Source organism: Candidatus Competibacter phosphatis, from assembly GCF_012939995.1.
GTDB classification, from domain to species: domain Bacteria; phylum Pseudomonadota; class Gammaproteobacteria; order Competibacterales; family Competibacteraceae; genus Competibacter; species Competibacter phosphatis.
Map to the genome: position 1 here is coordinate 1 of NZ_SPMZ01000017.1, position 57,671 is coordinate 57,671.

The following is a 57,671-nucleotide window of genomic DNA, read 5'->3' on the forward strand; positions in this document are numbered from 1 at the left end:
CCAGCACTCCACAAATGCCCGCCGCTGGGCGCGCGTCATTCGGCCCTCGCGCCGGACAAAGCTGCGGATCCGCCGCAGCGCTTCACCGCCGGTATTCGAATCCTCCACGACGGGGAAGGTCGACGCAGAAAACTTCACGGTGTCATCAGCACTCATTGGTCTTTCGATCCACACTGCAGCGACATTTGGAATCGCTAATCACAAAAAGCGGCTAATCCTCTGAAAGATTACTTCCCAGAACCACCACATAAATATAGTCAAAATCATTGCAGTCATAAAAAAAAAATGCTCTACAATAATCGCATAGTCCTAATCAAGGACTCCTAACAGCAAACATTGACAACGGCAAACGAAAAACCATGAGCGACAACATCGAAGACCTCATCAATTCCTATTCCGTCGAGCAACTCAAGCAGTTGATCCAGACAGCCGAAGATGCCATCGAACAAAAAAAAGACCGGTGAAATCGAAGCCCTTCGTGATCAAATGTTCAAAATGGCCGATCAATACGATATGACACCGGAAGAGGTAATCAACTATTCGGGCCGTCGGAAGAGATCGCCGGGCAAACCTAAATACCGCAATCCCAGCAACCCCGAACAAACATGGACAGGACGTGGCAAAAGGCCGGGCTGGCTGAAGCAGGCGGATGATATCGAAGTTTTCCGAATCCCTGAATAGATTTTGCGGTTAAATTCCGCCAAGAAGGCGTGCTTTAACCATCTTGCAACCTACCCGCTTTATCTCTATGATTTCCGGACTACCCACTTGATTGGGTTCAGGCAGGAAGAGCGCGGGATTATGCGGCGGGTGTAGTTCAATGGTAGAACCTCAGCTTCCCAAGCTGATGGCGTGGGTTCGATTCCCATCACCCGCTCCAAAGTGACAGGGTTACGTTGCAACGCGTAACCCTTTGTCTTTGCAAAGAGCACCCGCGAACGTTCCTCGCGGTAACGCCTCAAGGCCGACACCAAGCCAGTTGTCGGTAGCGTCTGACCATCCCACGGGAGAACGCCCGCCATGATTCACGTCGCGATCGCCGGCGCCGCCGGTCGCATGGGGCGACAGTTGCTTGACGCATGCAGCCGGGTTGAAAGCATTCGTTGCTCCGTGGCTTCCGAACATCCCGATAGCCCGTTCATCGGCGCCGATGCTGGCGAAATCGCTGGTATCGGCCGGTTGGGCATCCCCATCACCGCCGATCTCGCACCACTGGTCGATCGCTTCGATCTGCTGATCGATTTCACCAAGCCGGCGGTGACCATCGCTCATCTTGCGCTGTGCCGATCCGCCGGCAAGGCGATGGTGATCGGCACCACTGGCCTGTCAACGGAACAGAAGGCGGAAATTGCCGCCGGCGCGGCACGGATTCCCATTGTGTTCGCGCCCAACATGAGTGTTGGAGTCAACCTCTGCCTCAAACTGCTGGAGCTGGCGGCACGGACCTTGGGCGACAGCGTCGACATCGAGATTCTCGAAGCCCATCATCGCCATAAGGTAGATGCCCCCTCCGGCACGGCGCTGGCGATGGGACAGACGATTGCCGGAGTACTCGGTCGGGACCTGGCGCAATGCGCGGTGTATGGCCGGGAAGGCGTCACCGGCGAGCGCGAGCGCAACACCATCGGCTTCGCCACCATCCGTGCCGGCGACATCGTCGGCGACCATACCGTCCTGTTCGCCGACGACGGCGAACGCATCGAAATCACCCATCGCGCCTCCAGCCGGATGACCTTCGCCAAGGGCGCCGCGCGCGCGGCCGCCTGGCTGGCAAACCGTCCTCCCGGCCTGTATGACATGCGAGACGTGCTCGACCTGCACTGAACGCGCTATCCGCCGGCAATCCCGCTCTCTAGAGCCACACGGCATGATTTGGTAAACTCCCCACCAGTTCACCATGTTTTTTGCATCGCATCCTGGGAGCGGCCCGTGCGCTGCTCCCTTTCTGTGTGTCCATTCTGGAGGCTCCCTTGAGGAAACCCGCGCTTCTGGCCCTGGAAGACGGTAGCCTGTTCCAGGGCGAATCCATCGGCGCCGATGGATTCGCCCAAGGCGAAGTTGTTTTCAATACCTCGATCACCGGCTATCAAGAAATTCTGACCGATCCTTCCTACTGCCAGCAGATCGTGACCCTGACTTATCCTCACATCGGCAACGTCGGCACCAACGGCGGCGATGAGGAGGCGGGCCAAATCCACGCTAGCGGCCTGGTGGTGCGGGATTGTCCGCGCCGTGCCAGCAACTGGCGCAACCGGCAATCGCTGGACAGCTACCTGCGTGAACGCGGCGTGGTCGCCATCGCCGGCATCGATACCCGGCGACTGACCCGCCTGCTACGGGAAAAGGGCGCACAGGGCGGCTGCCTGATCGCGGGCGACGCTCCCGACGCGGATCGGGCGCTACGCCTGGCTCGTGAATTTCCTGGCTTGAAGGGCATGGATTTGGCCCAGGTCGTCAGCGTCTCCGAACCCTACGAGTGGCAAGAGAGTACTTGGCGCTTGGCCGACAACGGTTTCCCAAGCGTGCGCGCCACCCGCCACCATGTGGTCGCCTACGACTACGGCGTCAAACGCAACATCTTGCGGATGCTGGTGGCCCGCGACTGTCGAGTCACCGTGGTGCCGGCGCGGACGCCGGCCAGCGCGGTCATCGGCCTGAATCCCACCGGCGTATTCCTGTCCAACGGACCCGGTGACCCCGAACCGTGCGACTATGCCATCGTCGCCATCCGCGAGTTGCTGGACACCGGGATTCCGCTGTTCGGAATCTGCCTCGGCCATCAGTTGCTGGGACTGGCCAGCGGCGCGCGTACCGTCAAGATGAAGTTCGGCCACCACGGCGGCAACCATCCGGTGCTGGATCTCGACAGCGGCCGGGTGATGATCAGCAGCCAGAACCACGGCTTCGCGGTGGATGAAACCACGTTGCCGACCAACTTGCGCGCGACTCACCGCTCGCTGTTCGATGGCTCGCTGCAGGGCCTCGCCCGCACCGACCGACCGGCCTTCAGTTTCCAGGGCCACCCGGAAGCCAGCCCCGGCCCACACGATGTGGCGCCGCTGTTCGACCGGTTCATCGACCTGATGGCGGCAAACCGACCCGACGCATGAGCCGGGCACCAAACAGGCCCCCGCTGCTGCTCGTGTCTTGTTGTCCTCGTCCGACACCCGACACCCGACACCCCGATACCTGCTACCCGACACCTGAGCCATGCCCAAGCGCACCGATTTGCACAGCATCCTGATCATCGGCGCCGGTCCCATCGTGATCGGTCAAGCCTGCGAGTTCGACTACTCCGGCGCCCAAGCCTGCAAGGCGCTGCGGGAGGAAGGTTACCGGGTGATCCTGGTCAACTCCAACCCCGCCACCATCATGACCGACCCCAACATGGCCGACGCCGTGTACATCGAGCCGATTCACTGGCGAACGGTCAGCCAGGTCATCGCCCGCGAGCGCCCGGACGCCGTGCTGCCGACCATGGGCGGCCAAACCGCGCTGAACTGCGCGCTGGATCTGGTCCGCCATGGTGTGTTGAAACAATATGGCGTGGAAATGATCGGCGCTTCTCCCAACGCCATCGACATGGCCGAGGACCGCGAGCGCTTCCGCCAGGCGATGCACGAGATCGGGCTGGCCACCCCGCGATCCGTGGTCGCTCACACTTTGGAGGAGGCACTGGCCCAGCATCACGAGATCGGTTTTCCGACCATCCTCCGTCCATCCTTCACCCTGGGCGGCAGCGGCGGCGGTATTGCCTACAATCGTGAAGAACTGGTCGAGATCCTCGAACGCGGCCTGGATTTGTCGCCGACCAGCGAGGTATTGCTGGAGGAATCCGTGCTGGGCTGGAAGGAATTCGAGATGGAAGTGGTCCGTGATCGGGCCGATAACTGCATCATCGTCTGTTCGATCGAAAATTTCGATCCGATGGGTGTGCATACCGGCGACTCGATCACCGTCGCCCCAGCCCAGACCCTGACCGACAAGGAATACCAGATCATGCGCAACGCCTCGCTGGCGGTGCTGCGCAAGATCGGCGTCGATACCGGTGGCTCCAATGTCCAGTTCGCCATCAATCCCGACGATGGCCGCATGGTCATCATCGAAATGAACCCTCGGGTCTCGCGCTCCTCGGCGCTGGCCTCCAAGGCCACCGGTTTTCCCATCGCCAAGGTCGCGGCCAAGCTGGCGGTCGGCTATACCCTGGACGAACTCAAGAACGAGATCACCGGTGGCCGCACCCCGGCATCGTTCGAGCCGAGCATCGATTACGTCGTCACCAAGGTGCCGCGCTTCAACTTCGAAAAATTTCCGCAAGCCAACCAACGCTTGACCACCCAGATGAAATCGGTCGGCGAGGTGATGGCCATTGGTCGAACCTTCCAGGAATCGCTCCACAAGGCCTTGCGCGGCCTGGAAATCGGCACCGACGGTTTCAACGAAATCCTCGACCACCAACACCCCGACCCGCATGTCGCGCTCAAGTACGAGCTGGGCATGCCCGGCCCGCAGCGACTGTGGTTCGTCGCCGAAGCCTTCCGTCTGGGATACTCGGTGGACGCGCTCTACGAACTCACCCGGATCGATCCCTGGTTCCTGGCGCAGATTGACGAACTGGTTCAGCTCGCCGGCGAGGTGCGCGCCTTGGGCGCGGCAGCCTTGCGGAACCGGGAGCGCCTGTATTTTCTCAAGCGCAAGGGCTTCTCCGACAGCCGCCTGGCGACCTTGGCCGGCGTCACCGAGACCCTGGTCCGCCAGCAGCGCAACGAATTCGACATCCACCCGGTCTACAAGCGAGTCGATTCCTGCGCCGCCGAATTCGCCACCAGCACCGCCTATCTGTATTCCACTTACGAGGAAGAGTGCGAAGCCGAACCGACCGACCGCGCCAAAATCATGGTGTTGGGCGGCGGTCCCAACCGCATCGGTCAGGGTATCGAGTTCGACTACTGCTGTGTCCATGCCGCCCTCGCCCTGCGCGAGGATGGCTACGAAACCATCATGGTCAACTGCAATCCGGAGACGGTGTCCACCGACTTCGATACCTCCGACCGGCTGTATTTCGAGCCGCTGACCCTGGAAGACGTGCTCGAAATCGTCCGCAAGGAGCAGCCCAAGGGGGTGATCGTCCAGTACGGCGGACAGACACCGCTCAAGCTGGCCCGGCCTCTGGAAGCCAACGGCGTGCCGATCGTCGGCACCACGCCGGACGCCATCGACCGCGCCGAGGACCGCCAGCGCTTCCAACAGATGATCGCCCAACTCGGTTTGCTGCAGCCGCCCAATCGCACCGCCCGCGAACCCGAGGAAGCGGTGCGATTGGCCCAAGAAATCGGCTATCCGCTGGTGGTGCGCCCCTCCTACGTCCTGGGCGGCCGGGCCATGGAAATCGTCCACCAGGAAGAGGACCTGCGCCGCTACATGACCGATGCGGTGCAAGTCTCCAACGATTCGCCGGTGCTGCTGGACTGCTTTCTCAACAATGCCGTCGAGGTGGATGTGGACGCGCTCAGCGACGGGCGCGAAGTCCTCATCGGCGGCATCATGGAACACATCGAGGAAGCCGGCGTGCATTCCGGCGATTCCGCCTGCTCGCTGCCGCCCTTTTCCCTTAGTCCGGCGATTCAGGACCGGCTACGCGAACAAGTGCGGGCGATGGCGCTGGAACTGGGCGTGGTTGGGCTGATGAACACCCAGTTCGCCATTCAGGGCAACGACATCTACGTGCTGGAAGTCAACCCTCGCGCTTCCCGAACCGTGCCTTATGTCTCCAAAGCCACCGGCCGACCGCTGGCCAAAATCGCCGCCCGTTGCATGGTCGGACGCGGACTCGCCGAGCAAGGGGTATCCGGCGAAGTGATTCCCGCCTATTATTGCGTGAAGGAAGCCGTGTTCCCCTTCGTCAAATTCCCCGGCGTCGATCCCCTATTGGGGCCGGAAATGAAATCCACCGGTGAAGTGATGGGCGTCGGTCGTACCTTCGGCGAAGCGTTCGCCAAGGCCCAACTCGGCGCGGGCGACCAATTGCCACGCGGTGGACAAGCCTTCATCAGCGTGCGTGATGTCGACAAACCCAAGGCGGTCGAAGTCGCTCGCGAGTTGGAACGGCTCGGTTTCAGGCTGGTCGCCACCAAGGGAACCGCGGCAGCCTTGCATGCCTTCGACCTCGCCTGCGACACCGTCCATAAGGTAGGGGAAGGCCGGCCGCATGTCGTGGACATGATCAAGAACGATCAGATCAGTCTTATCATCAACACGACGGAAGGCAAACAGGCGATCGCCGATTCTTACTCCATCCGTCGCGAGGCTCTGATGCACAAAATCAGCTACACCACCACCATCGCCGCCGCGCGAGCCACCTGCCAGGCCCTGCGCGAACTCGACAATGGGAGCGTGAACTGCCTCCAGGATCTGCACCGGGAACTGCACGCATGACTCAGAAGGTACCGATGACCATCGCCGGCGCTGAAAAACTGCGTGAGGAGCTGCTCCAACTGAAAACGGTGGCGCGACCGCAGATTACCGCCGCCATCGCCGAGGCTCGTGCTCATGGCGATCTGAAGGAAAATGCCGAATACCATGCCGCCCGCGAGCAGCAAAGCTTTACGGAGGGCCGCATTGCGGAAATCGAAGCGAAGCTGGCCTATGCCCAGATTATCGACGTCACCAAGCTACCGCCCTCCGACAGGGTGGTGTTCGCCTCCACCGTGCTGCTGACTGAGGAGGACAGCGAGGAAGAAAAACGCTACCAGATCGTTGGCGAGGACGAGGCGGATATCAAAGAGGGCAAGATTTCATTCAGTTCGCCCATCGCCCGAGCATTGATCGGCAAGTTCGTTGGCGACATCGTCGACGTCCAAACACCCGGCGGTCTGAGAACCTACGAAATCGTCGACGTACAATACATCTGAGTGAAACCGCGATGCCCGCGTCATCTGGCCGTATTCCTGTTACCGGGAATCGGGGTCTCGTCGGTCTGTGCTTGGGTCATCCGCCGGAGAACCAAGGCATATAATGAAACAAACGCTTGTCAGAAAGGAGGTCGGCTGCTTATAATCTCGACCCCGTTTGACGGGCGATTAGCTCAGTGGGAGAGCACTACCTTCACACGGTAGGGGTCGCTGGTTCGAGCCCAGCATCGCCCACCACTTCGCAATAAAAAAAGCCGTTCGCTGGAACGGCTTTTTTTTGTGTCCGGCCAGATCGGCCCATCGGCTACTTGGTTTCCTTGTCGTGCTCGATCATGGCGTAAGCCGAATGGTTGTGGATGGATTCGAAATTCTCCGACTCCACCGCATATGCCGCAACGCGATCGTCCTGATTCAGTTTAGCGGCAATATCGCGCACCATGTCCTCGACGAACTTGGGATTGTCGTAGGCTCGCTCGGTGACATACTTCTCGTCCGGGCGCTTGAGCAATCCGTACAATTCGCAGGACGCTTCCTTTTCCACCAAGTCGATGATGTCCTCAATCCAGATAAAATCCTGGACGCGCACGTTGACTGTCACATGCGAGCGCTGATTATGTGCGCCGTATTTGGAAATTTTCTTCGAACAGGGGCATAGGCTGGTTACCGGCACCACGACTTTGACGTTCATGACCGGCCGGCCGTCGCGAATCTCGCCAATGAAGGTCACCTCGTAATCCATCAGGCTCCGAACCGCGGATACCGGCGCCGCCTTGGTGACGAAATACATGAAAGTCATCTCGATATGACCGGCTTCCGCTTCCAGCCGCCCGGTCATCTCGGTCAGCATGTCCTTGAAGGAGTCCACCGAAATCTCGCGGCCCGGCACGTTCAGAATCTCCACGAAACGCGACATGTGCGTGCCCTTGAAATTGTGGGGCAGGTTCACGTACATGTTGAACGTGGCGATGGTGTGCTGTTCGCCCCCGCTGCGATCACGGACTCTGACCGGATGGCGGATATCCTTGATTCCCACCTTGTTGATCGCCAACCGGCGGGTATCGGCGCTGTTCTGCACGTCGGGAATATGGATGACCGCCGGCATGGCCGCGGGACTCATCATCGATGGCTTCATGCAATCCTCTCAACCGCGCCTTCGCGCGCTTCATTCAAGATCCAACGCCTCGCACCGCTCCAACCGGTTGCGGAAGTGCTTCGATGCCAGTGGTTGGATGATCAAATCGACGGTTAATTCCCGAGCATATCGCTCAGCTATCAAACCGGGGGCGAGACGGGATACTTTATCCCCCAATCCGTTAGTTGCCGGAGCACGCCTTCCACATCCAAACCGCATTGGGCCAGCAATTCGTCGCGCTCACCCTGGCCCACGAAGCGATCCGGTAATCCGATATTATAAACTGGGACTTGAATACTCCGCGCCGCCAGACACTCGTTCACCGCGCTGCCCGCGCCGCCGGCCACCACATTCTCTTCCAACGTCACCAACCAGCGGTGTTCGGCGGCTAACCGTACTACAACCGCTTCATCCAGCGGTTTGATAAAGCGCATGTTCACCACAGTGGCATCCATCTGTCGAGCCACAAGCTCGGCCACTTCCACCATGCTGCCGAAGGCCAGCAATGCCAAGTCCCGACCGCGACGGCGGACGACGGCTTCCCCCCATTGGCAACGCTCGCATCTCCTCTCGCCGTACTTCCACCCCGGTGCCCTTGCCACGCGGATAGCGCACCGCCGCCGGCTGGTTCAACTGGAAGCCGGTATAGAGCATCTCTCGGCATTCGTTTTCGTCGGCCGGGGCCATCACCACCAGATTGGGAATACAGCGCAGATAGCTATAATCGAAGCTGCCGGCGTGGGTCGGTCCGTCCGGTCCCACCAATCCGGCGCGATCAATGGCGAACAGCACCGGTAAATTTTGCAGGGCAACATCGTGAATCAATTGATCGTAAGCGCGCTGCAGGAACGTGGAATAGATCGCCACCACCGGCTTGAGCCCCTCGCAGGCCAGACCAGCGGCCAGCGTGACCGCGTGCTGTTCAGCGATTGCCACATCGAAATAGCGATCTGGAAAGCGCTCCGCGAACTCCACCAGACCGGAGCCTTCCCGCATGGCCGGGGTAATGCCAATCAGACGCTCGTCCCGCTCGGCCATATCGCACAGCCATTCCCCAAACACCTGGGTATAGCTCGGCCTTCCGCCCGGCCTGGCTGGCTTGAGCCCACAGGCCGGGTCGAAAACACCAACTCCGTGATAGCCGACCGGCTCATCCTCGGCCAGCGGATAACCCTTGCCTTTGCGGGTAACCACATGCAACAGTCGTGGCCCCTTGAGCGCTCGCAGGTTGTGCAGGGTCTGAACCAGTGTCGGTAGGTCATGCCCGTCCACCGGCCCGAAATAATTGAAACCCAGCTCCTCGAAGAGGGTGCCGGGAGCAAACATACCTTTGACGTGTTCCTCGGCGCGTCGCGCCACTTCCAGCATGGGCGGCACCCGACTGAGCATGCGTTTACCGCCTTCCCGGACACTGGAGAACAATCGGCCCGACAGCAACTTGGTTAGATGGGCCGACAAGGCGCCGACATTCGGCGAAATCGACATTTCGTTATCGTTCAGCACCACCAACAAGTCGGGCTTTAGATGGCCGGCATGATTGAGCGCTTCGAACGCCATGCCAGCGGTCATGGCGCCATCGCCGATCACCGCCACCACCTTGCGGTCGCTGTTCGCCTGCTCGGTGGCGATGGCCATGCCCAGCGCCGCGCTGAGCGAGGTGCTGGAATGACCGACGCCAAAGGTATCGTAGGGACTTTCGTCCCGCTTGGGAAAACCGGCGATACCGCCTTTGCGCCGCAAGGTTTCCATCCGGGTTCGACGGCCGGTCAGAATCTTGTGCGGATAGGTTTGATGGCCCACATCCCAGACCAGGCGATCCTCCGGCGTGTCAAACACATAATGCAGAGCGATGCTCAATTCCACGGTGCCCAGATTGGCGGCGAAATGCCCCCCGGTCTTGGCCACGGTTTGGATGAGGAACTCACGCAGTTCGCAGGCCAATTCCGGCAAGCGCGCTTCGGGCAACTGCCGCAGGTCGAGCGGCGTATCGATCTGTTCCAGCAACGGAAAAGCGGATCCGGCGGTCATCGTGACAAAGTCCATGCCCATTCGTGATTTTATGTGAGGGATGCGTCGAGTGGCTTCGGCCACCCAGTGCTTGCAAGCTGGCTAGTAGACACGCTCGACGATGTAAGTGGCGAGCCAACGCAGCGGATCGGCTTCGGACCCCAAGGGTCCAAGGCTGGCCAGCGCTTCCTGGTGCAGCGCGCGAGCGTGCTCGCGGGCACCGTCCAAACCCAGCAGTGCGGGGTAAGTGGGCTTGTTGAGCGCCCGGTCGGCCCCTTGGGTCTTACCAAGGGTGGCGGTATCGCCGACCACGTCGAGAATGTCGTCGCGAATTTGGAAGGCCAGACCGATGCACTTGGCATAGCGATCCAATCGCTCCAACACCGTGGATTCGACTTCCGGTCGGCTGAACGCTCCAAGCAGCACACTAGCGCGAATCAATGCGCCAGTCTTGTGGATATGCATGTTTTCCAATTCCGCCAGGGTCAGATCATCCCGACCGACCGCCGCCAGATCGATGGCCTGGCCACCCACCAACCCCCGTGAACCGGCGGCTTGCGCCAACAGGCCGAGCATCCGCATGCGAATGACGGAATCGGAGATCATGGCGGGATCCTGACTCAACACCTGAAACGCCAGTGCCTGCAAGGCGTCGCCGGCCAGAATCGCCAGCGCTTCTCCGAACGCCCTGTGGCAGGTTGGCCGACCGTGGCGCAGTTCGTCGTTATCCATCGCCGGCAAGTCGTCGTGGATCAGGGAATAGGCATGGATGAATTCCACCGCGCAAGCCGGACCGTCCAAGGCTTCAAGCATCGCGCCGACCGCCGCGCCGGCCGAGTAAACCAACACGGGCCGGATGCGCTTGCCCCCTCCCAGGACCGCGTAGCGCATGGCCTGATGCAGATCGCCGGGATGGAGATCCGCAGCTGGCAACCGTTGGTCGAGTGCTTGGTTGGCGCGACTCCGATAGTGCCTGCTCCATTCCGCAACCTTGTTCATCACGCCGTCGTCTCGTCGAACGGCAGAATGTCCAGGTCACCGTTTTTCTCAAGCAATTGTTCCACTTTTTGCTCGGCCAGTTGCAGGGCGATTTGGCAGGTTCGCGTCAAGGCAACTCCCTGCTCGAACCGTTGCAAGGTTTCTTCGAGACTCAGTTCGCCCTGTTCGAGCCGCGCGACCACGCTTTCCAGTTCGGTCAGAGCCGCCTCGAAAGAAAGAGGGGAATGTTTCTTAGCCGTCATGCCTGCCCATCCGTTTTCGGTAGGCGCTTACGTTACCTTGCGACTGGCGAACGGTCAATTTCGTGCAGCCAATCCGAAGCCAGTCCTAAAAATGCGGAAAGGGCCGCTCCCTGACTCTGCCTTTCTCCCTGACGCTCGTTCGCAATTTTCTCGGTTACCCACAACCGGGCGGCGGTGCTCACACCGGGCCGGCAATCTTGGAGGGCGCTACTGGATCGGCGTCCTTGCCGACACGCGTTTTTCTGGTCTTGGCCTCTGCTTCCGTCGCCCGGCTCAAATCCCGAATGATCCGGTCCAGCAACTCCACCTGCCGGAACAGGCACTGAATGTCATCTTGGCTCGGCACGCCCAAGCGGTGCAGGGCACGCGCCACGCGCCCCTGGAATACTTCCTCCAGCTTGTTCCAGGGACCGACCGATCGGTCATGGAGTTCTTCGACTTGGCTCCTCGCCGCATCGACCCCGTCCTTCATTTGTCCGGTTTTGTGCTCGGCGGTTTTCTTCATCCGCATATCCACCCTCTGACCTTCCTGAACCAGGGTTTCGAACGGTCGCCCATCTTCTTACCGGGCTCTGGCAAAAATGCCAAACCCATCAGTCAGATTTGGCACATGTAATCCTGGACATTGCCGGTCAATTGATTTTTGAAGCAGCCGACTCCCACGATTGGGGATCCCTTTATACAGTCGTGCAAGACTGGCTTGCATTGTCCTTCATCCCTGATATGTATACGCTTAAACCCCGGCCGATGGCTCCGTTCTACTCGCCTCGCTGGGTAAATCGGACGATGCGGCGGCGATCCTGCTTGGTGGGGCGCCCAGTGGGAGGGGAGGAACCGAACTGCGACAGGCGTCGCTGCTCGCCGAGCGCTTCGCGTGACTGGCGACTCTCGACGCTTTCTTCGTATAGCAAAACTGCTTCCTTGGCGGGGCCGCGCCGATCACTAAGCGCCTTGACCGTAACGATGTACTGATCGGGACCGCGCTGGATAGACAGGACTTCCCCCATGCGCACGGCGTGGGCGGGTTTGACGCGCTGACCACCGGCATGAACCTTACCGCCGGCAACCGCCGCGACCGCCAAGCTGCGGGTCTTGAAGAACCGTGCGGCCCACAACCACTTATCGAGCCGAATCCGGTTTTCGCTATCGCCCGCAACCATTGCCGACCCTATCTCGATTCAATAACAATCGAACCCTATCCTAGCGCTGGCTGAGGCGCTGTTCTTCATCGGGTAGGGTGATGTTCAATTCCAGAACTTCGCAGTCTCCTTCACGATCCAAATGCACCTTGATCTGACTCTGATCGATCGGCACATATTTGCGCACCACTTCCAGCAGCTCCTTTTTGAGCACAGGCAGGTAGTCAGGGCTGCTGCGGCGATTACCCCGTTCATGCGCGACAATGATCTGTAATCTTTCCTTGGCCAGAGCCGCCGATTTACTGGGCGGCGAACGAAAGTAATCAAAAATGCCCATGGCCTAGTTCCCGCCAAATAGACGCTTCAGAAACCCTTTCTTCTGGGTCACAAGAAACCGATGCGGCAGATTTTTACCCAGGAAGCGGTCAACCAGATCGCTATAGGCGGCACCCGCATCGCTACCCTCCTCCAAAATCACGGGAACACCGGCATTCGAGGATTGCAAAACGGTCGGTGATTCCGGAATCACGCCCAACAACGAGATGCCCAGGATCTCCAATACATCATCCACACCCAGCATATCGCCCCGATCCGCGCGCTCCGGCGCGTAGCGCGCCAGCACCAAATGCTCCTTGACTGGCTCGTCCCCTTGCTCGGCCCGACGTGAACGACTGGCCAGAATGCCGAGGATGCGATCGGAATCGCGTACCGACGACACTTCCGGGTTGGTGACCACCAACGCTTCATCGGCAAAATACAGTGACATCAGAGCCCCGCGCTCGATACCAGCGGGCGAGTCGCAGACAATGTAATCGAAGCTCTGCTTGAGTTCGTTCAGGATTTTTTCCACGCCTTCCTTGGTAAGCGCCTCCTTGTCGCGGGTCTGCGAGGCTGGAAGAATATATAGATTTTCCACGCGCTTATCGCGAATCAGGGCTTGATTGAGATTGGCTTCGTTGTTGATGACGTTGATGAAGTCATACACAACCCGGCGTTCGCAGCCCATGATCAAATCCAAATTGCGCAATCCAACATCGAAATCGATGACGGCGGTCCGATAGCCGCGTTGGGCCAGACCGGTGGCGAAACTGGCACTGGTCGTGGTCTTGCCCACACCCCCCTTGCCGGAAGTCACAACGATAACGGTTGCCAAGCTGCTGTTCCTACAAGTTGTATTTTAAAAGTTCATGAATTGAGCCGGACCCATCGGTCAACGTGCCAGATGATCGATAATCAACCGGTCGTCCGCTAAATGGATCTGAGCGGCCTTACCCCAATCGTCCGAACCGATCTGCTCGCTGACCCGGTAGCGACCGGCGATCGAGATCAATTCCGCTTCCAATCCCTGACAGAAGATGCGCGCTTCCAGGTCACCCTTCATGCCCGCCTGAGCGCGCCCCCGCAGCAATCCATACACATGGACATGGCCATCCGCCATGATCTCGGCGCCGGCACTGACTGTACCCAAAATGATCAAATCGCCATTCGGAGCATAGATTTGCTGGCCCGAACGCACCGGATGGCTCACGATCAGGCCGCGCGTCGACACCGGCTCGGCGATCCGTTGCTCGGGTTTCCTGGCGGGGCTGGTGGAGCGGCTTTCGGGCAGCAACGGCAAGCCCGCCAATCGGGCAACCGCCTGCAGTTTGGGATTGCCGTTACGAATCCCCACCGGCACCATGCCGCATCCTTTCAGCAGTTCGTACAGTGCGATGAAATCCACGCCGTCCCTGGATTCATGCAGCCCTTCCAGATCAATCACCACCGGCGTGTTATTGAAAAAACCGGGAGCCTGTTTGATTTTCTCCGTCAGATGCCGCTCGATGGCGACTCGATCCAACTTGAACAGATACAGGACAGTCAGCGTAAACAGGCTACCCTTGAGTTCGAAGGGCGGTGGCTCTTCGCTGGCGAGAGGAGAGGATTGCAGCAACATGGCGGTTGAGGCACCTTGAGCTAAACGCGTGTGTGGAACATCATTCTACACATCAACCGTTACCGATGAACACGCATCCGACCCAGCCAGCCGCGGTTAGTGGCTCAATGATCATGACCGTGTGGATGAACGTGTCCATGGGACAATTCTTGTGCGGTCGCGTCGCGCACTTCCAATACCTCCACCTCGAAATTCAGGTTCTTGCCGGCCATCGGGTGGTTGGCATCCAAGACCACACCTTTTTCGTTCACCGCCAACACCGTGAAATTCAGCACGCCATCAGGACTTTCGCCTTGGACCTGCATGCCAACTTGAATAGTCTCATTCGGGGGAAACTGCTCGCGCGGCACCTCGAACACGGCTTGCGGGTTGTATTCGCCATAGCCATCGGCGGGCACCACTTGGACAGAGGAACTGAAACCGGCTTCATTGCCCTCCAGCGCCGCCTCCAAACCCCGGATGATATTGCCGTGGCCGTGCAGGTAACTCAGTGGCTCGCGCCCGCGACTGGAGTCGAGAGTCACGCCACCATCATCGGTCAAAGTGTAATGCAGGGATACGATTTTGTCTTTTTCCGCCTTCATGAGCCCGTCCGTCAGGTTGCATCAAAATTGTACTATAGATCATGGATGACGTTTTCGCCGCCCTAAACCTGGCCATCCGACCATTCCCGGTCTCCCGCCACATGCAGCCTAGCCTATATACTGTAGCGATCCTTGGTTTAGAGGGAGATGTCGTGATGCCCATCCCGCCATGTGCCTACCGAGCTTTTCTTGCGTTGCTGCTAACCGGATTATTTTGGCTGGGAGGGTGCGCGGCGCCGTCGGCGCCGGCCCGCAGTGACTCGTACACCGCCGCGCGCCAGCGCATTCTCGGCACCGCCGAACGGCTGATCGGCACACCCTACGTGCTGGGCGGCGAATCGCCCGGCGGGGTGGATTGCAGCGGTCTGGTGCAGTACGCCTACTTGCAAGCTGGTATCCGGTTGCCGCGCACGGCAATGGAGCAGTTCCAGTCGGGACGACCGCAGCGCAAGGTCCTGCCCGGCGATCTGCTGTTTTTCCGTACCGGCAACGACGGCATGGTTTCACATGTCGGCATCTACGCCGGCAAGGGACAAATGATCCATGCCTCTTCCGGCAGCGGCCAAGTCCGTAAGGTCAGCTTGAATCGGCGCTATTGGCGACAACGGCTGGTCGGAGGCGCAACGTTTCTTGGCGGCACGACATCGCTGGTCCAATATGCGGCGCCGTCCGGCAACGGCCCTTCCGGCTAACGATCGAGCATGGCCACCGGCTCGCCAGCGTCAAAAATCGCTAGAGTTCCGGCATTCATGACCGTCCACGGCTCGTTGTCGGTCAGTGGCCGAGTCGCCACCACGGTCACCACATCGTCAGGCGTGGTTTCCGCCTGGAAATCCACCATCATGTCGGCGTCCATCAGACAGGCTTTGCCGAACGGCGCCCGCCGGGTCAGCCATGACAGTTGCGTGCTGCAATGCGCGTACAGGTAATCGGCGTCGCTCAGCAGGAAATTGCAAACCCCTCGCGGGTTCAATTCCCCAGCCAAGGTGTGGATGTAGCGCCAAAGCGCCGCTGGCCGACGCGGCGGTTGGGGAAATCGGGCGCGGATGCGGTCCAGCAGCCAGCAGAAGGCGTGTTCGCTGTCGGTACTGCCGATGGGGCGGTAAAAATGCAGCGGTAGCCGCTTTACTCCCCGCAATTGGCCGTTGTGGGCAAACACCCAATGCCGACCCCACAACTCGCGACCGAACGGATGGGTGTTCTCCAGGCAGACCCGACCGCGGTTGGCGCGGCGGATGTGGCTGACCACGATCCGGCTCTTGATGGCGTAACGCTGCACCAAACGGGCGATTTCCGACTCGGCGCTGGGATGGGGATCGTGAAAGGCGCGGTAACCACGTCCCTCGTAAAAGGCGATGCCCCATCCGTCTCGATGGGGTCCGGTCCTGCCGCCGCGCTGCATCAGGCCGGTAAAGCTAAAACAGATATCGGTGGGCACATTGGCGCTCATCCCGAGCAATTCGCACATCTCCCACCCCTCTCGCTAACCCCAGTTGGCCCCCAGCGGCGACCGCCAGCCGGATGGTTCCGCCAGACCCCGCTCGCGACGCAGATCACCCAGAAACGGATTGCTCTTCAGCTCCTGCTCCAAGGTCGTGACCGGTCCGTGACCGCTGCATACGATCAGATGCCCCGGCAAATCCAACAACCGGCGCAAGCTAACCTGCATCAGCGCTGGATCGCTCATGGGAAAATCGGTCCGGCCCACGCTGCCGGCGAACAACGTGTCGCCGACGAAGACATAGGTATCGTCGTAATAACAGCCCTGCCCCGGCGTATGTCCCGGGGTGGACAAAAAGCGAAAACGCAACTCGCCGCCAAGTTCCAGGGTATCGCCGTCCCGCACTTCCCGGTCGATCCGGCCGCTCGGTCGGTCAAAATCGGCCATGCCGAACAGCAGAGAACCCTGCTGGGGCAATACTTCGAACATCGGCCGCTCCAAAGCCGGCAAGTAGGTCACCGCCTCGGGGAATTCCCGCTGCAGGTCGGCCAAGCCGCCGGCATGGTCGAAATGCGCGTGGGTCAACAGAATGGCTCGCAAGTCCGGGCGCGGCTGCAAGTCGGCCAAGGCGTTCGCCAGTTGCGAGTCGTCGCCGGTATCGACCACGGCGCAGATCCCCGAGACCGAATCTTCCAGCAAATAGGCATTGACCTGGAACGCGCCCAGGGTAAAACAACGAACTTTCATGATGGCCACTCAACGATATGGTCTTCCAGTCGCCGGCTTCGTCGTTCCGGCACCACCCAGCCGCACACGCTCATGCCCGCCCGGCGGGTCGAATCGGGATCGTGGGTCCGTAACGGATGCCAGCTCGGCAACGACTTGTGCTCCGCCCGCAGCCGATACGCACAGGTGGGCGGCAGCCAGTTTACCCGTTCCACTTCGGCCGGTGTCAGCAGCACGCAGTCGGGCACCCAGCGAAACCGGTCGGCGTAGCGGGTACAACGTCCAGTCTCAAGATCCAGTAACCGGCAAGCGACGTTGGTGTGGAATAGCTCACCCGTGTCTTCATCTTCCAGCTTGTGCAGGCAGCATTTGCCGCAACCGTCGCAAAGCGCTTCCCATTCCGCCAAGGTCAAATCGGCAAGGAATTTTTCTTCCCAGAAGCGAGGGATGGCATTCATGGCGACCGACCAGTCAGCGGGAAAACAGGGACGCCGTCTGGCGTCCCCATCGAGTCAGGAGTTGATGTACTCGCGCAGCGCCTGCGCTTCGACGGCGGTTTCTTCGAGTTTGGCCTTCACCAGGTCGCCGATGGAAACCACACCCACCATCCTACCGTCCTCCACTACTGGAATATGCCGGAACCGTTTAGCGGTCATCACGGTCAACGCTTCGCCGACGGTGTCGCCAGGCTTGCAGACATAGATATTAGTGGTCATCCAATCCTTGACCAGCATGGTTTCGAAATCGCTTTCGCCATCGGCATACAGCCGTATCATGTCGCGCTCCGTCAGGATACCCATCGGCTCGCCGCCAGGACCTTGCACCATCACGGACCCAACCCGTTTGGCATTCATGGTTCGAATGGCGGACGCCACCGTGCTGGCTTCCGGCACGACCACGGGCTCGCCACCTTTGTTCTTCAGCACTTCCTTCAATTGCATCATGGATAGACACCTCCCTCATCATTAACTTCGTCAGGTCGAGCCAAACAGCTCGTCAATAATAATTTATCAGAATCGTCGGTTTTAGCGATAGAAACCACACAACGGGGGCCAACCCTGCCGCAACAGGTCACGCAACCCCTCGCCGTGTAGTGTAGGCGCTTTTTAGTGGCCCAGCGTCAGCAACAGGCCGTTCAATCGCTTCACAAAGCTGGCTGGATCTTCCAGTTGCCCCCCTTCCGCCAACATCGCCTGCTCGAACAACAAGTGGGTCCAGTCGCCGAAGCGACCGGGGTCCACTTCGTCCTTCAGCCGGGCGACCAGCGGATGCTGGGGATTCAATTCCAGGTGCGGCTTACTCGCTGGCACGTTCTGGCCCGCTTCGCGCAACAGGCGCTCCAAGTGGGCACTGAGCGCGTACTCGTCCACCACCAGGCAGGCCGGCGAATCGGTCAGTCGCGAGGAAACCCGCACTTCGTTGACCTTGTCGCCCAGCACCTCCTTGACTCGGGTCAGCAAATCCTTGAACTGATCCTCGGCCTGCTTCTGCTCTTGTTTTTCCTCCTCCGAGGCGATCTTGTCCAGATCCAGCGCCCCTTTGGCAACCGACTGGAAAGGCTTGCCTTCGAACTCGGTCAAGTGCGACATCAGCCACTCGTCCACTCGATCGGTCAGCAACAAAACTTCCAAGTCTTTCTTGCGGAAAACTTCCAGGTGCGGGCTGTTCTTGGCGGCGGCGAAGCTGTCGGCGCTGATGTAGTAAATCTTGTCCTGCCCTTCCTTCATCCGACCGATGTAATCCGCCAGCGCGACGGTCTGTTCGGCGCTGTCGTTGTGAGTCGAGGCAAAGCGCAGCAATTTGGCGATTTGCTCGCGATTGCCATGATCCTCCGCCGGCCCCTCCTTGATGACCCGCCCAAAATCCTTCCAGAACTTGCCGTATTTCTCGGCATCGTTGGCCGCCATGTCCTCCAGCAACCCCAGCACTTTCTTGACCGATCCGCCACGAATGCTGTCCACGATCTTGCTGCCTTGCAGGATTTCGCGGGAGATGTTGAGCGGCAGGTCGTTGGAATCGATCACGCCGCGCACGAAGCGCAGATAACGCGGCATCAGATGCTCGGCATCGTCCATGATGAACACCCGCTGTACGTACAGCTTCACCCCGTGACGCTGTTCGCGATCCCAGAGATCGAACGGCGCGCGGGCTGGGATAAACAGCAGCGAGGTGTATTCCAGCTTGCCCTCGACCCGGTTGTGGGTCCAGGCCAGCGGGTCTTCGAAATCGTGACCGACATGCTTGTAGAACTCCTTATACTCCTCTTCCTTGATGTCCTGTTTGGGTCGCGCCCACAGCGCCGCCGCCTGATTGATGCGTTCCTCCTCGATGGTCGGCGGCGCATCCTTGTCTTCGCTGAACTTCTGTACCGGCATCAGCACGGGCAGGGTGATGTGGTCGGAATACTTGGTGATGATGGAGCGCAATTGCCACTCGTTCAGCAGCTCGCTCTCTTCCTCGCGCAGATGGAGAATCACCTCGGTACCGCGCGCGGGTTTCTCAATGGTTTCCAGTGCGTACTCGCCCTCGCCGGTGGATTCCCAAAGCACTCCGTGCTCCGGCCCCATGCCAGCGCGGCGGGTGCGCAGCGTTACCTTGTCGGCGACGACGAAGCTGGAGTAGAAGCCGACACCAAACTGGCCGATCAGATTGGCATCGCGGGCCTGATCGCCGCTCAGTTTCTGCATGAACTGGCGGGTACCGGAACGGGCGATCGTGCCGATGTTGTCGATGACTTCCTGCCGATCCATGCCGATACCGTTATCGGACACGGTGATGGTGCGGGCATCCTTGTCGAAACTCACCCGGATTTTCAATTCGGGGTCGCTCTCGTACAAAGCGCCGTCGGTGAGCGCCTCGAAGCGCAATTTGTCGCAGGCGTCGGACGCATTGGAGATCAGTTCGCGGAGAAAGACCTCCTTGTTGGAATACAGCGAATGCGCGACCAAGCGCAGCAATTGCTGCACCTCGGCCTGAAAACCAAGGGTTTCCTTATGGGCTTCAACGGTCATGAGTAACAAGCTCCTGGATGGGGTTCACGGCTTTCGGCCCAATATGCGGGCAAGCGACGGGATTTCAAGGCAGTGCACTTTCAACAATTCAGGTTAAGCTAAACTACCTAAACGTAATGTCTGCCGTTGCTCTGTTTCCCGAGCCCGCCAGCCCACGATTCAAACCTCTCGGAAGGGAAAGATTGATGCTTATTGGCTATTGTCGTTTCTTGGCGGCTCTCTTCCTGATTGGTCTGTTGCTGCCACAAACCTCTCTTTCCGGGCCAGGCTTCGCCGCCGAGGTCGAGCCCAACGGCACCGCCGCCACGGCGACGCCGCTGGGTGGCTCCACAGTAGCGGTGCAGGCGAACATCTTCCCCGCCGGGGATGTTGACTTCTATTCCTTCACCGCGACCACGGGCGACCGCGTCTACGCCGCCACCCAGACCCTGTTCGACGCCTCGGCAAGCGGCGACAGCGTGCTCGATGTTCTCGACGTCGACGGCACCACGGTGCTTGAAACCGACAATAACGACGGCACTTTCAATTCCAACTCATCGTCGATCGCTGGCTTGGCCATCCCGGCCAACGGTACCTATTTCCTGCGCGTGCGCCACAACACCATAACCGGCACCATCCGACCCTACCACCTGCACTTCAGGCTGCAGAGCGGGACGCCGGTGCCCGAGATCGAGCCGAACAATACCACGGCCACCGCCAACCCTCTGCCGGCGTCCGGCTGGGTGAGCGGTACCATCACCGATGTTTCACCTGGCGAGACCGATGTGTACAGCCTGACGCTCAATGCCGGCGACAGCGTTTTTCTCAGCCTGGATATGAATCCCGAACGCGACGGGAATGTGTGGAATGGCCGCGTCGGTTTCGGCATGTTCGGCAACCCGTCGGCCAACCAATTTCTGTACGCCAACGATGCCAACGCCGGTGCTTCCGCCGGTGATCCGAACTCGGAAGCCTTCTTTTTCACCGTCAAGGACGCCGGCACCTATTATGTGAGTGTCGATTCGATCAGCGCAGCGGGACTCGGCGCGAATGCCACCTACCACCTGAGCGTCTCGGTGCTACCCCATGTGAATGCCACGGCAAACTGCACCACCTACACCTCCACCGACGTGCCGGTGGCGATCCCGACCGGCCCAGGTATAGTCACCTCGACGCTCACCGTCCCCGGCAACCCGCGCATCGCCGACCTCGACGTCTCGATCAACCTGAACCATACCTTCATGCAGGATCTCGACGTCCATCTGCAATCCCCGGCCGGCAATGACAACGGGCTCTTCACCGACGTCGGCGCCAGCACGGTCGGCGGACCACAGACGCTAATGGACATCCGCCTCGACGACGAAGCGGCGCTGCCCTTCGCCTTCCCCCTGTCGGCCAGCATGGTGCATCAGCCCGAGCTGGCGTATCGGCTGAACTGGTTCGATGGCGAAGATGCCGGCGGCGTCTGGACGCTGGTGATCCGCGACGACGCGACCGGCGACGGTGGCACGCTCAATTCCTGGAGCCTAACCATCTGCGAGCCGCCACCGCCGCCATCCTGCCCGGCGGGCTTCATCCAGGAGACGGTCTACTCCTCCAACTTCGAGGCCGATGACGGCGGTTTCACCCATTCCGGCGCCCAGGACGAATGGGAGCGTGGCCTGCCGAGCTTTGTTCCGATCATCACCTGCAACAGTGGCGCCAATTGCTGGAAGACCGATCTCGACAATACCTACAACACCTCGAGTAGCCAGGATCTGCTGTCGCCGAACATCAATCTCACGGGGTATTCGCCTCCTATCATCGTCTCCTGGGCGCAGCGTTACCACATCGAAAGCGCGAGTTTCGATCATGCCTTCGTCGATGCCCAGGAAGCTGGCGGCGCCAATCCGATCCGCCTCTTCGAATGGCTGGGCGCCACGATGAATAACACCGTTGGCAATCCGACGGTCACCATCGCCGAAAGCGCCGGTTGGGCGAATTTCAACGGCCGTGCCGATGCCTTGGCCGGACTTAACGCCGAGCTGCGCTTCCACCTCGATTCCGATACCACCGTACAGCTCGCCGGCCTGGCGATCGACGATGTTGCCGTGACGGCCTGTCGGGCGGCATCGGCCGATCTCTCAATTACCAAGACCGATGGCGTGACCACGGCCACGCCGGGCAGCAGCGTGACTTACACGATTGTCGCCTCGAACGCCGGTCCCTCGGCGGCGACCGGCGCCAGCGTCACCGACGCCTTCCCGGCGGCCTGCACCGGCGCGACCTATACCAGCGTTGCCGCGGGCGGCGCCACCGGCAACACCGCCGCTGGCAACGGCAACATCAACGATGCCGCGCTCAACCTGCCGGTCGGCGCTTCCGTTACCTACACCGCCACCTGCACCATCAACCCCACCGCCACCGGCACCCTGACCAACACCGCCACCATCGCCAGCGCCACAACCGATCCCACGCCCGGTAACAACAGCGCTACCGATACCGATACGCTCGCCGCTTTGGCCGATCTGAGCATTACCAAGACGGATACCCCCGACCCGGTGACAGCCGGGAATGATCTCACCTACACGATCACGGTGAACAACGCCGGCCCGAGCAATGCTGGGTCGGTCTCACTGTCCGACCCCCTGCCCGCCGGGACCACCTTCGTGTCTCTGTCCTCGCCGGGTGGCTGGTCGTGCACCACGCCCGCCGTCGGCGCCGGCGGCACGGTCTCGTGCTCAATAGCCTCGCTCGGCGTCGGAAGCCCTGCTGTCTTCACCCTGACCGTGCAGGTCGGCGCCTCGGCCATCGCTGGGCTAAGCAACACAGCCACTGTCACCTCCGCCACTCTGGACGGGAACGCCGGGAACAACACCGCCACCGCTACGACCGCCGTGGTCTCCCTCCCGACCACCGCGCAAGGCAATGCCGGCGGCGGTCTCGTGACCGCCGCCATCACCGGGGGAACCTGCGCCGGTTTCGCCCTGGGCTCGACGAGTTTTACCGCCGCGCCCACTCCCCTGCCCCCCGGCATTACCTTCCCCTATGGTGTGTTCGGCTTCACGGCCGTCTGTCCTTCAGGTGGCACGGTCACCCTCACCCTGACTTACCCGAATCTGCTGCCAGCAGGAACGCAATACTGGAAATATGGCCCTACTTCAGGCAATCCTGCCGCCCACTGGTATGTACTGCCCGCCACCATCACCGGCAATACCGCTGTCTTCACTATCACCGATGGCGGCCTGGGGGATGATGACCTCGACCCCAACAACGGCGTCATTGTGGATCAGGGCGGTCCCGGCGTGCCCGGCGCTGGGAATGGAACGGCAGCGATTCCCACTCTGGGCGAATGGGCACTGCTGATATTGAGCACCCTACTCGGTGGGCTCATCTGGCGGGCACGACGCCGCACTGGCTATGGATCGCCATAATAGTCCTGAAAAACATGGTAGCTACTACTCATCATAGGCGCCCATGTTCATCATGATGGAAGGTAAGCCGTGGTTGGATTTAGAGGGGGCGGATGTGGTAGACGCCGGGAGGAGGGGATTGCAGGGTAAACCGTGGTTGGGCTGGAGAGCGAAGCCGTTTCGAGCTATTGCCCGGTCGAGTGGGTACAGAGTGGAGCTTACCGGTCTACATCCACTCCTTCATGTCGCAACAACCAACGTTTGATCCCCAATGGATCGCCGGTGACTTCGCCCGCGTAACCACCCAACCCCTGTCGGGCCACCACACGATGACAGGGAACGAGAATCGGGATCGGATTGCTCCGACAGGCGCCGCCGATGGCGCGGGCGGCGGTACCGAGGCGTGCCGCCAGTTCGCCATAGCTCAGCACCGTCCCCGATGGAATGGCCCGAAGCGCTTTCCACACGCGTTGCTGAAACACTGTGCCTTCAGGTGCCAACGCCACCGTGACCGGGGCGCGAGGATCGTGGAAATACTCTTGCAACTGAGCCACAACGGCTTGGGTGATGACATCCGTCGGCGCTCGCTCCGGCGCATCGGCGGGCAAATAATCGAGTTCGCTCACCGCCTCGCCGGCCATGCGGATACCGATCATGCCGATCGGTGTGGCAATGACCGCCTGATACGCATCGGGCGCGATCATGTTCAACTCTCGCGCGGAACGTAGCGCAACCAATCGTGGCCAGCATCGCCGTAAACGATGAAATACGGGTTCAGCAGCGAGTCGCGCGTGTTGTAGCGCAACGACTCGCCCGTTTCCGCCGATACCACCCGGCCACCAGCCGCTTCGACGATGGCTTGCGCGGCGGCAGTGTCCCACTCCGAGGTCAAGCCAAGCCGGGGATAGACATCCGCCGCACCCTCCGCAACCCGGCAAAATTTGAGCGAACTGCCGATGCTGACCAGATGGTGCGCGCCCAAAGCGGCAACGAAGGCCCGTAATCCCTCGCCCCCATGCGTTTTGCTGCCAGCGACTCGCACCGGTTCGCCTACCCGCAACGGTCTGACCGAGATCGGTTGCGGCGACTGGCCTGGCTCCGCGCGGAACGCCCCGTAATGGCGCGCGGCGAAATAGCACACGCCGGTCACCGGTACCCGCACCACACCGAGCACCGGCTCGTGATCTTCGATCAGGGCGATGTTGACGGTAAACTCGCCGTTGCGCTTCACGAATTCCTTGGTGCCGTCCAGCGGGTCCACCAACCAATAGCGCCGCCATTGCGACCGTTCGGCGAACGGTACGGCCGCTGATTCCTCGGACAGGATGGGAAGGTCGGGCGTCAAGCGCCGCAAGCCGGTAATGATAGCGTGATGAGCGGCCAAGTCGGCGGCGGTCAGCGGACTGTCATCTTCCTTGGCGGTTACCCCAAACGCCGTGGCGTAGACCTCCAGGATGCGCTCGCTGGCTTCCGCCGCCAGCATCCGGACCGGCTCCAGCCAATTCAACCATGGGTCGTGCATGTCACCCCCTGAGTTCCCGGCCTCTCTCCCTTTGAGAAAAGGGCAATACAAATAAAAAGGGCGACCCTGGAATGATCGCCCCATCGCCGATCGTCGCTACTTAATGAGTTTAACGCAACTTCTCCTTGATGCGCGCCGCCTTACCTTCCAGACCGCGCAAGTAGTACAGCTTGGCGCGGCGCACGTCGCCACGGCGCTTGACGGTGATGTCGGCGATCACCGGGCTGTAGGTCTGGAATACCCGCTCCACGCCCTCGCCATGGGAAATCTTGCGCACGGTGAACGCCGAGTTCAGGCCGCGATTGCGTTTGGCGATGACCACCCCTTCGAAGGCCTGCAAGCGTTCACGGTTGCCCTCCTTCACCTTGACCCGCACCACCACGGTATCGCCAGGATTGAAGGCTGTGATCTCGCGGTTCATCTGTTCGCGTTCGAATTCTTCCACCAGTTTACTCATGACACTACGCTCCACGTTGCTCCAGGAGGTTGTCCGGCGGCGCCGGCGCTCCCTGTTTCTCTTGGTATTCGCGAATGAATTCATCCAGCAGCGCCTGGTCTTCGGTCACCAACCGCCGTCGGGCCAGCAAGTCAGGCCGTCGCAGCCAAGTCCGCCCCAAGGCCTCGCGCCGTCGCCAGCGGGCGATGGCGGCATGATCGCCGCTCAACAGCACCGCCGGCACTCGCCGCCCTTCGATCTCTTCGGGTCGGGTGTAGTGCGGGCAATCCAGCAACCCGTCCATGAACGAATCTTGCTCGGCCGATTCGCTGCCGTTCAGTGCCCCCGGCAACAACCGGGCCACGGCGTCGATCAGCACCAGCGCCGCCAGTTCGCCGCCACTGAGCACGTAATCGCCGATGGACCACTCTTCGTCCACCTCGGTTGCGATCAGCCGCTCGTCAATGCCCTCATAGCGGCCGGCCAGCAGGATCAATCTCGTGTCCAGCGCCAGTTCCCGCACGCCATCCTGGGTCAGCGGCCGACCCTGCGGGCTGAGATAAATCGTTTTTCCCGATGGCTGCGCCGCTGCTCTGGCCCTTTGCAGGGTATCGCGCAGCGGTTGCACCTTCATCACCATGCCCGGACCGCCGCCATAAGGCCGGTCGTCCACGGTACGATGGCGATCATGGGCATCGTCGCGCGGATCCCAGGTCACCACCCGCAACAAGCCGCGCTCGACGGCCCGCCCGGTGACTCCAAAACGGAGCAAGGTCTCGACCATTCCGGGAAACAGGGTCACCACGTCCACGCGCATGGCTGTTGCGTTTCCTAGCGTACCTCTCCCACAGGGGAAGAGGGGTTGAGGATGAGAGGACTCAAAAATCCAGATCCCAATCCACCCGCAACACGCGCCGTTCGAGGTCGATTTCGACCACCACTTGATCTCGCACGAAGGGCAACAATCGTTCCCGTTCCCCTCTGACCACCAGCACATCGTTGGCGCCGGTGGCGAACACGGCGGCGACCGTACCCAAATCGCTCCCATCCAACGTCACCACGCGCAGCCCTTCCAGATCCGCCCAGTAATATTCGTCGGGCTCGGGCGGCGGCAGTTGCGAGCGGCGCACCGCGATTTCGCTCCGCAACAGCGTCGCGGCCCGATCGCGGTCGTTGCAATCGACAAACTTCAGCACCACACCCGGTCCGTGGGCGCGGCCGGCTTCGATTTCGAAAGGTTGCCACTCGCCGCCGCGATGTAAGAATACCGGGTTGTAGCGGACGATCCCCTCACGCGGTTCGGTGTGGGAGAACACCCGCACCCAGCCTTGCACGCCGAACAGGCCGGACACTCGGCCCAACACCACCCAATCCGTCATTGCGGCGACGGTTTCGTCGCTTCGGCCGCTATTGAACCGGCTGCTGGCGGGATCGTTCCTTGATCAGACTGATCACTCGCTCGGATGGCTGCGCGCCGTTGCCCAACCAATATTGCAAGCGTTCCTGATCCAGATTCAAACGTGTTTCGCTACCGCTGGCGATCGGGTTGAAAAAGCCGATGCGTTCGATACAGCGGCCGTCACGCCGGTTACGGCTGTCGGTCACGACCACGGTATAGAAGGGGCGCTTCTTGGCGCCGCCGCGGGACAGGCGGATAGTAACCATGCGCTGCGAATACCTCTTGCGAATTTCGATTTTCCGGTAGATGAAGGAGCTGCCCGAGCGGGGCGGCCGGATGAAGCGGGGAATAGTATCCGAAATTTCCAGCGTTTGAAACCGTTAGGCGTCACCGATCGTGCATTCCATTGCTGGCGGCTGCCTCCGCTTACCGTTTCAGCGGCGGCAACCCACCCATCGGCAACTTACCTTGCAGGCCGCGCATCATTTTCATCAAGCCGCCGCCCTTCATTTTCTTCATCATCTTCTGTGCCTGATCGAACTGCTTGAGCAGCCGATTCACGTCCTGAATCTGGGTACCGGAACCGGCGGCGATACGGCGCTTGCGCGAACCCTTGATGATGTCCGGAAAGCGGCGTTCCCCCGGAGTCATCGAATTGATGATGGCAACCAACCGCCTGACCTCCTTGTCCGCCGCCTGTTCCTTGAGCGCTGCCGGCGCGGCGTTGAAACCCGGCATTTTTTCCAACAGGCTGGCGATACCCCCCATCTTCGTCATCTGCTCCATCTGTTCGCGGAAGTCTTCCAGGTCGAAACCTCGCCCCTTCTGGACCTTCTGCGCCAGTTTGAGCGCCTTGTCCTTGTCGACCTTCTGCTCCATCTCCTCGACCAGACTCAGCACGTCGCCCTTGCCGAGAATGCGCGACGCCACCCGGTCGGGAAAGAACGGTTCCAGGGCGGCGGTCTTCTCGCCGACACCGAGAAACTTGATCGGTCGACCGGTGATCTGGCGGATCGATAGCGCCGCGCCGCCACGAGCATCGCCATCGGTCTTGGTCAGCACCACACCGGTCAGCGGCAGGGCGGCGTTGAACGCCTGCGCGGTGTTGGCGGCGTCCTGCCCGGTCATGCTGTCCACCACGAACAGGGTTTCGATGGGATTCAGCGCCGCGTGCAGCCGCTGAATCTCGGTCATCATCTCGGCATCGACATGCAAGCGGCCAGCGGTATCGACGATCAGCACCTCGACACCGTGCAGGCGGGCATGATCCAGCGCCTGGCGGGCGATGGTTTCCGGTACCTGCCCGGGATCGCTGGGAAAAAACTCCGCGCCGACTTCGCCGGCCAGCTTGCGCAACTGTTCGATGGCGGCTGGACGATACACGTCGCAACTCACCACCGTCACCTTCTTGCGTTGGCGCTCCTTTAGCCAGCGGGCCAGCTTGGCGACGCTGGTGGTTTTACCGGAGCCCTGCAAGCCCGCCATCAGCACCACCGCCGGCGGCTGGACCCGCAGGTTCAGTTCGGCGTTGGCCTCGCCCATGGTTCGGATCAGTTCCTCGTGGACGATCTTGATCAGCACTTGGCCGGGCGTCAGGCTGAGCAGTACCTCCTCGCCGATCGCCCTCGCGCGCACCCGGTCGATTAACTCGCGCACCACCGGCAGCGCCACGTCCGCTTCCAGCAGGGCCATGCGTACCTCGCGCAGAGCATCCTTGATGTTGTCCTCGGTAAGGCGGCCTTGGCCACGCAGATTCTTGACGGTGAGCAACAAGCGTTCGCTGAGATTTTCGAACATGCGGGAAACCTTGATTCAAAATCGGAAAAGAGGGGAGGATTATAGGGAGAATCGCCCGACTTGGCGCGGCGCGCTTCAAGCCGCCACCGTTCCATGCCATCATGGTTGCGGATATTGGACTTTTACGGAATCCCAATGAACGCGGTCACCGGCGGCTTGGCCGCCCTGCTCTACCTGCTTGCCGGCGGGCTGCTGGCCGTACGGCTGGCGCGCGCCGGCGGCGCGGCGGTAGGTTCATCGAAGGGCGGTCCGCTGGCCCTGGGCTGGGGGGCGGTAATCCTGCACGCCATGATTCTGGCCCAAACCGTGTTCCAACCCGCCGGTCTCAATCTCGGCTTCTTCAACGCGCTATCGTTCACCGGCTGGCTGATCAACGTGGTGCTGCTGGCGGCGGCGATGGTGCGGCCGGTCGAGAGTCTCGGCATCATCGCGCTGCCGTTCGGCGCGCTCACGCTGGTCCTCGGCTTGTCGTTCGCCACCGAGCGCATCGTCGCCGACCCCGGACAATGGCCGCTGGAACTGCACATTCTCATCGCCATCCTGGCCTATTCGCTGCTGACCTTGGCGGCGGCGCAGGCGACGCTGCTGGCCATCCAGGACCGGCGCTTGCGGCGCCGCCAGCCCGGCGGCTTCCTGCGCGGCATCCCACCACTCACCGCGATGGAATCCCTGCTGTTCCAAATGATCAGCGCCGGTTTCATCCTGCTGAGCATCACCCTATTCAGTGGCCTACTCTTTCTCAAGGACATCTTCGCTCAGCACCTGGTGCACAAGACCGTGCTGTCCTTCATTGCCTGGGGAGTGTTCGGGATACTGTTGTGGGGTCGCTGGCGTTTTGGCTGGCGCGGTCGCACCGCCATTCGCTGGACGTTGAGCGGCTTTACTTTCCTGGTGCTTGCCTATTTCGGCAGCAAGCTGGTGCTGGAATTGATTCTGAGACGTTGATCGAACATGCGCCGCCAGCCCCTGGCCGAAACCCTTCATGCCGATCAACGCTTGACAGCCTGCACCGGCAATTCGTAAATACGACTCATTCACTCAAAATCAAGGTTTTCGCGAGTTGGACAATATTCATATTGGCGTATTGTGCGTCGTCCTGGTCCTGTTGATCGGCTGCTCCGCCTTTTTCTCCAGTGCCGAAACCGGACTGATGACCCTCAACCGCTACCGCCTGCGCCACCGCGCGCGGGAAGGCGACAAGGCCGCGATACGCACCAGCCGGCTGCTGGAACGGCCAGATCGGTTAATCGGCATCATTCTGCTTGGCAACAACTTCGTCAATATCCTGGCCTCCTCGCTAGCGACCATCATCGCCCTCCACCTGCTGGGCGAGGCCGGCATCGTGGTCTCCACCGTCATCCTGACCCTGATCCTGCTGGTGTTCGGCGAAGTCGCGCCCAAAACGCTGGCGGCCCTGCACCCCGAGCGCATTGCCTTCCCCGCTTCCGCGGTGCTGGCGCCGCTGCTCAAGGTGTTTTACCCGCTGGTGTGGCTGACCAACATGGTGGCCAATAGCCTGTTGCGGCTGTTCCGGGTGACGATTCAAACCTCCAGTCCGCACTCGCTCAGCGCCGAGGAACTGCGCACGGTGGTGCTCGAAGCCGGGGTGATGATTCCCAAGCGGCATCAAACCATGCTGCTGGGCATCCTGGAGCTGGAGGAAATCACCGTCAACGACATCATGGTGCCACGCAACGAGGTAGAGGGCATCGATCTGGAGGGCGACTGGGCGGAGATCGTCGCTAAACTAACCCGCAGCCCCTACACTCGCATGCTGGTCTACCGCGACACCTTCGATCAGGTCGTGGGCTTCCTGCACCTGCGCAAGGTGCTCAACACGATGATGCAAAAACCGGACTTCAATCGGGCCGATCTGGAAAACCTGATCCGGGAACCTTACTTCATCCCTGAAGGCACCTCGTTGACCCGGCAGTTGGTCAACTTTCAGCAATTGCGCCGGCGCGTTGGGTTGGTGGTGGACGAGTACGGCGAAGTGCTGGGACTGGTAACGCTGGAAGACATCCTGGAAGAGATCGTGGGCGAATTCACCACCGATCCCGCCTCCATCGGCAAGCGCAACCTGGTCCCGCGCGCCGACGGCGGCTACGTGGTGGACGGTCGCACTTCGATTCGTAGCCTGAATCGGGCATTGGATTGGCAACTGCCCACCGACGGCCCTCGCACCCTCAATGGCCTGATCATGGAGCACCTCGAAACCATCCCCGAACCGGGCACCCGGCTATCGCTGATCGGTCACCTGACCGAGATCGTGGAAATTTCCGGCAACCGAGTCAAGACCGTGATCATCTGGCCGACCGAGGTGGCGGAACTTGCGGAATCAGCGGGCTGACCGCCGCGTCCATCGGTTCCGCCGACTCTTCCCGTCGATCCGCCAACCAAATCCAGTCCTCAATGTCGTTTTCCGGCTGGTACTCGGCCACCGCTTCCCGCAGGATCGCCCGCACGGCCGGATAATCGAAGGCACGCGAGGCGACGTCGAGCCGCTCCAGGCAGTCCCGGACCACCGACCACGACAAGCTGCGTTCGCAGGCCCGGCGGATCATCGGGTGCTCGGTGGCCAGATCGTCGCTGCCGATCAGCAGTTCCTCGCGTAGTTTCTCGCCGCTGCGCAGGCCGGTAAAACGGATTTCGATATCGCCATCAGGCTGATCCGCGTCCCGCACTTCCAGCCCGAACAACCGGATCATGCGCCGCGCCAGGTCGAGAATCCGCACCGGCTCGCCCATGTCAAGCAGGAACACATCGCCGCCCTGAGCCATGGCGCTGGCCTGAATCACCAATTGCGCCGCTTCGGGGATAGTCATGAAGTAGCGTTCCACCTCGGGATGGGTCACCGTCACCGGCCCACCCTTGCGGACCTGCTCGCGAAACAGCGGCACCACCGAACCGGAAGAATCCAACACATTGCCGAAGCGAACCATGCACAGCCGGGTGGGAACGCCCTGCTCCGCCAACCCTTGCAGGATCAGTTCCGCCAGCCGTTTGGTGGCGCCCATCACGTTGGTCGGGCGCACCGCCTTGTCGCTGGAGATCAGCACGAAGGTTCCGACCCCGGCGGCGATGGCAGCCTCGGCGGCACGCCAAGTACCGAACACGTTGTTCCGCACCCCCTCGATGGGATTGCGTTCGACGATCGGTACGTGCTTGTAGGCCGCCGCGTGATAAACGGTCTCGATCTGAAAACGCTCCATGGCCACTTGCAAGCGGCGCTGGTGAATGACCGACCCCAACAGCGGGATCAGTTCGATGGAAGAAGTACCGGGCCGTGCGTCCGCGCTCCCTTCCAGATCCGAAGTTATGGGGTTCAGGACGAGTGGACGGGGATGCGCCATATTGGCCAACATGGCACGCAGTTCTTGCTCGACGGCGTAGAGGGTGTACTCGGAACGCTCGAACAGGACCAAGCGGCGCGGTCGCAATAGCAGGATTTGTCGGCACAACTCGGCTCCGATCGAGCCGCCCGCGCCGGTCACCATCACGCTTCTGCCGCTTACCCGCTCCTGCAATAGCGCCTCGTTGGGCTGGACCGAATCGCGACCGAGGATATCCGCGACATCGACCTCGCGAAATTCGTCGATGCGCCGGGCGCCGCTGGTCAGCTCCGCCAGCGTGGGCAAGGCCAGCACCCGCGCCGACAACCCGGCTAGCGCTTCCAGAACTTCCCGACGGCGGCGGTGCGAGGCCGACGGCAGCGCCAGCAGGATCAGGCTACCCTCGTGCTGGGCCACCAATCGCGGCAGTTTGAACGGTGCCCGCACCTTGAGACCCAGTACCACGCTGCCCCATAGCTGCGGGTTGTCGTCGACGAATGCAACGGGTGTGAATTCAGCGCTGTAGCGCAGGGCGTTGGCCAATTGCGCACCGGCCTCGCCCGCGCCATAGATGATCACGGGCGCGCGCGCCGCGCTGGCCCGGAACCGCCGACGCAGGATGCGGCGAAGCGCCAACCGGCCGCCACCGACCAACGCGACCAGCACCAGCCAGCCGATGAGCCAGGACGACCGCGGCACCAATCCCTGGCGCAGAAACACCCAGACCGCCATCATCAGCAGAATCCCGGCGCTGACGCCGAGCACGATGGTGTACAGCAGGCTTTCGTCAGCGTAGCGCAAGATCGGGCGGTACAAGCCGACCGCCGCGAAGGTCAAAACGAGAATGAGCACCGCCAACGGAAACAACCAGACCACATCTTGCAGCATCGCTGGCCACCAGTCGCCAAGGCGAATGGCAAACGCGGACCAGATCGCGATCAGCACGGCAAGCGCGTCGCCAACGACCAGCAACGCGCGGCGAGCGGTGGGGGGGAGATTGAGGAAATGTTCGAGCTTCACGGGGCGGATACTGTAGCACGCCGCCGCTCCAGCCGCCCCACTCCCCACATCAGGAAACCGTAGATCAGGCCCCAGGCCATCGCCAAGCTGATTTGTCCAACGGGCGGCAATCGAACCGCCAACAGGGCGGAACTGGCGCAGGCCAGCATCAGCGCGTATTCGGTCAGCACGGTGCGGCGGTGTCCCCAACCGAGTAACACCAATCGCTGGTAATAATGGCTCCGGTGTGCCTCCCAGACCTTTTCACCACGCAGCAGGCGACGCAACAAGGTCACGGTGGCATCGACAATGAAGGGGGAAAACACCAGCAACGCCACCCAGAACGGAAATAAACCGTCCTTGGCACCCCACAGGCTGAACGCCGCCGCCAGAAAGCCCAACGCGGTAGAGCCGGTGTCGCCGAGAAAGATTCGGGCGGGCGGGAAATTATGAACCAGAAAACCGGCGCTGGCCGCCGCCACGATCAGACAGAAAGTCGCAAACCCGGCGTCGGCCCAACCCAGCCAAGCCAGAGCCGAAAAACCGATCGTCGCCATGCCGCCGGCGAAACCGTCCATGCCGTCCATGAAGTTGTAGAGGTTGATCATCCAAACGACGAATAGCAGGACAAGAAGGATGGCAACCCAAGCAGGAAGAGCCAAGGAGAGACCGGGTAGCGCCAATGAGCCGGGCGCCAGGTCCCCCGCCAACAAGCTGACAGCAGCCAGCAGATGAACTAAGATGCGCCACCGGGCAGGAACACCCACGCGATCATCCTGGAACGACACCAGCACCAGCGGAACCAAGCCGGCAAGTATCAAACTTGAGATCTGCATTGATCGGCTGGTGCCACCAAGCAGCATGATTGACACACCGACCAAGATTCCTCCCAAAACTGCTAGTCCCCCTGTTCTCGGAACAGGCTGTCCGTGCAAGGAACGGGCGTTGGGACGATCGAGGACTTGCAAAGAGAAAGTGTGTCTAGCAAGGCAACTGCTTAGGACTAACGAAGCGAACAAAGCCAAAACAGGGCCAGACGTCATTACATCCATCCAAGCAGTTATGATCGATTCGAGCCCATCGCAAGGATTGGCCCCCTACATAAATTTCGCCTCAAGATTATAAATCCCTTACACATGGAACCCATAGTCTTTCTCAAAAACGTATTCGGCCCTGATCCATGAGTTGTTTAAGGCAATGATCCAGGAAACGATGGATGCTTGAACTCAGATCGTGCCATCGATTTTAGTCTGATGCTAGCCGAACCCAGAACGATCATTTCAGCCGGGATCGATAAAATCAGCAAGCTTTAGAGGATAGCTCAAGGCCATAATAATAATCGTATTCCAAAATCGTATTAACGCCAAACCCCGTAAAGGCGATAATCCACTGTTCGGATGACGATGATGCACCAAGATACCCACGGAGATTTACTAGAATTTCTCTCCCCCACCCACCTAATACCCAAACGACGATATACTGCCCACTCGTCAAAGAATTAGCCGAAACTCTTCACCGACCTAATCCAATCATGCTGGCCAAACATTACCTGCAACTTGTGACCTACAAGGCTTATGCCGATCTCCGCAGCGAAGCAGCCAAAACCTCCATGGGATTCTTGTGGTGGGTGCTAGATCCATTGCTATTTATGGTCATTTTCTACGTGGTCTTCGGCCTAATAATGAAACGTGGTACCGAAAATTTCTTGTCGTTTCTGTTGATTGGGTTGGTAGCTTGGCGTTGGTTTCAGAATACTGTCAGCCATGGGGCCAATTCGATTCTTGGCGGGCGTGGTCTGATGCATCAGGTGTACGTGCCCAAGGTCGTGTTCCCTCTTGTCATTATCTTGACGGACCTAGTGAAATTTTCATTTGTATTCAGTATATTGCTACTATATCTCTTGCTTGCTGGATTCGGGGTCGGTCACGCATACCTAGCCCTACCGCTGGTTCTGCTCGTCCAGTTCGTGCTGATCGTCGGCCTGACTCTGTTGGTAGCGGCGCTGGTTCCGTTTTTGCCGGACCTGAAGTTTTTAAATGACCATCTATTGCATGTACTGTTCTACATGTCTGGAATCTTTTTTTGCCGGCTCGTCCATCGCCGAACGGTATCAGCCGTATTTCTACCTTAACCCGATGGCTAACATCATCGAGGCTTACCGCGATATTCTTATGCACAACGCTTGGCCGAATTGGAGCGCTCTGGTGGTAATCGCTGGACTGGGCATCGCACTGACGCTGTTCAGTGGACACTTGATCGGTCGCAACGATCATCTCTATCCAAAGTGGATCCCCCGATGACCGGCTCGATTGCCCTGACGCTCAAGAATGTCGGGGCTTTTTTATTGGCGCCGGACCGGCTATTTACACAAGGAGCGTTTTTGGGCGCTGCGAGATGTGTCGTTCGACCTCCATCACGGGGAGTCGCTGGGGGTAATCGGGCGCAACGGCGCGGGCAAGAGCACCTTGCTCCAGTTGCTGGCGGGTATCCTGCGCCCTGATCAGGGTACCCTGATCAATCACGGGGTAAGGGCGACCCTGCTCTCATTGCAGATCGGCTTCGTTCCCTACCTCAGTGGCCGTCAAAATGCCATACTGAGCGGCATGTTGCTCGGCCTGGCAAAGCAAGAAGTCGAAGAAAAAATGGCGGATATCCGAGCATTCTCGGAACTAGGGGATTTTTTCGACCAACCCATCAATGCCTATTCCAGCGGGATGAAGGCCCGGCTTGGATTCTCCGTCGCGTTCCAACTGAATCCCGACGTACTGCTGATCGATGAGGTGTTGGGGGTCGGTGACGCCGAGTTTAAAGCAAAATCTTCTCAGATCATGCGTGAGAAGATCCGTTCGGACAAGACCATCGTGCTGGTGTCCCATAGTCCCGGCACGATCCGCCAGCTCTGCGACCGGGCGGTGTGGATCGACAATGGCGCGACCCGAGCCGAGGGTGAAACCACCGAGGTGCTGGATCGTTACGAACAGTTCCTGAAACGCAAAGGGAAAGCGGACTAAAGGGCGTGGACTGCCACCCACAAAAAAGCCGGCCCCTCTTGCGAGGGACCGGCTTTGATTGAATCTCATCCACTCGTCCAGAGCGACGAGTGGATGAGCCCTCAAGGATTAATTATTAGCAGTGGTGGCGCTAATAACATTCCGCATATAGGCATGATCCACCAAATGGCCATAGTTGTTGGCGGCAATACCGAAATCGCGGCTCCACAGGACGAAACCGGTCACCGGCAACCCTAGATAAGTATTGGTGTCAGCCAACTCATTGGTCCCAGCGACTACTGGCAACTTCAGGTTGAGCCAACCATAGGGTTGTTGGGAAACCAAGGCGCTGACATCCACCGCCTGAGCGACGGCCGAACCCAGCAGGTTGGCGGTGGGGGAGAACGACAGCACGTTCACCTCGTTGCACAGCGCCCTTGGCGGGATCGGCGGCGCCGGTGAGATCGAGGTACCGGTGGCGGAGACAGTGCCCTCAGAACGATCGTAAACCTGGAAGGTCACCGTATCACAAGAACGATTTGCATCGGTCCATAGGGTACTGAACGGCGCCGGTCCACCGACATAGGCGGGCTGGTCATAAGGCGCAGTGGCGGGTCCGCCACCCACCATGGCGTCAAGCTCGGTTTGAGTCGGCTGCGCGTTCGCGTCCACATAGTGGAACTTGGTGGGGAAGCTGACGACCCAGTAGCTCTCCACACCCAAGCTGGGGTTGATACTCCACTCGTTCATGACGTTGGAGCGCATCAGCACCGCGCTGACCGCGTCAACCGGGTTGGTCCAGCCGGTATCGATCAACGTCTCTTGCACGGCTCCCTGAGTGTCGTTCTGCACCAGAGACGCCACTGGATTGGCATCGTTCAGGGTTGGCAACAAGAAGTCAGGATATTCCTGGGCCGCGATCAGGTTGTACACACCAAAATTAGTGGCGAAAGTACCAGCGGCGTTGGGACCGGTATCGCCGTCAACAGTGCCAGGAGCAGCATAATCCAAGTTCGGCGTGAAGAAATTCGCTAGGGTGACGGGCGCGCCGCCCATGGCCAAGCCGGCATCCACTCTCACCAACGAGAACTGGCCCTTCAGCGCGTTGAGCGGTTCGCCAAACTGGTTGCTGGTGGCATCAATGTTGGCCTTGGTGAAAGCCTCATCGATGGTGGTGCAATCCTTGGCCTTGGCCGCCGTATCGATGGCGGTACCAGTCGTAGACCCCATCTCAATGACAGTAACGTGCCCTTCCTCGGTGCGCGTCAGATCGGTACCGCCCCCGAAACCATAGGTGCTGAACGCGAAGCCATCCGACGGCATAACCGGCGAAGTACAACTCGTCTCACTAGAGCTCTTCTTCAGACGAGGCCCATTAGCCGTGTTGGTGACATAGCCGGTCCACACATCATTGGGCGACAACACCAAGGTGAAGTCCAGCACGTCGCGGGTGTTTTGGGCTTCCTGGAACCGCACCTTCACCGCTATGGTCGCAACACTGCTAGTGTTGACAATATGGATCAAACTGTTCCAACCGTTACGGGCGGTGTAGTACGGATACAGCAGTACATCCCCCAAACCATCGGTGGCCAGATTCACAGCGTTAGCCGATGAAATCGCACCACCCATCGCGGCCGCCACGGCGAGCGACAGTACTGCTTTCTTGATCTTCGTCATTTCTTAACTCCTTAATGTGAGCAGGAAAAGCCATACCACTAACCACATCTGTGGAAATCTGGAAACCCTAAAAAACCCTCTCAAAAATATACACGAGAGCGCATCGTTGCATCAACCTTACAAGACAAGGCTCCTTCAAAGACTTTAATCGGAGCTGGGCACATGCCACCATTGATCATCCGCACGTATCCATTTCTCGGTCACCAGCGAACTGAAGCTGCGCGCCTCCCCGGCAATCATCTCCGCCTGTTGGTATTGCACATTCACGTACACTGTTGCAGCCTCGTCGCCCTCAAGCAAAACCTGGTCGACCACGGCCCCTTCCCAAATCAAGCCCTTGCCGAACTTGCGTTGGTACTGCTCCAGGGAATAGGCGGCACGAAAAACCGGCGCCTCAAACAGATATGCAGCAGCCAAATCCCTTCGGATCAAAGCTTCCCAGCGTTCGTGCACACGCTGCCGCAACACCTGCTCGCGGTCTGTCGACACCGGCGTCGCAGGATCGGCCGCCGCCCACGCTAGCCCTACTACCAGCAGGAAAGGAAACAACAACTTCCAAGGATTCACCACGACCTCGAATACATCTAGATAGTCTAGTCCCAGTCCGAATTAAAGACCCCGAGCCTGACCAGGAACATCAATCAGTTCGAGTTTGTGAAACCTTCTACCAGCAAAGTATCTTTTTGTCAAACCCCCGTATTATTTTTTTCGAAATGTATTATTAAAACAACTGACTTCCATCAAGCCAGAGGTCAGGGTAGGCTAAATAGTTCTCTAAGAATACCACCATGTACACTTCAGACCACGAACCGGGCTTTCCACCTTTCGATACGGTCGTTATTTTAATAAAATTAACATTATCATACTGTTAGAGATTATTCTCATGCAAATTTTCGTCATCGGCATGCACCGTTCCGGCACCTCGATGGTGGCCCGCCTGCTAAACCTAATGGGTGCGTACTTCGGACCGGAAGGAATCAGCACCGGCTCTGGTCAGGAGAACCCCAAGGGTTTCTGGGAACGCAAGGATGTCCGAGCATTAAATAACCAGATCCTGTATGCCGCCAACTCCGACTGGGATCGGGTAAGTGATTTTTCCCTGGAGAAAATTGCATCGCAGGACCTCGATACGATCAATCAACAACTCCAACGCCTGATCCTGGAGCTCGATGCACATCGACCCTGGTTCCTGAAAGAGCCTCGCTTCTGTCTGACTTTCCCATTATGGAAAAAATATTTGGAATACCCCATTTGTATTCACACTCACCGCTCGCCTATCCAAATAGCGCAATCACTAAAATCACGCAACGGTTTTCCATTGCATTTCGGAATTGCCCTGTGGGAAAAAATACGCATTAGAATCGCTGAAAGTCGCACATGATTGTCCACAACTACTGCTTTCACATGCTAAACTTATCCAACAACCCATCTCCGTAGTGACCACACTCCACCAGCAACTTTCCGATCTAGGCTGCCAGGGTATCCGCATTCCTTGTGAGCAAGAAATACTCGCTTTTATTTCGCCGAAGCTATATCGTGAACGAGGAAATATCGAACTTGAATCCGGCTTCATCAATCAACAACAGGCTCAACTAATCAATCTTTTCGAATCCGAGAATTTTGAAGAGCGGGCTCTGGAATTTACTGCGCTCGACTTATCGCCAGGTGCGCGGGAAATCTTGCATGCAAAGGAAGTTTCCACACAGCAACAGGCGACACTACAAGTGTCGCTAAGAAATTCAGATCATGCGCTACATGAAATAAAAAAAAATTGAGCATAAACTGATTCAAGAAAACCAGCACCTGCAAACTGCCCTGCATGCTAAAAAAGCTGATTGAAACTGACTTGAGACATGAAAGTCGGCGGTTAAAAACCGATCTGAAACAAAAAACCGTCGATCTGAAACAAAAAAACCGCCGACATCAAACAACTCCAGTATTGGATGTCGCAGTTCAATAAAAATACCGAAGCCACTCTCCAATCCTGGCGCTGGAAAACCGGCGATTTTCTGGTCCGACTGGTCGAAATCGCTCTACTTCGCCCAAAATCGACTCTTGCCTCGGACCACCTGCGGGCACTGGTTCAGCAATTTCGCGCTTGGCGCCAACCGAGCCAGATTTCTAAATCTCCCGATCCCCGATCAAGCCCGCAAGCGGAACCTACTTCCTCCACGGAGCGTACGCTCCGTCAATCGATCGCAGCGGGTGGGCGAGCCACCGTGATCGTCTGCGTTCACAACGCGCCCGCCGAGGTTCGTGCCTGCCTTGAATCCATCGGGAGATACACCAACCTCAGATGCCACGAACTGATCCTGATCGACGATGGCAGCAACGCGCCAACCCAACGACTGGTGGTCGAATACGCCGCCAAACTAGGGGCTAAAACGGTCCGCAACGAAACTGCCCTGGGGTACACGAAAGCGGCCAACCAGGGGCTCCGCAAAGCTCAGGGGGATTATTGCCTACTGCTGAACTCGGACACTCTCGTTACTCCAGGTTGGTTGGATTGCCTGATCCGCTGCGCCTCCTCGCATCCCCGCACCGCCTGCGTCGGGCCGCTTTCCAATGCGGCGAGTTGGCAATCCATCCCCAATTTAAAAACCGATAGCGGCGAATGGCAAGTCAATGAGCTCCCGGAAACCATAAGTCTAGATGAATATGCCCGCCTGATTGCCATGCGCTCATCACGCCTTTACCCGCAAGTCCCTTTCATCAATGGCTTTTGTTACCTGATTACTCGGGAGTCACTCAATCAATTGGGCTATCTGGATGAAGACACCTTCCCCAGAGGATATGGAGAAGAAGACGATTTTTCGGTAAGAGCGCAGAATGCGGGCTGGGCACTCCGGATTGCCGATGACTGCTATGTTTACCATGCCAAATCCAAAAGCTTTACTTCACAGGTTCGCACTGAAATCACCGCTACCACCAAAGTCGCGCTACAGGCCAAACACGGCAAATCCAAAATCGATGACTTGTTACAAAAGATTCAACATAACGAGCCACTTTTGATCAGCCGTACCCTAGCCAAAATCGCCACCCACTCCCAGCCTGACAAACTCAGCATCACCAGTCTGGACATTCCTGATTCCGCCACTCGGCCTACGCTGCATATAGGCTGGGTACAGCCTCATCTAAAGGTTGTGGGCGGCATCCGGCGAGCCATCGAAATGACCAACCGACTAGTAGCGTTGGGCTTCAGGACCACACTGATTACTCCCCACGGCGAAAAGACTGACTGGTTGCCCATCAGCGCTCAAGTCATCGACACCAATGACGCCAAATCTATACGGTTTGACGTTCTCATCGTTTCCGATCCCGATGTCTATCCCTTCTTCTCGGAAACCGCCGCCGATCTCCGCATCAACTACCATCTGGCCCCTTATCATCTTTACCGGAACCCGGATAAGAATCTGGAGCGCTATTACCGAGATTCCAGTGACAAGAACCCCATCCATCATGTCGCCAATTCAAAGTGGACGGCCGACAATGCTGAATCGGCTCATAAGATTCATAACGAAGGCGTTTTCCCCGGTGGGATCGACCCTTATCTTTTTTTTCCGCATAACGAGGAAAAAGTTTTCGATGTCGTATTCTATGGTTCGGATAGACCTCACAAGGGAACTGCAACGATACTGTCCGCCACCAGCGATTTACGCACCCTGAGTTTGGCGACATTAGACGCCCAGCAAGACGATTTGGCGCGTCATATCTCCAAAGGCCGGGTTTTCGCATCGGCTTGCTGGCACGAGGGCTTCAACTTTTGCCCCCTTGAAGCCATGGCCTGCGGCGTTCCCGTGGCCATGACCGACGATGGGGGATCGCGCGAGTATGCGGTGGATCGGGAAAACGCCCTGGTGGTCCCCGTCAACGATGCCCAAGCCCTGCGGGAAGCGATCCATGAAGCTCTGGAGAACATACCACTTCGACTGCGCCTGATCGAAAATGGCTTGTGGACCGCTTCCCGGTATACTTGGGATCGAGTTACGACTGATTTCGCCGCGCTGATCTTGAAACTCCATCGGCAGGATATCGCTACCGGTTTGGCGCGTCGCCAATGACCAGCCCCTCGGCTGACACCCCGCTCTGCGATCTCGTGGTTCCGGTCTATAACAGCCTAAGTTACGTTCGGGAATGCCTGTGCTCCATCCTGGCGTACACCCGAACCGGGAGCTATCGACTCATCATCATCGACGACGCCAGCGATGCGCACACTCGATGCTACCTGGACGATTTCGCGGTCCAGCATCCCCATATAACGCTTCACCATAACCCTAACAACCAGGGCTTCGTCCGTGCCTGCAACTTCGGCATCACTCTCGGTGATGCGCCTTTCGTCGCCCTGGTTAACAGCGACGTGGTGGTTACTCCTAGCTGGCTTGACCGTCTGCTAACCTGCGCCAACAACGATCCCCGTATCGCCACCGTCAATCCCCTCACCAACCACGCCGCCCAAATCAACCTGCCGCTGGCCCCCGGCGCCAATTTTTTTCGGCATGGATGAGTACCTGCGGCGTTTCGCGCCAACCGCCGCCGATGTGGTAACCGGTGTCGGTTTCTGCTTGTTGCTGCGCCGTTCCATCCTGGAACAACTAGGGGTTTTCGACGAGATCTATGGGCACGGTTACGGTGAGGAATCCGATTTGTGCATGCGACTGACCACTCACGGCTACCGTACCGTGGTCGCCAGCAATGTCTACATCTACCACAAGGGACGGGCTACCTTCACCGACCGAGGCGAGCGCTACCGGCGCAACCGCGCCATTTTCGATGCCCGTTGGCGCGAGGAATATCAACGGCAATTCCGCGCCTTCCGTCGCGCCAACCCTCTCGGTTCCATTCGTGCCCAGTTCACCACCCCTCGCCAACGCTGGGACCCGATGCCCGTCGTCTGGGAAACGGCGCGCGCCATGCTGACCGCCAAGCGACGACACGATTGGCTGGATCTAACCCGTTCCGCCCTGCGAGGCGTCCTGCGCCTGCTGACCACCCACCGTCCCCTGGCCACACCCGAATTCGTGGATCGCTTCACCCGGCCGGAACGGTTACGAGTCACCTATCTGTTGCCACGCTTGGTCATCGCCGGCGGCGTACTGTCCGTGATTCAATTGGTCAATCATCTGATCCTGCTCGGCGTGGAAGCCAGGATTGCCGCTCTATTCGAAGATCCGGCGATTCATGACTGGACGCCGCTCTACACCCGACCGCTCATCTTTCGCAACGAACGTGAATTAATGCGAAATTTCCCGAACAGCGATCTCGTTGTGGCAACACTCTGGAACACCGCGCCATGGGCCGCCGCACTGCTCCATTGCGGGCGTGCCCGTGCCGCCGCCTACTTCCTGCAGGACTATGAGCCCTGGTTCTTCCCTGAAGCGGACACCACCGCTCGCACGCGGGTGCGCGCCACCTATCCATTGATCCCGCATCGCATCGTCAAATCCGACTGGTTGCAACGGATGTTGGCTGCCGATGGCTACGAATCCCATAAGATCCGACTCGGCATGAATCTGGGGCGATTCTATCCTCGCGATGTGGTTCGCAACCGGCCGGTGATCCTGGCCATGGCCCGGCCCGGAACACCCTATCGAGGTTTCGAACCCACTCTTGCCGCCTTGGCGCAGGTCAAGACATCCCGACCCGAGGTGGAAATCATACTGTTCGGCGATCGCGCCTTGGATCGTCAGTCGATCCCGTTTACATACCACGACGAAGGGGTGATTGCCGACCAGGACCGTCTGGCGCAGGTCTACTCGAAGGCGGATGTCTTCCTCGACGGCTCCGATTTTCAGGGTTTTGGGCGCTGCGGACTGGAAGCAATGGCCTGCGGCGCAGCCTGCGTACTCACCGATGTAGGTGGGGTCAACGAGTACGCCCAACATGAGATCAATGCGTTGCTCGTCCCCCCACGGCGCCCCGACCTATTCGCCGAAGCGATCCTTCGTTTACTGGACCAGTCCAACTTGCGAAAATCCCTCGTCGAAGCCGGCCTGGAGACGGCTCGGCACTTCTGCCACCGACGGGAAGCTCGGGAAACCCTGGAGTTCTTCAGGAGCTTTCTGTGAGTTCGAAATACCCGGAAAATCCTGATCCGTCACCGGCAACGGTGATTCTGATCGTGAATCCAGTTTATGACTATGAGACTTACATCCAATCAATCGCATCATCAGATCACTGATATAATTTTTTATTATTTTCATAATTATTTTAATTATAATTCTCGGATCGATTGTTGCAGATACTCTAACCACCGTCCATTTTGGAGGTAGTCGGGATCAGAATCGTACCGCCTTGGGTGAATTAACCAAGGGCGTAGTTGTGCAGCAAGAGGTTCCTGTACGGGGCATCCGGCATGCCGATACGCTATGCTATGATGTATTGTTTGCCACATATCGAAGATTGAACTCGTCCACCCTTCAGATTTCTCTGATACAAAATAATTACCGACAATCAATCAAGGTTGATTCTTCAAAATTTAAAGATAATCATATTTTCCCACTTTGTTTTCGAGCAAGCGGTTTTTCCGACGGCAAAGCCATACTAGAAATTAATGGGCTGAACGGCAAACCAGGACAATCTCCTACAGTCGGGTTAACCTCGGATATTTCTTATGGCAGAGCTGTCCATAATGGATATCAGATCGAAAAAAAGCCTAATATTCAAAGCGCATATAAAAAAGAAATTTTGACTTTTTTTTTCGCTTTAGTTGGAGCATTATTAATACCTGTCATCATATTTTCTTCGAAATCATTTGTTCGAATTCCTTTTCTCAATATTATTACTATCGATCAATTTGCCACGCTCAAGAAAAATAAGCTCCTGAAATATTTTAGAACTCTAATAGATTATCAGTTCCTGATTTTCATTTTCTCCGTAATCGCATTAACATTATCTTTCGTTATGGCAACTATCAGTTGGTTAGCCGCACATCCAGATGAAAAGCTACATTCGGTTGCAGCTACCTACTATGAAAGCCATAATTTGCCACCTATAGTTGGAGACCCCGAAGCCAATTTCACCTATACTCCTACCCGCTACGGCATATCATACATTAACCAGAGCGGAATAGATTACTTCTTAATCGGGAAATTCAGCTCTTTTATCAAGTCAACCTTTCCGCTAAAAATAAAAAAGTTTTTATAATCAAAGATACTTTAATTTATTTCTCTTTCTTGTCTTATGTTTAATAATTTGGCGCTCAAAAGACCGGCTAATATATTTTCCAATCGTTATTACTCCTCAGGTCTGGTATATTGCATCTTATATAAACAATGATTTTTTTTCCTTTTTTTCGTTATGATGGTTTTTATGTTTCGAATTCCTCGATAATAGATCTTTCTATAATCGATCGCTAACCAATAAACATTCCATTGGCTTTATATTTCCAGCAGGGGTGTTTTTTGGGCATCTTATTGATCTCAAAGTCAAACTACATAGTCTTCGTAATATTTTCAGTCTACTATCTCATTTGGAACGCGCTAAAATTAAATCAGTTCAAGTTTAACCGTAGTCTGTTTCTCAGCCAACCATTCAAATCATTCCTTCTCATCCTAATTTGCGCTATATCCGTCTATGCCATTAGAATAGGTTTTGATATTTATCAAAATGGAATCAATAAGAATGAAAAACTCGAGCATTATGCCAACCAGTTTGCAGCAAAAGGATTCAGGCCAATTGATATCGAGACTGATATTCAGAAGACACCTTCTGGATTACGGCTTAGAGAAAAAAGGCAAATCACTTGAAAATCTGCTCATGGAACTACACTGGTATAAATCATCAATCAATAGTTTTTTTTGGTGTTTATGGATGGATGGATATTAAAGCACCTGAGCTATATTATCAGTGGATTATAATTTTTGCATACTTACTGGTGACTTACGCAGGCATTCAATCAATACTGACCTTTCAGATCAACCATATCATTTTCTTGGCAATTTCGTATTGCCTGATATGTATGATGGTGGCCGCATCATTATACCATTCTTGGACTTATGATTTTCAGCCCCAAGGGAGATATCTTTTTCCAATTCTAGGAATTCTATCGATCTTATTCCATGAAACACGGGAATACCTGAATCGGTATATTCTCAGCTTACTAATTAGTCTAATGTTTACATTCTCATTCTGGTCATTTTTTGTTTATAGGAATATATTATTATATTGATAAATTGGCGTAACTCATAAACAGTGTTTATACACAAATAAAAATTCATATTTCCATAACTTGATGAAATTAAAATTGGTTATATAGAAACACTCACAATTAATTCAATAATTTTTTTCAAGGCCGTGCATCCCAATCCATAAGGGGAGTCGCAACAATTGGTCAGAGGCATTATCAGTATTTTTCATGCTTCCATGCGGTCGGCCAAATCGTTTTCCTGCCGGGGAGCTATGCAGTGGCACATAATGGAAAACCGCATGAATGCCATTTTCCTTCAGATGATGAATCACTTTGGTTCTGTGCTCCAGAGATTGCAATAAAATATAATACATGTGTGCGTTATGTTGGCATTCCATGGGCACTATTGGGCGTCTCAATATCTGCCTCATCTCGAAATAATGCAGTAATTCGTGATACTGATGCCACAAACCAAGGCGACGCTGAGTGATCAATTCCGCCTCTTCCATTTGGGCATATAAGAATGCAGCTATAATATCGCTTGGTAAATAAGAAGAACCTCGATCTACCCAAGTATATTTATCCACTTGTCCACGGAAAAACTGACTGCGGTTAGTGCCTTTCTCACGAATGACTTCAGCGCGTTCGACAAATCGAGCGTCATTGATCAGCAACGCGCCTCCTTCACCAGAAATGATGTTCTTGGTCTCATGAAAGGATAGTGCCGCCAAGTGCCCAATCGAGCCAAGTGGGCGATCTTTGTAAGTCGACATGATCCCTTGGGCAGCATCTTCAATGACTAGTAGGTTATGCTGCTGGGCAATCATCATGATGGCATCCATTTCACAAGCAACACCAGCGTAATGTACGGGTACGATCGCTCTGGTACGTTCCGTAATGGCAGACTCAATCAAAGACTCATCAATATTGAATGTATCTGGACGGACGTCCACAAATATTGGCACCGCTCCACGTAATGTAAAAGCATTAGCAGTGGAAACAAAAGTGTACGAAGGCATAATCACTTCGTCACCAACTTTAATATCTGCCAGCATGGCAGCCATTTCCAAGGCGGCAGTGCAAGAATGTGTTAGTAACGCCTTATGGCAACCGATTTTTTTTTTCAAGCCAAGTGTGGCAGAGACGGGTAAACACACCGTCGCCGGCCAGATGGCCATTAGCATGAGCTTCAGCGATGTAGTCAAGTTCCCGACCAGTCATGTAGGGTTTATTGAAGGGAATCATTCAGTCTACTCGCATATTTCCAAAATTTACCAACTGCAATTCAAATCAAATTATGCCTAGATTTATTTCCGAATCGCCAAGATTGCTTTATAATCTCCAAGGTAGTGCCTGCCAGTCAGCCGCATAAAGATTTCACCAATCCAATATAAAGGCGCGGTAAACCATTGAGGCCAAGGCAAATAGGCAAGTAGCAACCTGATCGGCCAGCAATGAAGGTGCTTGATATCAATAAGTTGGAAGTCTTGACGTTCCATGACTTCGATAAATTCTCGAGTATTCAAACTTCAATACTCGATGCAAAAAAACTGGCATGTATAGGCTCCATCAGCATCAATCGACCATTGGGTTTTAACGCATGATGAATACGCTGTAATCCCTCCGCCAACTGTTCGGCATTGGTACAAGCAACAGTAACTACCCCCCCAACTCAGTGCAATATCGTAGGCTTGGTTCTCATGCAAATCAAATAGAGAAAGAACTTCATAGGAAGGATTCGAGGACTTGGAAAGTGCCTTTGCAATTTCAACGGTCTTGATGGAGAAATCGAACCCGTGAACCAGCGCGCCTTTTTCAGCGAGATACCGGGACATACGCCCAGTACCACAACCCACATCAAGAATATGAAGTCCTTTTACATCACCGAGCCCATCATGAAGCGCTTGAAGATGCTCTTGATGATAATACTCATTGAGTGCATTATTAGGCCACATTGAAACTGCATGGCCGTACATCATTTCAGCCTTTTTGTCCCAGTACTCTGAACGACAGTAAAGACGGACTCTATTACGCCGATCATGGATCATCGACTGTAGTTTTTTGATCATTTTGTATTCAGGTTCCATGGTTAGATTTAGTCATCACCAGCATAGCAGGCGGCTGCGGAAAGCTCTCAAAAAAGGAGTGCCTATCACGCTGAACTTCGGCGAAACACCTCAATAAACCTCCTGATCTCCACGCTCTTTTGTCTGCGCAACTGACGTAGAGCTTGTCCAATCCGCCTAGGTGTGCGCCTATATTTTAGTTAAATTTCAATGAGCTTATTTGTTAGAACCATCGCTATTTCAGAGACTTTAACTGCATGAGTGGGCGTAGCATACGGCGCCCTATCAGATGCAATAATCCAACACCCACTATTAACAAGCCATAGACGCGAAGCATAATAGCTCCAGTTTGTGCAGTACTATCAACGATATGCCACTGACCAAGCAGAAAGGCAGCGCTAAATTCCGAGACACCAATGGCTCCAGGAACAAAAGACAGAATATTGATTAATGTGACAGAAGCAGTTAGCGCAATCACCTCCACAGAATTTAGTTCGATCCCGACCGCGCGAATAGCGACTTGCCATCCCAGGGAAATGAGCAACCAGCCCAAAGCAGTAAGACTGAGTAAGACGATGAATGTCCAAACATTCGGCAAACAGATCCGCATCTGATTGTATATACCAAGCAGGGCACGACGAACAGGCTTCAGTAGCAACAGCCCAGTGGACAAGCCCAGCAGCATTACCATGGATGCCACTAGTGCGCCCAATGAATAGTGGGCCATGACAGAAATGATTCCTGACAGCATTGCAATCAAGGTCAAGCAGGTAATCACCATTAAATCCGCAACCCGTTCCATCAAAAACAAGGTATAGCCAGACAGCCGATCCAAGGCACCGCGACGCTTAAGCATCTCGATTTTTAAAATCTCCCCTGATTGCATCGGAGTTAAGGTAGCCAGACTCAGTGATAAAGCCGTGCACCAATAAAGCTCGCCCAACGGAACGACTATATCCACTTGCCTGAGTAGATAGCCCCAACGCAAGGCTCGTAGCCACCAGTAAGCTAGAATCGATAGCACACCAGGACCCAGCAACCACATCCACTCAGCTCGCCGTAGTGCAACCAAAATACTTGGCCAGTCGAACTGGGTCAGCACCTGCGCCAGACTGGCAACCAACAGTACAGCGGCCAAGCTCCGTGTGATCCAGTGAGCAAACCGAAACTTCACGAGATGGCCTTGAGAGCGAGCCGTGTCTGTAACTCAGCCAGTCGTTGGTCAATCTCCTCACGATCCAGCCCCAACACAATGGCTTCCCCAACCCGATGGCGACCGTCCGTAAAGGCATGAACCATAGTGCCTGGTAGGTAGTCAATGGCCAGATGCTCCACGCCGGGTATCTCCGCAAGGGCGTGAAGAACGGTTACGTCGTAATGTAGTCGCCCCGATTGCTCGACGCCCAAGAGCAGTAATCCGGCTGGTTTTGGCGATAGCGATGCGGGCACCGCGACCGTTTCACCCATGGATTGACGCACAGCGTAATCGATGAGATCGAAGCCGCAGGCCGAAAGTAACAATCGGGCAAGAGAGTTGCCACCAACTCGTGGAGAGACTTCGATAATATAGATATCCTCGCCGGCAACCACCAAATCACAATCGAAAGGTCCTTCGGTGACCCCTAGCACAGACCAAAGTTGTGCGAGTTGGTCGAGAATTTGGGCTTGCAAGCTTGCTGGCAGTCGTGAAGGTAGGCGGTGGCCACGGGTAGCGACATGCGGCGTGGGAGCCGTCTGGCGATCGGTGATGGCGGCAAAAACGACTTGACCCTGGCTCAGCAACCCTTCGCAGGTGATTTGTGAGCCATCAATATAGCTCTCCAAAATGCCGCGATGATCCAAGCTGAAAGCCAGCGTAGCGCTCACTTGACTTCGATATTCAGCATAGCTGCTAATGATGCGCACACCCTTGCTACCAGAAGATCGAGCAGGTTTAAGCACTCTGGACTGAGCAAACCAGGTTTCAGACAACACCGTGCCTGTCGTAATGATCTGAAACTCCGGATAATTCCAGCCCTGGTCACGCAGAAAGTCGCGAAAAAAGATTTTTGTCGCAGGTGATGCGCGCGGCATCAGGCGATATCCCTGGCAAATCAAGGGCTTGCGCCACTACGGCAGCAGTTGGAACCGCCACGTCGGTGCAGGCGGCGATAACGCCATCGACACGCTCTCGACGGGCAACAGCAAGGACACCCTGGATATCGGTGGTGTCGATGAAGCAAGCCTGATCGGCCAACGCATGCCCGGGGTTATCGGGAACATTGTCGATGGTCAGCACCCGGTAACCCAGTCGCTTCGCGGTGGTGATAATCGGTATCTGGTAGCGAGACGCGGCAAGAACCAGTAATGTTTTCCTAGTCATGCAGGTCGCGAATCACATAGGGTCGACGCGAGCGGGTCAGTTGCTGACTGATACGCGCCAGATAGACCCCGAAAACGGTCAAACTCAGCATGGTCATGGCATTGAATAAAGAGACGATGACGACCGTGCTGGCCCAACCGGGCACGGAAATATCCTGGCTCAAGGCGCGGATGATAGTGAGGATGCCAAACACCAATGAGACCAGAAAAGCGCCAATCGTCAGTGCTAGCATCAGCCAGACTGGGTAGGATGAGTAGCTGAACAACAGATTGGCCACCAGTTTCAGGCTGCGCCGCAGGTTGTAATTGGAGCGCCCGTGTCCACGCGGTTCATGACACACCGGAACGTTGGTATAACTGGATGCATTAGCGAACAGCATCGCCGTAATATAGGGAAAGACCCCGCCCATGTGGCAGGCATTCTCGACCACAGGCCGGCGCGCGGCACGAAAACTCGTCAACTGAAAGCCGGTTGGCAGCCTAAAAATGCCCTGTAAGGCCATATCGACGATGTGCCCTCCCAGATTTCTAAAACGAGAGTGTTTTTTACTGTCGTAGGCGCCAATGGCAAGGTCGAATCCACGCTGTATGGCTTCGACCAGTTTGGGAATCTCTTCCGGCGGGTTCTGCAAGTCATCATCCATCGTGATGACAATCTCGCCGCGTGACAGATTCAGGCCGCACAGAGTTGCGTTATGCTGCCCGCTGTTGATCAATAATCGAGCAATTCGCAGGCGAGCACCATGCGCAGCCTTCAGTTGTTCCAAAATACTCCAGCTTTGGTCGCGACTGCCATCATCCACCAGCACGATTTCATAAGCTGCATACTGTTGATCCAAGACCTCGCGCAGCCGGCTCACCAGATGCGGCAATGTGATCTGAGAGTTATAGACTGGTATGACAATACTGAGTTGAGGGGACATGCGGTGGATTGGGTATTATCGATCAAGCGGTGGCAGAGCAGCGTCTTCAATAACGCTCGACACTTCTGGATAGGTTAGCAATTCGCGCAGTTCCCGTTCATCGACCTGCAAACCCAGCACGGGCGTCAGACTAAACGTCTTGATCGCTAGCCGGTCGCGGGAGGTTCCAGTTGCGCGCAACAAGCGTTCGATCACCTGCTGTTGGATGGCGGCGATCATGGCTTGCTGCTGGGTTTCGCTGTCATCCACGGTCGCACCGGGCGGAGCGGCGCTGAGCCGCAGCCGAACGATGACCGGGAGGCAACCCTGGGTCCGAACCCGTTCAAGCAGATCATGATGACGCTGGGCATGTGGGAGCATGGCAGAGTCCTTGTCCAGAGGAAGGGTAGCATCTGGCGGCGGCGCCTCTAGGTTAGATATTGAGCTCGGCCCGAGTGAAGGGTCGGACACAGCCACGGGTTCAGAAGCCGGTTCCGCCAGTCCTCCAGTGAGCCATAACAGGCCGCTGCCGATCAGCGCAACCACCCACCAGGGGTGACGGCGGGAGAATACACCACGGCGGGGAAATACATTACCAGACATCGGAAGCTTCCTTTAAACAGCGAGTGAGAAAGACCGCAGCCAAACAATCACCCTAGCGATCGATCCGCGAGGACACCATCAGCAGGGTGGCTAACAGAAGGCGATCCCCCGCTCGCACAGCGAGAGGATCGCCTAATTATCACCGAGATGACGCTGGCAGGCCGCCCTCAAAGGGTTTCACTGCTCCTCAAAACCTCGCAGCCGTCAGAGGTGATATAGCTAGCGGTTTCAGTATCCCGGCTCTTTCACCACAGAGGTGGCTCCGCTGTAAGATTCAAGGCCGCCCTTGCCACCGCTTCCGACCACATAAGTGTCAAGCAACTCAACTTCGGCGCCACCAGTGGTGGCTTGGCTCCCGGCAGCACTATATAAGGTAATCGTGAGGTTACCACTAGTGTTCAACCCAGTTTGGAACCAGTATCTCTGTCCCGCCGCGAAATAGGTTGGCGGTGACCAACTTCCATTCCAGGTTGAGACACAGCTTCCGTAGATCGAGAAATACAGAGTCTTATAACCAGGACTCGTTGCTTGATAACCCTCCCAAGTGATACTACCCGCTCCTCTGGATACGGAGTATTTCGTTACCCCGTCGACTCTGCCCTGGAACGTCAATGCACTGCCGCTCGTGCAGTACACAGGATTCCAAACTCCCCAATTCGTCTCCGTTCCTCCGCTGACCGAAAAGTCCATGGCGCTGCTCCAAGCACTGTAAATGCCCGAGCCCCAGGCCTGAACCCACCACCGGTGATTGCCCGAGGCGAGCGTCGTCGTGGGGGTCACCGCGCAACTGGTATCGCTCGAACAGTTGGTTTCCGCAGCGGTGTACCAGTGGTCGATCACCACGCCACTGGGGCCTTGCACGTATAGCCGATACCAAGTCGCTCCCGACGATCCCGTCCAGAGATAGGTCGGCGTGGTGTCGCTGATCGTGCCGCTCGGCGAAATCAGAATCGGCGTGCTGACACCACCGCCGCCTCCCGAGACCGTGAAGTCCTTGTAACTGCTCCAGTTACTGTAAACACCCGAGCCCCAGGCCTGGACCCACCACCGGTGATTGCCCGAGGCGAGCGTCGTCGTGGGAGTCACCACGCAACTGGTGTCACTCGAACAGTTGGTTTCCGCGGCGGTGTACCAGTGATCGATCACCACGCCACTGGGGCCTTGCACATATAGCCGATACCAAGTCGCTGCCGACGATCCCGTCCAGGTATAGGTCGGCGTGGTGTCGCTGATCATGCCGCTCGGCGAAATCAGAATCGGCGTGCCGACACCGCCACCACCACCGATCAGTGCCGCAAGGGCCGTGTTGACCTGGATCCTCGGTTTGGTGATGCCATTACGGGCATCCGTCACCGCCTTCCCGGTGCTCTTAAGGGCATTCAACACCTCGGCGACCCCGGCGGCGGGCTTGGCCTGTTTGAGCACCGCCCAAGCGCCGGCCACATGCGGTGCCGCCATCGAGGTACCATTCCAAGACTCGTAGCCCCCACCCGGTACCGAAGAATTAATACTGCTGCCTGGTGCCAACAAATCCAGAAAGCTGGCGCTGTTGGAAAACGAGGACACGATATCGCTCTTGGTGGTGCTGCCTACACTGACCGCGCTGGAAATACAGGCTGGCGCACTTATCGCGTCTGTATAACCCTCATTGCCACTGGAAATCACCGTCGCGATACCAACCGCACGTAGATTGTCGATGGTGGACTTTCGGGAATTGCTATCGCAATTGCTGGTGTACTTCCCGCCACCTATGCTCATATTGACCGAAGCGATCTGATAGCTGTTCCTCAAGGCATAGACTCGCTCCAGACCTCTTATTTGGTCCGATGTATAACTCAGAATGCAGGGCGCCGGACCCGGATAACAGTCGCCAGCGCTGGCAAACCGGGAAAATACCTGGACGGCGATCAGGTCGGCGTCTTTGGCAACCCCAGAGAAGCTGGTTCCCTTACCGGTGGCGATACCCGCCACATGAGTGCCGTGTTTGCAACCATCGATGCTGGTTGAGCAATTCAGTCCTGAATTGGTGGCGGTGCTCTGCGTCACTCCGCCCGGACACACCGAGGTTGCAATACTTGTGTTCGATGAGTAGCAGGCTTCCGACACCACCTTGCCGGACAAGAAGGGATGGTTCTTGTCAATCCCTGAATCCAGGATAGCGACGACCCATCCCTGTCCCGTTCTGCCCGAGAAGGTCCCATTGGAATCAGCCCCGATCAAGGGCACGCTCTGCGCGAGCGACGGTGGCTCCGCGCGATCCTCAATGACATCCAGGACATTGGGATCATCCAGCAATTCCGTAAGCGCCAGCGCATCGACCTGGATACCGAATGCCGGGGTTAGAGTGAAGCGTTTGATGCCAAGTGCCGCTTCATCCTGACGAGCAGTGGCGGACAACCGATCCAGGACCTGCTGCTGAACACTGGCCAGCGCATCGTGTTGCGCCTGCACCGCCGCCGCATCCAGCGTGGTCTCCGGCGCCATCTCCATTTTAAGGCGTACAATGACCGGAATGCGCCCCTTTTCCTGGGCTTGCTCCAGTAAGTCTTGATGGCGCTGCTCGGCGGTTGCGGCCTCGTCTTCGACGGCCATGGCTGATTTCACCGCCTTCTCGAACCAGCTTGCCGCATCGGGTGGTTCACCTCCATCGGGCGGCGTGGCCGCCAGCGGTGCCGTCATCGGTATTAAAAACAGCACGAGCACCGCTAGCAACCAGATGGGTACCCACGGGCGATTGATGGAATTCTTTGAGGGCATCATTGCGTCTCCTTGAATTTAAGAGGCGTTTTACAACCTCTTGACTATTTAACATGTTAATTAAATGAAGATAAAATCATCCATGAGATAGACAAGCTAGGCGCAAAACTTTTTTAAAAATTTTTTTATTATTTTCAATCTATTATACTTTCACCAGGGCAGGCTGCATGCAGGTCGGTTCGCCATCTAGTATCACAATTTTCGGCTTTTTTTGCATGAATACAGGTAGTTATCTGATTTTTTATATATTCCCTAAAATATGCCCAATAAAAAAATATCATTAATAATCATGAAGTCGATTGTTTTTTTTGCAACGAACCAATCAAATCAAAAACACGAGCAAGAAACTTTAGACAGTGTAATTATGAGACAGAGATATGAGTTATGCAAAACTCTTTAGTGATACATGTGAATTTTAAAAACTACATATCAGACACGGCATGGAGCCTTGCTGGAACCTCATTTACCATGACGCGAGGGCCGATAGCCTGCGGTACGGCCTGCGTACTCACCGATGTGGGTGGAGTCAACGAGTACGCCCAACATGAAATCAACGCGCTGCTCGTCCCTCCACGGCGCCCCGACCTGTTCGCCGAAGCGATCCTTCGTTTACTGGACCAGCCCAATTTGCGGGAATCCCTCGTCGAAGCCGGCCTGGAGACGGCTCGGCACTTCTGCCACCGACGGGAAGCTCGGGAAACCCTGGAGTTCTTCAGGAGCTTTCTGTGAGTTCGGAATGCCCGGAAAATCCTGAAAGGCACCCCGGCTCGATTCCACCGGCTCTCCATCCGTCATCGACGATAGCCATCCTGATCGTCAACTATCGTCGCGCCGCCGACACCCTGGAATGTCTAGCTTCCCTGGCGCAAGTCAACAGCCCACCTTTTCGGGTATTCCTGGCCGATAACGGCTCTGGGCCAGAGGATGTGGCGACACTAACCGAGTATGCCAACCAACATCCCGAATGGCTTCGTTTCGTCGCCTATCCAGACAATACCGGCTTCACCGGCGCTCACAATCGGCTGTTCGCGGAAATCATCCCGATGGAACGTTATCGCCATGTGCTGCTGCTCAACAACGATACCGTGGTCGAACCGGATTTTCTGACGCGGATGCTGGCGCGAATCGATCCCGCGCGGCGGATCGAGATGGTGGCGGCGCGGGTGATGCAATATGCCGACCGCGAGCGGGTGGATAATCTGGGGATCACTTTCTACAAATGCGGGCTAGCCTCCAACCGCAAATCACCGGATGACCCCTTGTTGGGACCCAGCGGCAACTGCGCGCTGTACACCGTCGAGTTGTTACGTCAGGTCCGCGTGGCCACTGGCGAATATTTCGACGACCGGTTCTTCTGCTACGCCGAAGATACCGACTTGTGTTGGCGGGCGGTGTGGCTGGGCTACCGGGCGGCCTATGCCGAAGATGCCCGGGTATACCATAAGGGATCGGTAGCCAGTGGTGGTCCCAACAGCGATTTCGTGCTGTACCATGGAATCCGCAATTCGCTGTTCGTCCTGGTCAAAAACCTACCTACCCGCTACCTGCTGCGCAATTTGTTCTGGATGCTGGTCTTGCACGCCGCCATCCTGTTGCGCTACGCAGTGAAGGGTAAACTAAGGATCGTCTACCGACTATACCGCGATTTTCTGCGCGGCCTCTCGGCCATGCGGCGCAAGCGCGGGTCGATCGAAAAGCAACGGCGAATTCCGTCCAATGCTATCAAGCCGCTAATCAGTAATATGTTTTATGAGAGAGACTATGTGTTAAACGCATTACGGGATTTATTTATGAAAATCCCATAATCAAGAAACCCACCAAAATAAGGTCCGAATCCACGCCTCGCCCAAAACCAGCAACGATCGCTTCCACACAGGATTTTGATCGGCAACCCTGACGACCCGGAAGCTGACAGGGATTCCATCGGAATGAAACTGAAGTAGCATCATGACCTCCAATGCCACGAGGTTCGCTCCCTGGATGCCCCGGAAGCCACAACATGACCATGATCGATCTCAAAGCGCGACTGCAAGCTGAACTGCCCGAACTGCTCAAGCAAGACAATAACTTCCGGCAATGGCTGGAGCAATTGATCCGGCAGACGGCGGTCACGCCGGAAAGCTTCGACACCCGTTTCGAACGGATGCTGCAAGAATTCGCCGCCGACCGCGCCGAGCAGCGGCGTAAGTGGGATGAGCATGACCGCGCATGGGAGGAATGGTCGGCCAAATTCGATGCCCACGCCGAGGAGCAGCGCCGCAAATGGGACGAGCAAAACCGTAAGTGGGACGAGCAAAACCGTAAGAACAATGAACTACTGGAGGAAATCAAGCTCTCCCGCTCACGCCAGGATCAGGGCATTGGCGCACTGGGAGCGCGCTGGGGCATCGCGTCCGAACACAGTTTCCACGCCGCGCTGAAGGGGATTCTGGAAAAAAGCTTCGGCGTCGAAGTGCTGAACGTCAACGAGTTCGACGACGAAGGCGCGGTCTTCGGTGCACCCGACCAGGTCGAGATCGACATCATTATCAAGAACGGCGAACTGATCCTTTGCGAACTCAAATCGTCGATGTCCAAGTCCGACATGTACACCTTCGACCGCAAAGTTCGCTACTACGAGCGACGCCATCAACGCCAGGTCCAGCGCAAGATCGCGGTTTCGCCGATGGTTCCTCCACCCGTCCGCGCCGTCGCCGACAAGCTGGGGATCGAAGTATTCGGCCATGCCGAGGATGTTACCAGCGCGTGAAAAAGGCGATCCCACTCTCACCACCGGCCGCGCGCGGACCCGTCGATGGCTGAACCCGACTACCCCCATTGCCTTGATCCCCGCCCACAATGAGGAAGCCACCGTCGGGATCATCGTCGCCCAAGTCCGGGAACTGTGGAACTATCCAGTGGTGGTCATCGACGATTGCAGCAGCGACGCCACCGCCCAAGCCGCCCGAAACGCCGGCGCCACCGTGCTGCCGCTGACCCTGCAACTCGGGGCTTGGGGCGCAATTCAAACCGGCCTGCGCTACGCCCTGCGTCAAGGCTATCGCACCGCCATCACCCTCGACGCCGATGGCCAGCACGAACCCCAGGACATCGGCACCTTGCTGCAACCGCTGATCGACGGCCAAGCCGAAGTCACCATCGGTGCCTTTCCAGAGCGCGCCAGCCGTGCCCGGCGGATCGCCTGGAGCTATTTCCGCTGGCTGACC

The 57,671-nt window shown here is 57.3% G+C and carries 52 protein-coding genes, 2 tRNA genes and 3 pseudogenes (1 of these 57 running past the window's edge); 23 read left to right on the plus strand and 34 right to left on the minus strand.

Features of this window, described 5'->3' with window-relative positions; genetic code table 11:
- Positions 1–435 precede the first annotated feature (435 nt).
- The 7 genes from E4P82_RS06620 (at position 436) to E4P82_RS06650 (ending at position 7,148) form a co-directional block, all read left to right on the plus strand.
- Complete coding sequence (locus E4P82_RS06620; protein ID WP_246327411.1) at positions 436–681, plus strand: H-NS histone family protein; 246 nt, start codon at positions 436–438, stop codon at positions 679–681.
- A gap of 125 nt (positions 682–806) precedes the next feature.
- Positions 807–880: transfer RNA gene (locus tag E4P82_RS06625), tRNA-Gly, on the plus strand.
- A 140-nt stretch (positions 881–1,020) separates the two neighbouring features.
- A complete protein-coding gene (gene dapB / locus E4P82_RS06630) occupies positions 1,021–1,824 on the plus strand; it encodes a 4-hydroxy-tetrahydrodipicolinate reductase (protein ID WP_169248167.1) in 804 nt (267 codons plus the stop codon).
- Between the two features lie 146 nt (positions 1,825–1,970).
- Positions 1,971–3,110 (plus strand): glutamine-hydrolyzing carbamoyl-phosphate synthase small subunit, encoded by a 1,140-nt coding sequence (carA, locus tag E4P82_RS06635; protein ID WP_169248168.1) that lies wholly within the window; start codon positions 1,971–1,973, stop codon positions 3,108–3,110.
- A gap of 100 nt (positions 3,111–3,210) precedes the next feature.
- Positions 3,211–6,435, plus strand: a complete 3,225-nt coding sequence (carB, locus tag E4P82_RS06640; protein ID WP_169248169.1) for a carbamoyl-phosphate synthase large subunit — start codon at positions 3,211–3,213, stop codon at positions 6,433–6,435.
- Positions 6,432–6,911 carry a transcription elongation factor GreA gene (gene greA / locus E4P82_RS06645; protein WP_169248170.1) on the plus strand — a complete coding sequence of 160 codons (480 nt, stop codon included), beginning with the start codon at positions 6,432–6,434 and terminating at the stop codon, positions 6,909–6,911. The genes carB and greA overlap by 4 nt, the downstream gene beginning before the upstream one ends.
- A 162-nt stretch (positions 6,912–7,073) precedes the next feature.
- Positions 7,074–7,148: transfer RNA gene (locus E4P82_RS06650), tRNA-Val, on the plus strand.
- A 67-nt stretch (positions 7,149–7,215) separates the two neighbouring features.
- Here E4P82_RS06650 and folE2 read toward each other — a convergent pair.
- The 10 genes and pseudogenes from folE2 to E4P82_RS06700 form a co-directional block, all read right to left on the minus strand.
- Entirely contained in the window at positions 7,216–8,028 is an 813-nt protein-coding gene (folE2, locus tag E4P82_RS06655; protein ID WP_169248225.1) for a GTP cyclohydrolase FolE2, read from the minus strand.
- Between the two features lie 155 nt (positions 8,029–8,183).
- Positions 8,184–10,071 (minus strand): annotated as a pseudogene (gene dxs / locus E4P82_RS06660) (1-deoxy-D-xylulose-5-phosphate synthase).
- Positions 10,072–10,152: 81 nt separating this feature from the next.
- The gene (ispA, locus tag E4P82_RS06665) at positions 10,153–11,049 is read right to left on the minus strand and encodes a (2E,6E)-farnesyl diphosphate synthase (RefSeq protein WP_169248226.1); all 897 of its coding nucleotides are present in this window, start codon (positions 11,047–11,049) and stop codon (positions 10,153–10,155) included.
- Positions 11,049–11,291 carry an exodeoxyribonuclease VII small subunit gene (locus E4P82_RS06670; RefSeq protein WP_169248171.1) on the minus strand — a complete coding sequence of 81 codons (243 nt, stop codon included), beginning with the start codon at positions 11,289–11,291 and terminating at the stop codon, positions 11,049–11,051. The genes ispA and E4P82_RS06670 overlap by 1 nt, the downstream gene beginning before the upstream one ends.
- Positions 11,292–11,469: 178 nt before the next feature.
- Positions 11,470–11,835 (minus strand): annotated as a pseudogene (locus E4P82_RS06675) (phasin family protein); the annotation flags it as partial.
- Positions 11,836–12,049: 214 nt separating this feature from the next.
- Entirely contained in the window at positions 12,050–12,451 is a 402-nt protein-coding gene (locus E4P82_RS06680) for an RNA-binding S4 domain-containing protein (RefSeq protein ID WP_169248173.1), read from the minus strand.
- A gap of 40 nt (positions 12,452–12,491) precedes the next feature.
- Positions 12,492–12,767: a cell division topological specificity factor MinE gene (minE, locus tag E4P82_RS06685; RefSeq protein WP_169248174.1), complete on the minus strand. Its 276-nt coding sequence runs from the start codon at positions 12,765–12,767 to the stop codon at positions 12,492–12,494.
- Positions 12,768–12,770: 3 nt separating this feature from the next.
- The gene (gene minD, locus E4P82_RS06690) at positions 12,771–13,583 is read right to left on the minus strand and encodes a septum site-determining protein MinD (protein WP_169248175.1); all 813 of its coding nucleotides are present in this window, start codon (positions 13,581–13,583) and stop codon (positions 12,771–12,773) included.
- Positions 13,584–13,640: 57 nt separating this feature from the next.
- Positions 13,641–14,366: a septum site-determining protein MinC gene (gene minC, locus E4P82_RS06695; RefSeq protein ID WP_169248176.1), complete on the minus strand. Its 726-nt coding sequence runs from the start codon at positions 14,364–14,366 to the stop codon at positions 13,641–13,643.
- Between the two features lie 104 nt (positions 14,367–14,470).
- Positions 14,471–14,950: an FKBP-type peptidyl-prolyl cis-trans isomerase gene (locus E4P82_RS06700; RefSeq protein WP_169248177.1), complete on the minus strand. Its 480-nt coding sequence runs from the start codon at positions 14,948–14,950 to the stop codon at positions 14,471–14,473.
- 155 nt (positions 14,951–15,105) lie between these two features.
- On the opposite strand from E4P82_RS06700, the gene E4P82_RS06705 reads away from it, so the two are divergent.
- A complete protein-coding gene (locus tag E4P82_RS06705; RefSeq protein WP_169248178.1) occupies positions 15,106–15,642 on the plus strand; it encodes a C40 family peptidase in 537 nt (178 codons plus the stop codon).
- Here the strand turns inward: E4P82_RS06705 and E4P82_RS06710 are convergent.
- The 5 genes from E4P82_RS06710 to htpG form a co-directional block, all read right to left on the minus strand.
- A complete protein-coding gene (locus tag E4P82_RS06710) occupies positions 15,639–16,418 on the minus strand; it encodes a class II glutamine amidotransferase (RefSeq protein ID WP_169248179.1) in 780 nt (259 codons plus the stop codon). The two genes, E4P82_RS06705 and E4P82_RS06710, sit on opposite strands and share 4 nt — an antisense overlap.
- Before the next feature lie 15 nt (positions 16,419–16,433).
- Positions 16,434–17,138 carry an MBL fold metallo-hydrolase gene (locus tag E4P82_RS06715; protein ID WP_169248180.1) on the minus strand — a complete coding sequence of 235 codons (705 nt, stop codon included), beginning with the start codon at positions 17,136–17,138 and terminating at the stop codon, positions 16,434–16,436.
- Positions 17,135–17,575, minus strand: a complete 441-nt coding sequence (locus E4P82_RS06720; protein WP_169248181.1) for a YcgN family cysteine cluster protein — start codon at positions 17,573–17,575, stop codon at positions 17,135–17,137. The genes E4P82_RS06715 and E4P82_RS06720 overlap by 4 nt, the downstream gene beginning before the upstream one ends.
- A gap of 54 nt (positions 17,576–17,629) precedes the next feature.
- Positions 17,630–18,061 (minus strand): CBS domain-containing protein, encoded by a 432-nt coding sequence (locus tag E4P82_RS06725; protein WP_169248182.1) that lies wholly within the window; start codon positions 18,059–18,061, stop codon positions 17,630–17,632.
- A gap of 162 nt (positions 18,062–18,223) precedes the next feature.
- Positions 18,224–20,128, minus strand: coding sequence for a molecular chaperone HtpG (htpG, locus tag E4P82_RS06730; protein ID WP_169248183.1), 1,905 nt, complete (start codon positions 20,126–20,128; stop codon positions 18,224–18,226).
- A 185-nt stretch (positions 20,129–20,313) separates the two neighbouring features.
- Between htpG and E4P82_RS06735 the strand changes: the two genes are divergently transcribed.
- Positions 20,314–23,520, plus strand: a complete 3,207-nt coding sequence (locus tag E4P82_RS06735) for an IPTL-CTERM sorting domain-containing protein (RefSeq protein WP_169248184.1) — start codon at positions 20,314–20,316, stop codon at positions 23,518–23,520.
- 197 nt (positions 23,521–23,717) lie between these two features.
- Here E4P82_RS06735 and E4P82_RS06740 read toward each other — a convergent pair whose 3' ends face one another.
- The 7 genes from E4P82_RS06740 to ffh all read right to left on the minus strand — a co-directional run bounded on the left by E4P82_RS06740 (position 23,718) and on the right by ffh (position 28,653).
- Positions 23,718–24,203, minus strand: a complete 486-nt coding sequence (locus E4P82_RS06740; protein ID WP_169248185.1) for a methylated-DNA--[protein]-cysteine S-methyltransferase — start codon at positions 24,201–24,203, stop codon at positions 23,718–23,720.
- Between the two features lie 2 nt (positions 24,204–24,205).
- Positions 24,206–25,021 carry a 3'(2'),5'-bisphosphate nucleotidase CysQ gene (gene cysQ / locus E4P82_RS06745; protein ID WP_169248186.1) on the minus strand — a complete coding sequence of 272 codons (816 nt, stop codon included), beginning with the start codon at positions 25,019–25,021 and terminating at the stop codon, positions 24,206–24,208.
- Positions 25,022–25,130: 109 nt separating this feature from the next.
- Entirely contained in the window at positions 25,131–25,478 is a 348-nt protein-coding gene (gene rplS, locus E4P82_RS06750) for a 50S ribosomal protein L19 (RefSeq protein WP_169248187.1), read from the minus strand.
- 4 nt (positions 25,479–25,482) lie between these two features.
- Positions 25,483–26,274: a tRNA (guanosine(37)-N1)-methyltransferase TrmD gene (gene trmD, locus E4P82_RS06755; protein WP_169248188.1), complete on the minus strand. Its 792-nt coding sequence runs from the start codon at positions 26,272–26,274 to the stop codon at positions 25,483–25,485.
- A gap of 61 nt (positions 26,275–26,335) precedes the next feature.
- Positions 26,336–26,836 (minus strand): ribosome maturation factor RimM, encoded by a 501-nt coding sequence (rimM, locus tag E4P82_RS06760; RefSeq protein ID WP_169248189.1) that lies wholly within the window; start codon positions 26,834–26,836, stop codon positions 26,336–26,338.
- A gap of 28 nt (positions 26,837–26,864) precedes the next feature.
- Positions 26,865–27,122 carry a 30S ribosomal protein S16 gene (gene rpsP, locus E4P82_RS06765; protein ID WP_169248190.1) on the minus strand — a complete coding sequence of 86 codons (258 nt, stop codon included), beginning with the start codon at positions 27,120–27,122 and terminating at the stop codon, positions 26,865–26,867.
- A gap of 160 nt (positions 27,123–27,282) precedes the next feature.
- Positions 27,283–28,653 (minus strand): signal recognition particle protein, encoded by a 1,371-nt coding sequence (gene ffh / locus E4P82_RS06770; RefSeq protein WP_169248191.1) that lies wholly within the window; start codon positions 28,651–28,653, stop codon positions 27,283–27,285.
- Between the two features lie 135 nt (positions 28,654–28,788).
- Between ffh and E4P82_RS06775 the strand changes: the two genes are divergently transcribed.
- On the plus strand, positions 28,789–29,598 hold the full coding sequence (locus E4P82_RS06775) for a cytochrome C assembly family protein (protein ID WP_169248192.1): 810 nt from the start codon (positions 28,789–28,791) through the stop codon (positions 29,596–29,598).
- Between the two features lie 115 nt (positions 29,599–29,713).
- Positions 29,714–31,003 (plus strand): HlyC/CorC family transporter, encoded by a 1,290-nt coding sequence (locus E4P82_RS06780; RefSeq protein ID WP_169248193.1) that lies wholly within the window; start codon positions 29,714–29,716, stop codon positions 31,001–31,003.
- Here E4P82_RS06780 and E4P82_RS06785 read toward each other — a convergent pair.
- Together E4P82_RS06785 and E4P82_RS06790 are read right to left on the minus strand one after the other, a co-directional pair.
- Entirely contained in the window at positions 30,957–33,005 is a 2,049-nt protein-coding gene (locus tag E4P82_RS06785; protein ID WP_312914307.1) for a polysaccharide biosynthesis protein, read from the minus strand. The two genes, E4P82_RS06780 and E4P82_RS06785, sit on opposite strands and share 47 nt — an antisense overlap.
- Positions 33,002–33,820 (minus strand): MraY family glycosyltransferase, encoded by an 819-nt coding sequence (locus tag E4P82_RS06790; RefSeq protein ID WP_246327413.1) that lies wholly within the window; start codon positions 33,818–33,820, stop codon positions 33,002–33,004. Before E4P82_RS06790 ends, E4P82_RS06785 begins: the two co-directional genes overlap by 4 nt.
- Positions 33,821–34,515: 695 nt before the next feature.
- Here E4P82_RS06790 and E4P82_RS06795 point away from each other — a divergent pair.
- Complete coding sequence (locus E4P82_RS06795) at positions 34,516–35,115, plus strand: ABC transporter permease (protein WP_169248195.1); 600 nt, start codon at positions 34,516–34,518, stop codon at positions 35,113–35,115.
- Between the two features lie 265 nt (positions 35,116–35,380).
- Complete coding sequence (locus E4P82_RS06800; RefSeq protein ID WP_312914311.1) at positions 35,381–35,995, plus strand: ABC transporter ATP-binding protein; 615 nt, start codon at positions 35,381–35,383, stop codon at positions 35,993–35,995.
- Between the two features lie 108 nt (positions 35,996–36,103).
- Here the strand turns inward: E4P82_RS06800 and E4P82_RS06805 are convergent, their stop codons facing one another.
- Positions 36,104–37,651: a hypothetical protein gene (locus tag E4P82_RS06805; RefSeq protein ID WP_169248197.1), complete on the minus strand. Its 1,548-nt coding sequence runs from the start codon at positions 37,649–37,651 to the stop codon at positions 36,104–36,106.
- 144 nt (positions 37,652–37,795) lie between these two features.
- A complete protein-coding gene (locus tag E4P82_RS06810; RefSeq protein WP_169248198.1) occupies positions 37,796–38,203 on the minus strand; it encodes a hypothetical protein in 408 nt (135 codons plus the stop codon).
- Between the two features lie 331 nt (positions 38,204–38,534).
- On the opposite strand from E4P82_RS06810, the gene E4P82_RS06815 reads away from it, so the two are divergent.
- The 6 genes from E4P82_RS06815 (at position 38,535) to E4P82_RS06840 (ending at position 44,794) form a co-directional block, all read left to right on the plus strand.
- On the plus strand, positions 38,535–39,032 hold the full coding sequence (locus E4P82_RS06815; RefSeq protein WP_169248199.1) for a sulfotransferase: 498 nt from the start codon (positions 38,535–38,537) through the stop codon (positions 39,030–39,032).
- 55 nt (positions 39,033–39,087) lie between these two features.
- Complete coding sequence (locus tag E4P82_RS06820) at positions 39,088–39,426, plus strand: hypothetical protein (protein WP_169248200.1); 339 nt, start codon at positions 39,088–39,090, stop codon at positions 39,424–39,426.
- 444 nt (positions 39,427–39,870) lie between these two features.
- Entirely contained in the window at positions 39,871–41,712 is a 1,842-nt protein-coding gene (locus E4P82_RS06825; protein ID WP_169248201.1) for a glycosyltransferase, read from the plus strand.
- The gene (locus E4P82_RS06830) at positions 41,709–42,155 is read left to right on the plus strand and encodes a glycosyltransferase family 2 protein (protein WP_169248202.1); all 447 of its coding nucleotides are present in this window, start codon (positions 41,709–41,711) and stop codon (positions 42,153–42,155) included. The genes E4P82_RS06825 and E4P82_RS06830 overlap by 4 nt, the downstream gene beginning before the upstream one ends.
- Positions 42,148–43,716 (plus strand): glycosyltransferase, encoded by a 1,569-nt coding sequence (locus E4P82_RS06835; protein ID WP_169248203.1) that lies wholly within the window; start codon positions 42,148–42,150, stop codon positions 43,714–43,716. The genes E4P82_RS06830 and E4P82_RS06835 overlap by 8 nt, the downstream gene beginning before the upstream one ends.
- A 226-nt stretch (positions 43,717–43,942) precedes the next feature.
- Positions 43,943–44,794 carry a hypothetical protein gene (locus tag E4P82_RS06840; RefSeq protein WP_169248204.1) on the plus strand — a complete coding sequence of 284 codons (852 nt, stop codon included), beginning with the start codon at positions 43,943–43,945 and terminating at the stop codon, positions 44,792–44,794.
- Between the two features lie 1,128 nt (positions 44,795–45,922).
- Here the strand turns inward: E4P82_RS06840 and rffA are convergent.
- The 8 genes and pseudogenes from rffA to E4P82_RS06880 form a co-directional block, all read right to left on the minus strand.
- Positions 45,923–47,021, minus strand: a pseudogene (gene rffA / locus E4P82_RS06845) (dTDP-4-amino-4,6-dideoxygalactose transaminase).
- A 284-nt stretch (positions 47,022–47,305) separates the two neighbouring features.
- The gene (locus E4P82_RS06850) at positions 47,306–47,863 is read right to left on the minus strand and encodes a class I SAM-dependent methyltransferase (RefSeq protein WP_169248205.1); all 558 of its coding nucleotides are present in this window, start codon (positions 47,861–47,863) and stop codon (positions 47,306–47,308) included.
- 214 nt (positions 47,864–48,077) lie between these two features.
- Positions 48,078–48,980 (minus strand): lysylphosphatidylglycerol synthase transmembrane domain-containing protein, encoded by a 903-nt coding sequence (locus E4P82_RS06855; RefSeq protein WP_169248206.1) that lies wholly within the window; start codon positions 48,978–48,980, stop codon positions 48,078–48,080.
- 32 nt (positions 48,981–49,012) lie between these two features.
- Positions 49,013–49,915: an ATP-grasp domain-containing protein gene (locus E4P82_RS06860; protein WP_169248207.1), complete on the minus strand. Its 903-nt coding sequence runs from the start codon at positions 49,913–49,915 to the stop codon at positions 49,013–49,015.
- On the minus strand, positions 49,863–50,204 hold the full coding sequence (locus tag E4P82_RS06865; RefSeq protein ID WP_169248208.1) for a hypothetical protein: 342 nt from the start codon (positions 50,202–50,204) through the stop codon (positions 49,863–49,865). Before E4P82_RS06865 ends, E4P82_RS06860 begins: the two co-directional genes overlap by 53 nt.
- Positions 50,197–51,126: a glycosyltransferase family 2 protein gene (locus tag E4P82_RS06870; protein WP_169248209.1), complete on the minus strand. Its 930-nt coding sequence runs from the start codon at positions 51,124–51,126 to the stop codon at positions 50,197–50,199. The genes E4P82_RS06865 and E4P82_RS06870 overlap by 8 nt, the downstream gene beginning before the upstream one ends.
- A gap of 15 nt (positions 51,127–51,141) precedes the next feature.
- Complete coding sequence (locus tag E4P82_RS06875) at positions 51,142–51,486, minus strand: hypothetical protein (RefSeq protein WP_169248210.1); 345 nt, start codon at positions 51,484–51,486, stop codon at positions 51,142–51,144.
- Between the two features lie 450 nt (positions 51,487–51,936).
- A complete protein-coding gene (locus E4P82_RS06880; protein WP_246327415.1) occupies positions 51,937–54,468 on the minus strand; it encodes a S8 family peptidase in 2,532 nt (843 codons plus the stop codon).
- A gap of 465 nt (positions 54,469–54,933) precedes the next feature.
- On the opposite strand from E4P82_RS06880, the gene E4P82_RS06885 reads away from it, so the two are divergent.
- The 4 genes from E4P82_RS06885 to E4P82_RS06900 form a co-directional block, all read left to right on the plus strand.
- Positions 54,934–55,194, plus strand: coding sequence for a glycosyltransferase (locus tag E4P82_RS06885; protein WP_169248211.1), 261 nt, complete (start codon positions 54,934–54,936; stop codon positions 55,192–55,194).
- Positions 55,191–56,270 (plus strand): glycosyltransferase family 2 protein, encoded by a 1,080-nt coding sequence (locus E4P82_RS06890; RefSeq protein ID WP_169248212.1) that lies wholly within the window; start codon positions 55,191–55,193, stop codon positions 56,268–56,270. The genes E4P82_RS06885 and E4P82_RS06890 overlap by 4 nt, the downstream gene beginning before the upstream one ends.
- A 194-nt stretch (positions 56,271–56,464) precedes the next feature.
- A complete protein-coding gene (locus E4P82_RS06895; RefSeq protein WP_169248213.1) occupies positions 56,465–57,214 on the plus strand; it encodes a PD-(D/E)XK nuclease family protein in 750 nt (249 codons plus the stop codon).
- A protein-coding gene (locus tag E4P82_RS06900) for a glycosyltransferase family 2 protein (protein ID WP_246327416.1) crosses the window boundary here: on the plus strand, positions 57,189–57,671 show its 5' portion. Its footprint extends 297 nt past the window's final position; 483 of the gene's 780 nt are visible here — the first part of the coding sequence; it begins with the start codon at positions 57,189–57,191; its stop codon lies off the right edge, out of view. Before E4P82_RS06895 ends, E4P82_RS06900 begins: the two co-directional genes overlap by 26 nt.

Excerpts from the sequence above, each read along its gene's own strand:
- E4P82_RS06620 (WP_246327411.1), top strand. The coding sequence starts at position 436 with ATGCCATCGAACAAAAAAAAGACCGGTGAAATCGAAGCCCTTCGTGAT.
- dapB (WP_169248167.1), top strand. The coding sequence starts at position 1,021 with ATGATTCACGTCGCGATCGCCGGCGCCGCCGGTCGCATGGGGCGACAG.
- carB (WP_169248169.1), top strand. The coding sequence starts at position 3,211 with ATGCCCAAGCGCACCGATTTGCACAGCATCCTGATCATCGGCGCCGGT.
- greA (WP_169248170.1), top strand. The coding sequence starts at position 6,432 with ATGACTCAGAAGGTACCGATGACCATCGCCGGCGCTGAAAAACTGCGT.
- folE2 (WP_169248225.1), bottom strand. The coding sequence starts at position 8,028 with ATGAGTCCCGCGGCCATGCCGGCGGTCATCCATATTCCCGACGTGCAG.
- ispA (WP_169248226.1), bottom strand. The coding sequence starts at position 11,049 with ATGAACAAGGTTGCGGAATGGAGCAGGCACTATCGGAGTCGCGCCAAC.
- E4P82_RS06670 (WP_169248171.1), bottom strand. The coding sequence starts at position 11,291 with ATGACGGCTAAGAAACATTCCCCTCTTTCTTTCGAGGCGGCTCTGACC.
- E4P82_RS06680 (WP_169248173.1), bottom strand. The coding sequence starts at position 12,451 with ATGGTTGCGGGCGATAGCGAAAACCGGATTCGGCTCGATAAGTGGTTG.
- minE (WP_169248174.1), bottom strand. The coding sequence starts at position 12,767 with ATGGGCATTTTTGATTACTTTCGTTCGCCGCCCAGTAAATCGGCGGCT.
- minC (WP_169248176.1), bottom strand. The coding sequence starts at position 14,366 with ATGTTGCTGCAATCCTCTCCTCTCGCCAGCGAAGAGCCACCGCCCTTC.
- E4P82_RS06700 (WP_169248177.1), bottom strand. The coding sequence starts at position 14,950 with ATGAAGGCGGAAAAAGACAAAATCGTATCCCTGCATTACACTTTGACC.
- E4P82_RS06705 (WP_169248178.1), top strand. The coding sequence starts at position 15,106 with ATGCCCATCCCGCCATGTGCCTACCGAGCTTTTCTTGCGTTGCTGCTA.
- E4P82_RS06710 (WP_169248179.1), bottom strand. The coding sequence starts at position 16,418 with ATGTGCGAATTGCTCGGGATGAGCGCCAATGTGCCCACCGATATCTGT.
- E4P82_RS06715 (WP_169248180.1), bottom strand. The coding sequence starts at position 17,138 with ATGAAAGTTCGTTGTTTTACCCTGGGCGCGTTCCAGGTCAATGCCTAT.
- E4P82_RS06720 (WP_169248181.1), bottom strand. The coding sequence starts at position 17,575 with ATGAATGCCATCCCTCGCTTCTGGGAAGAAAAATTCCTTGCCGATTTG.
- E4P82_RS06725 (WP_169248182.1), bottom strand. The coding sequence starts at position 18,061 with ATGATGCAATTGAAGGAAGTGCTGAAGAACAAAGGTGGCGAGCCCGTG.
- htpG (WP_169248183.1), bottom strand. The coding sequence starts at position 20,128 with ATGACCGTTGAAGCCCATAAGGAAACCCTTGGTTTTCAGGCCGAGGTG.
- E4P82_RS06735 (WP_169248184.1), top strand. The coding sequence starts at position 20,314 with ATGCTTATTGGCTATTGTCGTTTCTTGGCGGCTCTCTTCCTGATTGGT.
- E4P82_RS06740 (WP_169248185.1), bottom strand. The coding sequence starts at position 24,203 with ATGATCGCGCCCGATGCGTATCAGGCGGTCATTGCCACACCGATCGGC.
- cysQ (WP_169248186.1), bottom strand. The coding sequence starts at position 25,021 with ATGCACGACCCATGGTTGAATTGGCTGGAGCCGGTCCGGATGCTGGCG.
- rplS (WP_169248187.1), bottom strand. The coding sequence starts at position 25,478 with ATGAGTAAACTGGTGGAAGAATTCGAACGCGAACAGATGAACCGCGAG.
- trmD (WP_169248188.1), bottom strand. The coding sequence starts at position 26,274 with ATGCGCGTGGACGTGGTGACCCTGTTTCCCGGAATGGTCGAGACCTTG.
- rimM (WP_169248189.1), bottom strand. The coding sequence starts at position 26,836 with ATGACGGATTGGGTGGTGTTGGGCCGAGTGTCCGGCCTGTTCGGCGTG.
- rpsP (WP_169248190.1), bottom strand. The coding sequence starts at position 27,122 with ATGGTTACTATCCGCCTGTCCCGCGGCGGCGCCAAGAAGCGCCCCTTC.
- ffh (WP_169248191.1), bottom strand. The coding sequence starts at position 28,653 with ATGTTCGAAAATCTCAGCGAACGCTTGTTGCTCACCGTCAAGAATCTG.
- E4P82_RS06775 (WP_169248192.1), top strand. The coding sequence starts at position 28,789 with ATGAACGCGGTCACCGGCGGCTTGGCCGCCCTGCTCTACCTGCTTGCC.
- E4P82_RS06790 (WP_246327413.1), bottom strand. The coding sequence starts at position 33,820 with ATGCAGATCTCAAGTTTGATACTTGCCGGCTTGGTTCCGCTGGTGCTG.
- E4P82_RS06795 (WP_169248195.1), top strand. The coding sequence starts at position 34,516 with ATGCTGGCCAAACATTACCTGCAACTTGTGACCTACAAGGCTTATGCC.
- E4P82_RS06805 (WP_169248197.1), bottom strand. The coding sequence starts at position 37,651 with ATGACGAAGATCAAGAAAGCAGTACTGTCGCTCGCCGTGGCGGCCGCG.
- E4P82_RS06815 (WP_169248199.1), top strand. The coding sequence starts at position 38,535 with ATGCAAATTTTCGTCATCGGCATGCACCGTTCCGGCACCTCGATGGTG.
- E4P82_RS06830 (WP_169248202.1), top strand. The coding sequence starts at position 41,709 with ATGACCAGCCCCTCGGCTGACACCCCGCTCTGCGATCTCGTGGTTCCG.
- E4P82_RS06835 (WP_169248203.1), top strand. The coding sequence starts at position 42,148 with ATGGATGAGTACCTGCGGCGTTTCGCGCCAACCGCCGCCGATGTGGTA.
- E4P82_RS06850 (WP_169248205.1), bottom strand. The coding sequence starts at position 47,863 with ATGGAACCTGAATACAAAATGATCAAAAAACTACAGTCGATGATCCAT.
- E4P82_RS06860 (WP_169248207.1), bottom strand. The coding sequence starts at position 49,915 with ATGCCGCGCGCATCACCTGCGACAAAAATCTTTTTTCGCGACTTTCTG.
- E4P82_RS06865 (WP_169248208.1), bottom strand. The coding sequence starts at position 50,204 with ATGACTAGGAAAACATTACTGGTTCTTGCCGCGTCTCGCTACCAGATA.
- E4P82_RS06870 (WP_169248209.1), bottom strand. The coding sequence starts at position 51,126 with ATGTCCCCTCAACTCAGTATTGTCATACCAGTCTATAACTCTCAGATC.
- E4P82_RS06875 (WP_169248210.1), bottom strand. The coding sequence starts at position 51,486 with ATGCTCCCACATGCCCAGCGTCATCATGATCTGCTTGAACGGGTTCGG.
- E4P82_RS06880 (WP_246327415.1), bottom strand. The coding sequence starts at position 54,468 with ATGATGCCCTCAAAGAATTCCATCAATCGCCCGTGGGTACCCATCTGG.
- E4P82_RS06885 (WP_169248211.1), top strand. The coding sequence starts at position 54,934 with ATGACGCGAGGGCCGATAGCCTGCGGTACGGCCTGCGTACTCACCGAT.
- E4P82_RS06895 (WP_169248213.1), top strand. The coding sequence starts at position 56,465 with ATGACCATGATCGATCTCAAAGCGCGACTGCAAGCTGAACTGCCCGAA.